Source organism: Crossiella sp. SN42, assembly GCF_023897065.1.
GTDB lineage: Bacteria > Actinomycetota > Actinomycetes > Mycobacteriales > Pseudonocardiaceae > Crossiella.
In genome coordinates this window covers 1-53,011 of record NZ_JAMHIV010000049.1, presented here as the reverse complement: position 1 = coordinate 53,011, position 53,011 = coordinate 1, and the positions used below count along the sequence as shown (strand labels likewise).

General features: G+C 70.9%; 63 protein-coding genes, 1 tRNA gene and 1 other RNA gene. 16 read left to right on the top strand and 49 right to left on the bottom strand.

The window, feature by feature from the left end:
* The 21 genes from M8C13_RS40435 to M8C13_RS40335 all read right to left on the bottom strand — a co-directional run.
* Window positions 1-1,105: DUF3631 domain-containing protein (locus tag M8C13_RS40435; protein ID WP_252486119.1), on the bottom strand; the 1,105-nt coding region annotated here is incomplete at its 3' end.
* Complete coding sequence (locus M8C13_RS40430) at window positions 1,102-1,473, bottom strand: DUF2493 domain-containing protein (RefSeq protein WP_252486118.1); 372 nt, start codon at window positions 1,471-1,473, stop codon at window positions 1,102-1,104. The genes M8C13_RS40430 and M8C13_RS40435, both read right to left, overlap by 4 nt.
* Complete coding sequence (locus M8C13_RS40425; RefSeq protein WP_252486117.1) at window positions 1,470-2,309, bottom strand: hypothetical protein; 840 nt, start codon at window positions 2,307-2,309, stop codon at window positions 1,470-1,472. The genes M8C13_RS40430 and M8C13_RS40425 overlap by 4 nt, the downstream gene beginning before the upstream one ends.
* Complete coding sequence (locus M8C13_RS40420) at window positions 2,306-3,313, bottom strand: bifunctional DNA primase/polymerase (RefSeq protein ID WP_252486116.1); 1,008 nt, start codon at window positions 3,311-3,313, stop codon at window positions 2,306-2,308. Before M8C13_RS40420 ends, M8C13_RS40425 begins: the two co-directional genes overlap by 4 nt.
* Window positions 3,314-3,317: 4 nt before the next feature.
* On the bottom strand, window positions 3,318-3,593 hold the full coding sequence (locus M8C13_RS40415) for a hypothetical protein (RefSeq protein WP_252486115.1): 276 nt from the start codon (window positions 3,591-3,593) through the stop codon (window positions 3,318-3,320).
* 23 nt (window positions 3,594-3,616) lie between these two features.
* Window positions 3,617-3,907, bottom strand: a complete 291-nt coding sequence (locus tag M8C13_RS40410) for a hypothetical protein (RefSeq protein ID WP_252486114.1) — start codon at window positions 3,905-3,907, stop codon at window positions 3,617-3,619.
* A gap of 158 nt (window positions 3,908-4,065) precedes the next feature.
* Window positions 4,066-6,309: an FtsK/SpoIIIE domain-containing protein gene (locus M8C13_RS40405; RefSeq protein WP_252486113.1), complete on the bottom strand. Its 2,244-nt coding sequence runs from the start codon at window positions 6,307-6,309 to the stop codon at window positions 4,066-4,068.
* The gene (locus M8C13_RS40400) at window positions 6,306-7,193 is read right to left on the bottom strand and encodes an ABC transporter permease (RefSeq protein WP_252486112.1); all 888 of its coding nucleotides are present in this window, start codon (window positions 7,191-7,193) and stop codon (window positions 6,306-6,308) included. Before M8C13_RS40400 ends, M8C13_RS40405 begins: the two co-directional genes overlap by 4 nt.
* Window positions 7,190-7,360 (bottom strand): hypothetical protein, encoded by a 171-nt coding sequence (locus tag M8C13_RS40395; RefSeq protein WP_252486111.1) that lies wholly within the window; start codon window positions 7,358-7,360, stop codon window positions 7,190-7,192. The genes M8C13_RS40400 and M8C13_RS40395 overlap by 4 nt, the downstream gene beginning before the upstream one ends.
* The gene (locus tag M8C13_RS40390) at window positions 7,360-7,596 is read right to left on the bottom strand and encodes a hypothetical protein (protein WP_252486110.1); all 237 of its coding nucleotides are present in this window, start codon (window positions 7,594-7,596) and stop codon (window positions 7,360-7,362) included. Before M8C13_RS40390 ends, M8C13_RS40395 begins: the two co-directional genes overlap by 1 nt.
* Entirely contained in the window at window positions 7,593-7,808 is a 216-nt protein-coding gene (locus M8C13_RS40385; protein ID WP_252486109.1) for a hypothetical protein, read from the bottom strand. Before M8C13_RS40385 ends, M8C13_RS40390 begins: the two co-directional genes overlap by 4 nt.
* Window positions 7,805-8,023, bottom strand: a complete 219-nt coding sequence (locus M8C13_RS40380) for a hypothetical protein (RefSeq protein WP_252486108.1) — start codon at window positions 8,021-8,023, stop codon at window positions 7,805-7,807. Before M8C13_RS40380 ends, M8C13_RS40385 begins: the two co-directional genes overlap by 4 nt.
* An 89-nt stretch (window positions 8,024-8,112) precedes the next feature.
* A complete protein-coding gene (locus tag M8C13_RS40375) occupies window positions 8,113-8,277 on the bottom strand; it encodes a hypothetical protein (protein WP_252486107.1) in 165 nt (54 codons plus the stop codon).
* A 27-nt stretch (window positions 8,278-8,304) separates the two neighbouring features.
* Window positions 8,305-8,457, bottom strand: a complete 153-nt coding sequence (locus M8C13_RS40370; protein WP_252486106.1) for a hypothetical protein — start codon at window positions 8,455-8,457, stop codon at window positions 8,305-8,307.
* A 130-nt stretch (window positions 8,458-8,587) separates the two neighbouring features.
* Complete coding sequence (locus M8C13_RS40365; protein ID WP_252486105.1) at window positions 8,588-8,797, bottom strand: hypothetical protein; 210 nt, start codon at window positions 8,795-8,797, stop codon at window positions 8,588-8,590.
* Entirely contained in the window at window positions 8,794-9,225 is a 432-nt protein-coding gene (locus M8C13_RS40360; RefSeq protein ID WP_252486104.1) for an RRQRL motif-containing zinc-binding protein, read from the bottom strand. Before M8C13_RS40360 ends, M8C13_RS40365 begins: the two co-directional genes overlap by 4 nt.
* Window positions 9,225-9,404, bottom strand: coding sequence for a hypothetical protein (locus M8C13_RS40355; RefSeq protein ID WP_252486103.1), 180 nt, complete (start codon window positions 9,402-9,404; stop codon window positions 9,225-9,227). The genes M8C13_RS40360 and M8C13_RS40355 overlap by 1 nt, the downstream gene beginning before the upstream one ends.
* Window positions 9,404-9,607 (bottom strand): hypothetical protein, encoded by a 204-nt coding sequence (locus M8C13_RS40350; protein ID WP_252486102.1) that lies wholly within the window; start codon window positions 9,605-9,607, stop codon window positions 9,404-9,406. Before M8C13_RS40350 ends, M8C13_RS40355 begins: the two co-directional genes overlap by 1 nt.
* Window positions 9,607-10,047, bottom strand: coding sequence for a transcriptional regulator (locus M8C13_RS40345; protein WP_374213327.1), 441 nt, complete (start codon window positions 10,045-10,047; stop codon window positions 9,607-9,609). Before M8C13_RS40345 ends, M8C13_RS40350 begins: the two co-directional genes overlap by 1 nt.
* Entirely contained in the window at window positions 10,044-10,313 is a 270-nt protein-coding gene (locus tag M8C13_RS40340; protein WP_252486101.1) for a hypothetical protein, read from the bottom strand. Before M8C13_RS40340 ends, M8C13_RS40345 begins: the two co-directional genes overlap by 4 nt.
* Window positions 10,310-10,606: a hypothetical protein gene (locus tag M8C13_RS40335; RefSeq protein ID WP_252486100.1), complete on the bottom strand. Its 297-nt coding sequence runs from the start codon at window positions 10,604-10,606 to the stop codon at window positions 10,310-10,312. The genes M8C13_RS40340 and M8C13_RS40335 overlap by 4 nt, the downstream gene beginning before the upstream one ends.
* Before the next feature lie 638 nt (window positions 10,607-11,244).
* On the opposite strand from M8C13_RS40335, the gene M8C13_RS40330 reads away from it, so the two are divergent.
* The 4 genes from M8C13_RS40330 to M8C13_RS40315 all read left to right on the top strand — a co-directional run bounded on the left by M8C13_RS40330 (window position 11,245) and on the right by M8C13_RS40315 (window position 17,608).
* Complete coding sequence (locus tag M8C13_RS40330) at window positions 11,245-12,087, top strand: hypothetical protein (protein WP_252486099.1); 843 nt, start codon at window positions 11,245-11,247, stop codon at window positions 12,085-12,087.
* A gap of 2 nt (window positions 12,088-12,089) precedes the next feature.
* Window positions 12,090-12,932: a protein phosphatase 2C domain-containing protein gene (locus tag M8C13_RS40325; RefSeq protein WP_252486098.1), complete on the top strand. Its 843-nt coding sequence runs from the start codon at window positions 12,090-12,092 to the stop codon at window positions 12,930-12,932.
* A 477-nt stretch (window positions 12,933-13,409) separates the two neighbouring features.
* A complete protein-coding gene (locus M8C13_RS40320; protein ID WP_252486097.1) occupies window positions 13,410-15,761 on the top strand; it encodes a penicillin acylase family protein in 2,352 nt (783 codons plus the stop codon).
* A gap of 20 nt (window positions 15,762-15,781) precedes the next feature.
* On the top strand, window positions 15,782-17,608 hold the full coding sequence (locus M8C13_RS40315; RefSeq protein ID WP_252486096.1) for a prolyl oligopeptidase family serine peptidase: 1,827 nt from the start codon (window positions 15,782-15,784) through the stop codon (window positions 17,606-17,608).
* Window positions 17,609-17,666: 58 nt separating this feature from the next.
* Here M8C13_RS40315 and M8C13_RS40310 read toward each other — a convergent pair whose 3' ends face one another.
* The 5 genes from M8C13_RS40310 to M8C13_RS40290 form a co-directional block, all read right to left on the bottom strand.
* A complete protein-coding gene (locus M8C13_RS40310; RefSeq protein WP_252486095.1) occupies window positions 17,667-18,143 on the bottom strand; it encodes a Dps family protein in 477 nt (158 codons plus the stop codon).
* Between the two features lie 74 nt (window positions 18,144-18,217).
* Window positions 18,218-18,778 carry a DUF1707 domain-containing protein gene (locus M8C13_RS40305; protein WP_252486094.1) on the bottom strand — a complete coding sequence of 187 codons (561 nt, stop codon included), beginning with the start codon at window positions 18,776-18,778 and terminating at the stop codon, window positions 18,218-18,220.
* 26 nt (window positions 18,779-18,804) lie between these two features.
* The gene (locus tag M8C13_RS40300; RefSeq protein ID WP_252486093.1) at window positions 18,805-19,410 is read right to left on the bottom strand and encodes an NADPH-dependent FMN reductase; all 606 of its coding nucleotides are present in this window, start codon (window positions 19,408-19,410) and stop codon (window positions 18,805-18,807) included.
* A gap of 64 nt (window positions 19,411-19,474) precedes the next feature.
* Window positions 19,475-20,065: a DUF1707 domain-containing protein gene (locus tag M8C13_RS40295; RefSeq protein ID WP_252486092.1), complete on the bottom strand. Its 591-nt coding sequence runs from the start codon at window positions 20,063-20,065 to the stop codon at window positions 19,475-19,477.
* Between the two features lie 48 nt (window positions 20,066-20,113).
* On the bottom strand, window positions 20,114-20,530 hold the full coding sequence (locus M8C13_RS40290; protein WP_252486091.1) for a transcriptional repressor: 417 nt from the start codon (window positions 20,528-20,530) through the stop codon (window positions 20,114-20,116).
* 81 nt (window positions 20,531-20,611) lie between these two features.
* On the opposite strand from M8C13_RS40290, the gene M8C13_RS40285 reads away from it, so the two are divergent.
* A complete protein-coding gene (locus M8C13_RS40285) occupies window positions 20,612-21,796 on the top strand; it encodes an MFS transporter (protein WP_252486090.1) in 1,185 nt (394 codons plus the stop codon).
* Here M8C13_RS40285 and M8C13_RS40280 read toward each other — a convergent pair.
* Window positions 21,793-22,341, bottom strand: coding sequence for a TetR/AcrR family transcriptional regulator (locus M8C13_RS40280; RefSeq protein ID WP_252486089.1), 549 nt, complete (start codon window positions 22,339-22,341; stop codon window positions 21,793-21,795). The genes M8C13_RS40285 and M8C13_RS40280 overlap by 4 nt on opposite strands.
* 113 nt (window positions 22,342-22,454) lie before the next feature.
* Between M8C13_RS40280 and M8C13_RS40275 the strand changes: the two genes are divergently transcribed.
* Window positions 22,455-23,369, top strand: coding sequence for an SDR family NAD(P)-dependent oxidoreductase (locus tag M8C13_RS40275; RefSeq protein ID WP_252486088.1), 915 nt, complete (start codon window positions 22,455-22,457; stop codon window positions 23,367-23,369).
* On the opposite strand, the gene M8C13_RS40270 is transcribed toward M8C13_RS40275, so the two are convergent.
* From M8C13_RS40270 to M8C13_RS40260, 3 genes are read right to left on the bottom strand one after another with little or no spacing between them, the layout of a single operon-like run.
* The gene (locus tag M8C13_RS40270) at window positions 23,359-24,822 is read right to left on the bottom strand and encodes a gluconokinase (protein WP_252486087.1); all 1,464 of its coding nucleotides are present in this window, start codon (window positions 24,820-24,822) and stop codon (window positions 23,359-23,361) included. The genes M8C13_RS40275 and M8C13_RS40270 overlap by 11 nt on opposite strands.
* 10 nt (window positions 24,823-24,832) lie before the next feature.
* Window positions 24,833-25,903 (bottom strand): aspartate-semialdehyde dehydrogenase, encoded by a 1,071-nt coding sequence (locus tag M8C13_RS40265; RefSeq protein WP_252486086.1) that lies wholly within the window; start codon window positions 25,901-25,903, stop codon window positions 24,833-24,835.
* Between the two features lie 2 nt (window positions 25,904-25,905).
* Window positions 25,906-27,171 (bottom strand): aspartate kinase, encoded by a 1,266-nt coding sequence (locus M8C13_RS40260; protein ID WP_252486085.1) that lies wholly within the window; start codon window positions 27,169-27,171, stop codon window positions 25,906-25,908.
* A 206-nt stretch (window positions 27,172-27,377) separates the two neighbouring features.
* On the opposite strand from M8C13_RS40260, the gene M8C13_RS40255 reads away from it, so the two are divergent.
* From M8C13_RS40255 to M8C13_RS40240, 4 genes are read left to right on the top strand one after another with little or no spacing between them, the layout of a single operon-like run.
* The gene (locus M8C13_RS40255; protein ID WP_252486084.1) at window positions 27,378-28,562 is read left to right on the top strand and encodes a hypothetical protein; all 1,185 of its coding nucleotides are present in this window, start codon (window positions 27,378-27,380) and stop codon (window positions 28,560-28,562) included.
* A 15-nt stretch (window positions 28,563-28,577) separates the two neighbouring features.
* On the top strand, window positions 28,578-29,180 hold the full coding sequence (locus tag M8C13_RS40250) for a nitroreductase family protein (RefSeq protein ID WP_252486083.1): 603 nt from the start codon (window positions 28,578-28,580) through the stop codon (window positions 29,178-29,180).
* Window positions 29,181-29,219: 39 nt separating this feature from the next.
* A complete protein-coding gene (locus M8C13_RS40245) occupies window positions 29,220-29,498 on the top strand; it encodes a type II toxin-antitoxin system Phd/YefM family antitoxin (RefSeq protein ID WP_252486082.1) in 279 nt (92 codons plus the stop codon).
* Window positions 29,491-29,895 carry a type II toxin-antitoxin system VapC family toxin gene (locus M8C13_RS40240; protein WP_252486081.1) on the top strand — a complete coding sequence of 135 codons (405 nt, stop codon included), beginning with the start codon at window positions 29,491-29,493 and terminating at the stop codon, window positions 29,893-29,895. Before M8C13_RS40245 ends, M8C13_RS40240 begins: the two co-directional genes overlap by 8 nt.
* Window position 29,896: 1 nt before the next feature.
* On the opposite strand, the gene M8C13_RS40235 is transcribed toward M8C13_RS40240, so the two are convergent.
* Entirely contained in the window at window positions 29,897-30,232 is a 336-nt protein-coding gene (locus M8C13_RS40235; protein WP_252486080.1) for a hypothetical protein, read from the bottom strand.
* 235 nt (window positions 30,233-30,467) lie between these two features.
* Between M8C13_RS40235 and leuA the strand changes: the two genes are divergently transcribed.
* From leuA to M8C13_RS40220, 3 genes are all read left to right on the top strand, one after another.
* Window positions 30,468-32,261 carry a 2-isopropylmalate synthase gene (leuA, locus tag M8C13_RS40230; RefSeq protein WP_252486079.1) on the top strand — a complete coding sequence of 598 codons (1,794 nt, stop codon included), beginning with the start codon at window positions 30,468-30,470 and terminating at the stop codon, window positions 32,259-32,261.
* Window positions 32,262-32,298: 37 nt separating this feature from the next.
* Window positions 32,299-33,324, top strand: a complete 1,026-nt coding sequence (locus M8C13_RS40225; protein ID WP_252486078.1) for a DNA topoisomerase IB — start codon at window positions 32,299-32,301, stop codon at window positions 33,322-33,324.
* Window positions 33,325-33,409: 85 nt separating this feature from the next.
* Window positions 33,410-34,006 (top strand): DedA family protein, encoded by a 597-nt coding sequence (locus M8C13_RS40220; protein WP_252486077.1) that lies wholly within the window; start codon window positions 33,410-33,412, stop codon window positions 34,004-34,006.
* 158 nt (window positions 34,007-34,164) lie between these two features.
* On the opposite strand, the gene M8C13_RS40215 is transcribed toward M8C13_RS40220, so the two are convergent.
* From M8C13_RS40215 to M8C13_RS40170, 10 genes are all read right to left on the bottom strand, one after another.
* Window positions 34,165-34,956, bottom strand: a complete 792-nt coding sequence (locus M8C13_RS40215) for a lysozyme (RefSeq protein ID WP_252486076.1) — start codon at window positions 34,954-34,956, stop codon at window positions 34,165-34,167.
* Window positions 34,957-35,017: 61 nt separating this feature from the next.
* Window positions 35,018-35,668 (bottom strand): class II aldolase/adducin family protein, encoded by a 651-nt coding sequence (locus M8C13_RS40210; RefSeq protein WP_252486075.1) that lies wholly within the window; start codon window positions 35,666-35,668, stop codon window positions 35,018-35,020.
* Window positions 35,669-35,686: 18 nt separating this feature from the next.
* Window positions 35,687-36,832, bottom strand: coding sequence for an ABC transporter ATP-binding protein (locus tag M8C13_RS40205; RefSeq protein ID WP_252486074.1), 1,146 nt, complete (start codon window positions 36,830-36,832; stop codon window positions 35,687-35,689).
* On the bottom strand, window positions 36,829-37,809 hold the full coding sequence (locus M8C13_RS40200; protein ID WP_252486073.1) for an ABC transporter ATP-binding protein: 981 nt from the start codon (window positions 37,807-37,809) through the stop codon (window positions 36,829-36,831). Before M8C13_RS40200 ends, M8C13_RS40205 begins: the two co-directional genes overlap by 4 nt.
* Window positions 37,810-37,815: 6 nt before the next feature.
* Complete coding sequence (locus tag M8C13_RS40195) at window positions 37,816-38,748, bottom strand: ABC transporter permease (RefSeq protein ID WP_252486072.1); 933 nt, start codon at window positions 38,746-38,748, stop codon at window positions 37,816-37,818.
* An 11-nt stretch (window positions 38,749-38,759) separates the two neighbouring features.
* On the bottom strand, window positions 38,760-39,767 hold the full coding sequence (locus M8C13_RS40190) for an ABC transporter permease (protein WP_252486071.1): 1,008 nt from the start codon (window positions 39,765-39,767) through the stop codon (window positions 38,760-38,762).
* A gap of 37 nt (window positions 39,768-39,804) precedes the next feature.
* Window positions 39,805-41,493, bottom strand: coding sequence for an ABC transporter substrate-binding protein (locus M8C13_RS40185; protein ID WP_252486070.1), 1,689 nt, complete (start codon window positions 41,491-41,493; stop codon window positions 39,805-39,807).
* Between the two features lie 146 nt (window positions 41,494-41,639).
* Window positions 41,640-42,209 (bottom strand): uridine kinase, encoded by a 570-nt coding sequence (locus M8C13_RS40180; protein WP_252486069.1) that lies wholly within the window; start codon window positions 42,207-42,209, stop codon window positions 41,640-41,642.
* On the bottom strand, window positions 42,209-42,817 hold the full coding sequence (gene recR / locus M8C13_RS40175; RefSeq protein WP_252486068.1) for a recombination mediator RecR: 609 nt from the start codon (window positions 42,815-42,817) through the stop codon (window positions 42,209-42,211). The genes M8C13_RS40180 and recR overlap by 1 nt, the downstream gene beginning before the upstream one ends.
* A gap of 16 nt (window positions 42,818-42,833) precedes the next feature.
* Window positions 42,834-43,163 carry a YbaB/EbfC family nucleoid-associated protein gene (locus M8C13_RS40170; protein ID WP_252486121.1) on the bottom strand — a complete coding sequence of 110 codons (330 nt, stop codon included), beginning with the start codon at window positions 43,161-43,163 and terminating at the stop codon, window positions 42,834-42,836.
* A gap of 109 nt (window positions 43,164-43,272) precedes the next feature.
* Here M8C13_RS40170 and M8C13_RS40165 point away from each other — a divergent pair, with 109 nt between their 5' ends.
* Entirely contained in the window at window positions 43,273-44,142 is an 870-nt protein-coding gene (locus tag M8C13_RS40165) for an N-acetylmuramoyl-L-alanine amidase (RefSeq protein ID WP_308202913.1), read from the top strand.
* Here M8C13_RS40165 and M8C13_RS40160 read toward each other — a convergent pair.
* Both M8C13_RS40160 and ffs read right to left on the bottom strand, forming a co-directional pair.
* Complete coding sequence (locus tag M8C13_RS40160) at window positions 44,139-46,196, bottom strand: DNA polymerase III subunit gamma and tau (RefSeq protein ID WP_252486067.1); 2,058 nt, start codon at window positions 46,194-46,196, stop codon at window positions 44,139-44,141. The genes M8C13_RS40165 and M8C13_RS40160 overlap by 4 nt on opposite strands.
* 46 nt (window positions 46,197-46,242) lie before the next feature.
* An RNA gene (ffs, locus tag M8C13_RS40155) (signal recognition particle sRNA small type) lies at window positions 46,243-46,337 on the bottom strand.
* A gap of 126 nt (window positions 46,338-46,463) precedes the next feature.
* Here ffs and M8C13_RS40150 point away from each other — a divergent pair.
* Entirely contained in the window at window positions 46,464-46,997 is a 534-nt protein-coding gene (locus M8C13_RS40150; protein WP_252486066.1) for a hypothetical protein, read from the top strand.
* On the opposite strand, the gene M8C13_RS40145 is transcribed toward M8C13_RS40150, so the two are convergent.
* The 3 genes from M8C13_RS40145 to M8C13_RS40135 all read right to left on the bottom strand — a co-directional run bounded on the left by M8C13_RS40145 (window position 46,969) and on the right by M8C13_RS40135 (window position 49,075).
* Window positions 46,969-47,610 (bottom strand): cyclodeaminase/cyclohydrolase family protein, encoded by a 642-nt coding sequence (locus M8C13_RS40145; protein WP_252486065.1) that lies wholly within the window; start codon window positions 47,608-47,610, stop codon window positions 46,969-46,971. The genes M8C13_RS40150 and M8C13_RS40145 overlap by 29 nt on opposite strands.
* Before the next feature lie 164 nt (window positions 47,611-47,774).
* Window positions 47,775-47,859, bottom strand: a tRNA-Ser gene (locus tag M8C13_RS40140).
* A 46-nt stretch (window positions 47,860-47,905) separates the two neighbouring features.
* Window positions 47,906-49,075, bottom strand: coding sequence for a serine hydrolase (locus M8C13_RS40135; protein WP_252486064.1), 1,170 nt, complete (start codon window positions 49,073-49,075; stop codon window positions 47,906-47,908).
* 73 nt (window positions 49,076-49,148) lie between these two features.
* Between M8C13_RS40135 and M8C13_RS40130 the strand changes: the two genes are divergently transcribed.
* Window positions 49,149-49,538, top strand: coding sequence for a nucleotide pyrophosphohydrolase (locus M8C13_RS40130; protein WP_252486063.1), 390 nt, complete (start codon window positions 49,149-49,151; stop codon window positions 49,536-49,538).
* Here the strand turns inward: M8C13_RS40130 and M8C13_RS40125 are convergent.
* From M8C13_RS40125 to M8C13_RS40115, 3 genes are all read right to left on the bottom strand, one after another.
* A complete protein-coding gene (locus M8C13_RS40125) occupies window positions 49,510-49,911 on the bottom strand; it encodes a hypothetical protein (protein ID WP_252486062.1) in 402 nt (133 codons plus the stop codon). The two genes, M8C13_RS40130 and M8C13_RS40125, sit on opposite strands and share 29 nt — an antisense overlap.
* A gap of 13 nt (window positions 49,912-49,924) precedes the next feature.
* Window positions 49,925-52,381 (bottom strand): endonuclease/exonuclease/phosphatase family protein, encoded by a 2,457-nt coding sequence (locus M8C13_RS40120; RefSeq protein WP_252486061.1) that lies wholly within the window; start codon window positions 52,379-52,381, stop codon window positions 49,925-49,927.
* Between the two features lie 123 nt (window positions 52,382-52,504).
* Window positions 52,505-52,873, bottom strand: coding sequence for a hypothetical protein (locus M8C13_RS40115; protein WP_252486060.1), 369 nt, complete (start codon window positions 52,871-52,873; stop codon window positions 52,505-52,507).
* Window positions 52,874-53,011: the final 138 nt, after the last annotated feature.

The following is a 53,011-nucleotide window of genomic DNA, read 5'->3' as shown; positions in this document are numbered from 1 at the left end:
GGCTGGGACGGGGGTCCCTCTCCCCCGTGCCCTGAACCGCAGCGAGTGGGAGCGGGCAGTACCGCGCCCACGCGTCGGTGAACTTGGCTTTCTCGTAGCCCTTGAGCTGGGTGCCGTCCTCGAAGCGGACGTTGCCGGAGCTGATGCCGTACTCGGCGAGCATCTTGCCGAGCTTGGCGGCGGTCAGGCCGTTGTTGCCCATTTCCGCCCAGGGCGCTTCGAGGTCGCCGTTGAGCCTGCCCAGCAGTGCCGCAGTAGGCAGGGCGAAATGCGGGCCGAAGGCGGTGCGGCAGTCCTTGAGCAGGCGAATGCCGAGTGAGCCCTTGTCGTTGTCGCTGGATTCGGCGGTCAGCGCGAGTACGGCGGCCCGGCCGCGTTCTGGCCAGTCGCCTCCGGCGTGGTCGGCCACGATGATCAGCGGTTCCCAGGTGTCGGCGGCGCGGTCTTCTACGGGCATCTCGGGCACGGCCTCCTCCAAGGTCTTCAGATCAGCGCGCAGCCATTCGCGCAGTTGGCGGGCAATGCGTTGAAGCTGCGGCCGGTCGCGGCGGTGCCGGTACGGCGCAACGGTTTCCCCGGGGGCGCGGCGGCGCATGCGGATGACTACGGCGCGGTCTTCGATGGTGTCGGGCATCGCGCCGATCCCGGCCAGCGCGGCCATGGCGAAGGTCGGGATGGACTCGACCACGCCGCTGGCCGCGTCGTAGCGCTTGGCGGGCCGGTTGCGCTGGTGCCCGGCGTTGAGCAGCCCGCGCAGGTCTTCGTTGTCCCCGGCCTTGGGGCCGAAGATGGTGTCGGCTTCGTCGACCAGCATGGTGGGCGGGTCCTCGGTGATGGAGCGGTAGACCGCCGCGGGCGAGCTGTTGACGGTGATGAACGGCGCGTGACAGCAGGCTTCGACCACATCCAGCAGGCGAGACTTGCCGCACCGCTTCTCCGGGGCGCGGATGACCAGCCGTGCGGCGTGCGCCCAGGCCGGTTGGGCGTGGGTGGCCGCGATCCAGAGCACTACGGCGTCCACGGCCTGCGGGGTCGGGAGGATGACGTACCGGGTCAGCGCGGCGTGCAGCTCGTTGAGCAGGTCTGCGCCGTTGATGGCGGTCATCGTGTGTCTCCCGGCTGGATGCGGATGGTGCGGATTCCGGCAGCCTCGGCCAGTTCGGCGCAGCCGAGTGAGCCGCAGGAAGTTGGCAGCAGGAACGCCAGGCAGAGGTCTGCACCGAGGGCGACCATGTGCCGGTTGCGGATCGGTCCGGCGGCCCGGCCGTGGCCGTGCCAGTCAGCCGGGTGTGCTTCGGTGGCTAGGCCCCAGGTGCACCACAGGTGCGCGGCGAGCAGGTCCGCGCCGCGGCATGCGCCGTGGACGAGCACCGCGCCGGGGAACTGCTTGCGGGCCTTGGTCAGGGCCAGCCGGATGGTGCGGACGTCGCTCCAGTCCCGGCTACCGGTGATGAGGATGCGGGGCGTGGTCATGCCGCCTCCTGGTAGTCGAATAGGTCGCCTTGGCGTGCCTGCCCGGCCAACCGGGCGAGCAGGCGGGTGCGCCAGGACAGGGCGTAGGGCAGGCAGTTGGCGCAGTTCTTGGCTCCACGGGGATGGACCTGACCGCAGGCCGGGCGCTGCTTACGGCGAGCATCGTCGGACCAGGCCAGGGAGTCTGCGGAGGTGAGCAGATGCCCGTAGCGGAGCAGGCCGAGGGTTTTGACGCCGAAGCCATGGAGGTTGCGGATGCCGTGGGCGTGCAGTGCCTGGATGATCCGATGCGCCTCAACCGTTCCCTGCCTCCTGCAAACAGACCCCAGCCCCACAACCGGTTCGCGGGTCAGGTCGAACCCGGCCCGCTCGTACAACAGCGCGCAGCGCTCGTAGTCCTCCTGCTGGTCGCCCTGCACCACGGGAATGACGTGCACCCGGCCGCGGGCGAGGTCGCGCAGCTGCGCGACGCTGTCCACGGTCAGGTTCAGGTGGGCCTCGGTGGACAGTCCGGTCCCAGCGAAGACCATGCGCCCCAGGCGGCCACCATGGCGCACGATCCACTCGCACATGTGATCCATGGGAGCGATCCAGCGCAGGCGGCCGATCTCCTCGCTGTAGCGCAGCGCGCGGTCGATGTACTGCTGGGGCGTGAACGTCCACCGGCCGTGCTGCTGGAGCTGGGTGAACCCCGAAGAGTCCAGGCACCAGGGCGCAGCTGCGCGGGGAAAGGTACGCCGGGCGCGCAAGCGGCTGTCGGAGACAAACAGCGGCACCCCGGCGCGAGGGAACCAGCTGGGCTGATGGGTGCCCAGCAGGAACGTCGGCTCGCTCATGCCGCACCCCGATCCGGCGCAGCAAACAGCGCGCTGGTCTCGGCCGGAGGCTTTTCCCGCCGGACGCGGGGGCGTTTCTGGCCGTCGCGCAGGCCGTTCTGGATGTTGCGGATCACCATGGCCGCGGTGCACCGGCACGGGCCTCCGATGATGTGGCCTGCGGCTGCGAACAAGGCAGATTCGGCTGTAGCCGCAGGGAGATCCCCGGAGCCGACGAGCTGTCCGAGTGCGATCCCGGCCCAGTAGAGGGTGTTCTGGTGGGCGTGCCGTTGGGCCGCTCGTACCTTGGTGCACTCCCCGGCCACGGCAGCCCGGACGTAGCTCGGCATGCGGTCTGCGGCGACCTGGGAGGCCGCTGAGATGGCTGTAGGCGGCTTGGGAGTCAGGGCCTGGACCAACCAGCCCGGGGCCTGCGCCACTGGGTGATCGGAGACCAGCTCGTAGGTCCCGTTCGGCGTGGTCGAGCCGGGTGCGATGACGTAGCCGCCCCCGGCGCGGGTGTCGATGAGCGGGCCGAGACCGGCGCCCTTCTCGCCCTGGGTGTTGCGCAGCTGCACGCCCTTGGGCAGGGCGAAGTACAGGTGCAGCCCACCGGAGGGTGTGGCCACAGTCCGGGTCTCTGCCGGCATGGGCTGCCCGGCCCGCTCGCACACCAGGGCCAAGACGTCCTCACCAGTGCGAACCCCCCTCCGGTTCCAGCCGTCCGGAAGGACCTCATCCGGTGACTTGGGCATGTCCAGGTCGATGACCAGCAGCCCGGCCGGGCCGGTGGCCAGCCCGATGTTCCAGTCTCCGGCGGTCCAGCAGGTGCGGATGCGGTCGGGGTCGGTGGTGGCGCGCTGTTCCCAGCCGAGGTGCCCGCTGGCGCACAGCCCGGTGCGGTGGCAGTCCTGCTCGGAGTGCAGGGCGGGTTTCTTGCTGCGCCGCGCGAGGGGGAAGACCGGCCAGCCGCGGGCGGCGGTGTCCAGGGCGGCGGCCAGCAGGTTGCGCGTGTGCTTGTGCATGACGTCACCAGCCCGCATCGTTCAGGCCGCGTTCGAGGTGCGCGCATGCCTTGGCCGCCCAGGCGCGGGCGGCGGGGGTGTTCGGCCGGACGTTGAAGGGTCGGCCGTGCCCGTCGCAGGAGGTGGCGAACTCACCGGGGTTAACCGCGGTGTGGTGCGGCCGGGTCGTGGGGGCAGTCGGTGCAGGCGCGGGACGTCCCTGGCCCGGCTGGCACGAGGTGGGACCGGCCACGGCCGCCAGGACGAGGGCCGCAGCGCTGAACAGGGTGGTGCTGGACATGGCGTGCTCCTTGGTCAGGGTGATCAGCGCGAGTTGCGGCGGGTGCGGCGCAGGTAGTTCCACGCCTTGCGTCCGGCGCGGAGCTTCAGGCCGGTGGCCTTGCACGCGGTGCAGAGGCGGATGCCGCCGAAGACGCCGCGGTTGAGGTGGCGGCCCATACCCTTGCAGGCCCGGCAGGGCCGGAACGGGAAGGCCGTGCAGGCCAGCACGTAGCCACCGCCGAGTGCGCCCAGCGCGGCCCCGGTGTAGCCGGAAAGCCGCGGCGCAATATCACTGAACGTGACGATGGTGAGGGTGGTGGCGATCAAGGGCATAGCGGGTCTGCGGGGGTTCACAGGTCCTCCGGGGCTGTTTTCGGCCGTCCTCGGCCGACGCCGCTAGGAACTAGGGCGCTGATCAGCGGGCATGTGGGTTGCTAGCGGGGGCGCTAGGTCTAGCGGGGGTCGCTGCTAGACCCAGCGCGCCCGGCCGGTCAGGTCGCGATCGCCTTTCGGTCACGCTCTGCGATCGCGGTGGTGATGTCGGAGCGGTCGATGCCGCGCCGGTTCGCGCCCTTGCCGGTGGCGGGGTCGGTGCCCCAGACCTGGCCGGTGGAGATGCTGTAGGGCTTGAGCGCGGCCGAGAGCGCGGCGGCCTTGCCACCGCCGTCCAGCTCTGCCCACGCCCCGTAGACCGCGGGGCGCAGCTCGACCAGGCGGGTCACCACGGTCTCGCTCCACACCTTGGCCTCATCGCCACCCAGCACCGCGGCGACGTCGGCCAGCAAGGTGTCCCGCCGCTCGCCCTCACCCAGCGCGGTGTCTTCCCCGGCGGCGTGGCCGGTGAGGGTGCCCGCGTGTGCCCGCAGGGCGCGCGCCCGCTCGGAAACTCGCTCGGAGGCGGGACCGTCCAGATAGGACGACCGCACGATCTGCGGATCATCGGCGGCACCGACGAGGTAGCCGATTCCCTTGTCGGACTGGGTGAACATGGTCGCGCGGACACCGTTGCGGTAGGCGGAGGTGCCCAGCACCATGTCGTTTTCGACCTGGCCCATCACCCGCAGGCAGAACCGGATGCCCACGTTCGCGCTCACCCCGGTGGGGAGGGAGTCCTTGTCCGGGCGCTGGGTGGCCAGGATGAGGATGATGCCCATGGCCGGGCCGCGCTTGATGATCGCGGTGGCCAGCTCCCCGGCCTCCTTGCCGTAGTCGGGGTGGGAGAACAGCTCCTGGCACTCATCAATCGACACCGCCAGGGGGTGAAGGCCCAGCTTGCGGTTGCTGGCCAACTGCGGGGTGACCTTGTTCTCCGGGCAGATGTCCTTGGGCAGCCCGGAAATCGTCTTCGCCCGCCGCTCCAGCTCCTTGTAGACCTCCCGCAGCGACTGCACGCAGGCCGCGATCGTGCCGTCATCGGCACCGGAGGCGTAGTGGTGGGAGACCTTGGCCAGCGGCGAGAGGTCACCGGTGCCCTTGAGCTCGAAGGTCCGCATCTCCACCCGCGGGTCCAGCGCCAGCGCCAGCAGCAGCACCCGCAGGGCGAAGGTCTTGCCGTAGCGGGGCATCGCGCCGATGAGGATGTTGCCGAACATCAGCAGGATGGACACCGCCCGGCCGCGCTGGTCGTTGCCGAAGGGCAGCGGCTTGAACACATCGGCTTCCCCGCCGCGCAGCAGCGGCCACGCCGGTTGGCGGGCCTTGTTCATCGGCTGGTCGCCGACCCAGAGCACCAGGCGTCCGGCGTGTTCCTCGCTGGCAGGCTCAGGCCACACGCACCCCAGCGGGCGGCGCAGACCGGAGGCCAGGCGGTCCCGGCGTTCGATGATGTCGACCGCGGTCACCCCGTAGGGCAGGTCGACATCGGCCCGCCAGCCGGGGCCGTCGCGGGTGATCGGGGCCGGGAAGGTGATCGCAGTACCGCGGGCAGGGTTCATCGCGGAGATGCCCACCGCCGACAAGGCCCGGATCACGATGTCGCTGGTGAGCTTGGCGACCTCGGTGGAGACCACCGCGCGGGTGGCAAAGGGCTTGTCGGCCGGGGTTCCGGCCAGGCCCAGGGCGGCGATGCCCCCGGCCACCAGCGCCCACAGCCCCCACCGCACCCACACCGGGACGGGGTCCGGCAGCATCCACCAGCCGATGAGCACCCCCAGCAGCGCCGCGCCCAGCAGGCCGAGCCGGGTGGCCACGCGGAGGTTGCGCTGCAAGGACAACCGCAAGTACTCCGCGGCGTCATCACGGGCAACAGCGCTGGCGCGCAACGGTTTTGCCTCGGCATCGGCCAGCCACCGCCACGCCGCACCCAGTGCCCGGCCCAGGCCGCGCGGGGCGCGGGTGAGCAGATGCAGGGCATACAGCGGCACGCGCAGGGCGTGGTAGGCGGCGGTGTGGAGGTAATGCCGGCATGCGAAGGCCGCGGTGCCCTGGAAGGTCTCCCACGAGCGCAGCCACGGCGCGATCAGCGGCTGCCGCTTGGCATTGCGGTAGCCCTCCCAGATCGGGCGGCCGGTGGTGTCGGGCTGGTCGACCGCGACCGCCCGGCCGGGGAGCAGTTCACCCTCCAGCACCTCCGCCTCGGCCTCGGCCGGGACGGGGTTGCGGTGCGGCGGCACCATGTTGGAGACGGCCGGGGCCTTCTCCACGGTGCCGGTGGCCGGGTCGGCGGCGGCGAGGATCAGCGCGGACTCGTCGGGGTCGGGGGTGCCCACGAGGGTCGTGGTGTCGGTGCTGGTCACTGGTTGTCCCCTTCCTCGTCGTGGTGGAGCAGGTGGGCCAGGGCCGCGCCACAGCCGAGAACGACCACGGGCAGGCAGGAGACGAACGCCGTGATCTGCCACGGCGCCTGGGTCATCCCGGCGGCGGTCATCAGGTGGTAGGCACCCTGTCCGGCCATGCCCAGCAGCAGCGAGCCCACCGCCGAGAACTTGGCGAAGCGGCGGGCCTTGGCGCTGCGGGTCGCGCCGGAGAGCCAGACCCGCAGGGCGAAGGCCGCGTACGCCTCCACCCCGATGGGCAGCGTGATCGCGGTGTTGAGGACGAACCCGCCCGCGATCCCCGGGAGCAAGTCCACCGGGCCGAACCCGGTGAGCTTGCCCAGGCCGACCCAGCCGCCCCAGATCGCGACGAAGGCGGGCAGGGCCAGCAGCAGCACCGGCCACGAGCGGACCCGCCGGACCGGGCGCGCACCCGGGGCCGGGGCCGCCGGGGTGGTCGGCGCGGTGGGGGCGAACCAGCCGCGCATGCGCTGGGCCAGCGTCGGCGCGACCGGCGCGGTCACCGGCGGGGCCGGGGTGGTCGGCTCCGGGTTCGCGACCGTGCTGACCAGCGTGGTCGCCGTCGGCTCGTGATCGGCCGCAGGCTCGCTGGCCTCGGCCTGCGCTGCCTCGGACTCCGGGGCGCGCAGGGCGTAGAGCCGGGGTGCCGGGTCCGGGGCGGTGGACGCTCCGGTGGGCTGTCCGGTCTCGCCGGTCAGCTTCTCCCGGAGCGCGGTGGCCTTCTTCGCGCCGATGCCGAGTTCGCGCATGAGGTGGTTGCGGGACGGGGTCCGGCCGGACTCGGCGGCCAGCCGCTGTGCCCGGGGCAGCAGGTCATCGATGGGGGCGGGGTAGGCGCTGGTCATCGCACAACCTCCAGGGTCACGGGCTCAGCGGTGGTCTCGCCGGAGGCGCAGCGGATCAGGCGGGTGAGGTAGTGGACCCAGTGGCGGGTACGGCCGGACTCGACGGCCTGCGCGAGGTCACTGCCGCAGTGGCGGCAGGTGCCCTGGGTGGTGATCTCCAGTGCCATCACTGCTCACCCGCCTTGCGGCACTCCGCGGCCATCTCGCGGGCGAACTGGGCGCGCTGGGCGATGTAGGTGGCATCCGGCCGGTCGGTGGCCGCGATCAGCTCCAGCACGCGGGCCTTCTCGTCGAACCAGTCGGCCTTGGCCGTGTCCGGCGCGTCCCAGGCGGGCTGGGTGGCGAGCAGGTGGCACATCAGCCTGAGCAGGCTGGTGCCGGTGGGGATGGTGTCGGTGTTCATCGGGCACCTGCCAGCACGCGCACGATCGGGTCGCAGTTGTCGTGTCCGCTGGCCACCCACCGCACGATCTGCGCCAAGTGCGCGGCGCAGGCGTGGGTGCCCCAGTCGGTGTCCGCGGCGTGCCGAACCCAGAACGCCGACCGGAACGCGCAGCGCTCCAGGGAGCCAGCGCTGTAGCCGCTACAGGCGGCGTTGTGGTTGAGCGCGGTCATTGGATGCTCCCCACCGCGGCCGAGGCGGCCTGCTTGCTGAGGTGGGGCGCGGTGCGGACGTGGGTGCGGCCACGGGCAGATGCCTGGGCAATCCCGTCAAGAACTGCGGCGAGCAGTCCGGCGGTGATGGCCAGCGTCTTTGCCAGCGGGGACAGCACGGTCAGCAGTAGCCACACGATCAGGGCGGTGGCGGTCATCTTGGTGGGCCGTAGCATTTGGGGTCTCCTGAGTGATCATGTGTCGGTTGGGAGACCCGGGCCGGTGGGGCTTCTTGGTCGGAGACCACCGGTCCGGGGCCGATCGTTCAGTTCTCGTCGCACACGCAGTCGAAGCTGTCTTCGCCGCAGTCCTCGCAGGCGTCGAGGTCCGCGCGGGGGTCGATCTCCGGATCTCCCGCGCACCAGTCGCAGTAGCCCGCGCCGTCGCAGTCCCGGATCTGGCCGCAGCCCAGGCAATTCATGGTGATCACGTTGTGCCCCTTCGGTGTTGCAGGTGGTTAGTAGTCCCAGTCCCCGGGAGGCTCGCTGTCGCGCTCGGGCTGGTTGAAGTCGTTCAGGTCCAGGTAGCCGTAGCCGCAGCAGCGTCCGCAGTAGTTGGGGTCGTCGCGGTCGCGGTACTGGCCGTCACAGGCGTCGCAGTCGACCATCATGGATCTGGCACCGTCCTTTTTGGATAGTCGAGATGTGGTTCTTAGGCTGCTGTGCTGGTCTCATCGGCAAGGGTGGCCGCGAAGGACGGCCAGCAGGGCCGAGTGGAGGTAGGGGCGTGCCATGCCTGCCTCACCACTTCGTGACGGTGAACAGGGCGTTGTAGGCCGCGCCGATGCGCGGTCCGCCGCGCAGGTAGAACATGTAGTCGAACTCCTGAAAGCTGCCGTTGAACTCCCCGGCGAACTCCGTCTCGATCTCGGTGATCTGGTAGTCCGTGCCGTTGTAGTGGACCCAGGTGCCGTGGGTGAGTCTGCTGGCGGGCAGTTGCCTGGTGTTCATGCTGCGGCTCCGATCTCGTTGGTGGTGAAGCAGTTCCAGCACTTGCCGTAGGAGGTGGGGAGGCGGTAGCCCGCGTCCTGCCGGCATTGCGGGCAGAAGCGCAGTGCCGCGAGGGCCTTCTCGAGGGCGAACTGTTTGCGGGCGGTCATCGGCCGCACCGGCTTGGCCTTGGCGACCAGCCAGAGCGAGCAGACTTCCTCGCGGCGGAATGCCTTGCGGTGGCGGAAGACCAGCAGGGCCACCGGGTCCGCTCCACCGGGGCGCAGGCCGACCGCGCGGAGCTGGCGGAAGGTGGCTAAGCCGGGCGGGACCGCGCCGGGGCGTCCGCGCCAGCCGAAGACCGGCAGGCCGTCCAGGCGACCGCGGCAGAACGCGGTCTGGCCGTTCCAGGGAAGAACGATCTCGTGCAGCGGGTACTGGCGGGCCATCACGACCACCAGCCCGACTTCTTGCGCCGGGCGGCCAGGCAGCCGGGGCAGGTCACGCTGACGAAGAGGTACGGGGCAGAGGTGCCAGGCTCGAACACCAGGCCGCAGGCCATGGTGACCTTGCCGTTCCACCAGCTGTACTTGACGCTCTCGTGCACCAGTTGCTTGGGCTTGGCCATCACAGACCTCCGCCCCGGGCGCAGCGCGGGTGGACGTTGGAGCGCTGAGACCTGTTGACCAGCGGCTTGTCGCAGATCTGGCAGCGCAGCCCGTTGCCCATGGCCAGTTCGACGTCATCGAGCTTGGTCCGGGCGGCTTTCTTGGCCTTGGCGGTCAAGGTCGGGCTTTCGGCGGTAGTGGTCAGCCAGCGGAGCACGCCCATCACGCACCCCCGACCAGTGAGGTCAGCAGCGCGGCGACGAACAGCCACACCAGGTGGGCGGCCTGGTCCAGGTGCGGGGCTCCCCCGTTGTCGTAGTAGCCGAGCTTGCCGGGCACGATCCGGCCCAGCAGAGCGGCGAAGGCACGCAAGGGGGTCCGGCGGTCGATGACCAGGTGCGTCCCCGCCGAGACCAGCTGGCCGAGCAGGAAGCCCAGCGGCGTGATGTCCAGGCCGAAGGCGACCCAGACGATGCCGACGAACGCGGCGGTGGCCGCGGTGTAGGAGGCGACGTGCCGGGCGGCGGCCAGCCAGCCGGACCGGCCGGGGCAGCCCTTGTGCTCAACCTGGTGGGTGGTCTGCAACCAGTAGTCGCCAACGTGGTGCGCGGCCAGCAGGGCCGGGGCGACGGTGGCGAAGGTGATCGCGGCGGTCGACATCACGCAGCCTCCGTCCCGGCCTGGCCGGTCACCGGCTGGTAGACGCGGAGAACACGGACGGTCGCGCCAAGCTGGCGCTGCACAATGCGGCGGTCCCGCTTGGCGCGGGCGGTGCCGTCCTGCACCGCGGTGGTCGGCTCCGGGTGCTCCGCCAGGTCCGAGGTGACCTCGGCCAGCAGCGCATCAACGTCGGCCTCGAACAGGCCGTCCGGGGCGAACCTGAGTTCGGTGAAGGAGAGGAAATCCGGGACGTAAGGGAAGTCGTTCACGCGGCACCTGCCTGGGTCTTGGTCCACGCCGAGTCAGCGCGGAAGGTGGTGGCCTGCCAGCTGCGGTGCGCGCTCTGGGCGCGCTGCGCGGCGGCGGCGGAGTCGGTGAGGGTCTTGCGGAAGGCGGCGCGGTAGTCCACGCGGCTGGGGTGCTGAGCGACCAGCCGCGCCAGCGCGGTGGCGCGTTCGGCCAGAACCCGGGCCTGCTGGGCGGCCTCCTTGTACCGCGCGGCGGCGTCATCGCTGGCCAGCCAGAACGCATGAAGCTGCCTGGCGGTGGGTGTGCTGCTCACAACGAAACCTCCAGGTAGACGAGTTGGGGGTGGGGCTCGTGGGCCTCCCGCGATCGCGCACCGTCGAACTCGGTGGTGCGCGACCGGCAAGCCACGAACACGGGTGGGGCTTGGCAGCTTCTGGGCCGGACTCGTTGAGGAGCCGATGCCGGCCGGTGGACACGCCAACCACCGCGATGGGTGGTGAGCTGGGAAAACGTGTCCTTGCGGTGCCGGACGTTGCGCGGATTGGTGCTGCCGCTGACCCGCCGTGTGGGGCCGTTGGTCACGCTCGCTCACCGGGGTGAGGTCTTCGCGGTTGCGCAGCGACGCGGTGGTTGACCGCGGAACGTCCGGACCGTGTTTCCACTGTGTGGCCCCGAAAACGGGGCCTTATCTCACGTGGCGAGTACGCATGCAGGACCGGAGTCGTGCGCACTGGCCCCAGCACTAGGGGCGACCGCCTGATGCCGCGTGAGCGGCGGTGCTGCGTATCGCTGGCCCGGTACGGGACCAGCGGTTCGAGTAGTCCCCCTTGACGATCCGGTTTCGTCTAGGGGGGGTACACGACAGAAGGTACGCAGCGCCGCCACCCGGTGTCAAGGGGGGGTATCCGGGTGCGTCTAGGGGGCTAGACTGGCCCCGGAGAGGAGAAGCTGTTGAGCAACGAAGTTGAGAGAATTTCGCGTATCGGGGACCCCTACGAGCTGATCAGGGCCGCCACAGTCAGGCTGAATGCCGCTCAGGAGGAGGTCACTCAGCTAGCCCAACTTCGTCGACGGAAGATCCAAGAGCTAAACGAACAAGGGGTTTCCCTTGCAGCAATTGCCGAAGAGGTTGGCCTCAGCAAAGCGCGTATTCACCAGGTTCGACGCGCAGGGCCACCACCCGAAGGTGCGTTTCTTGGAATCGGCTCCTTCACAGTACTCACACCGCTTAAGCAAGACACCATTCAAGGCCGTCCCGTTGTTGCGATGGAGGATGTTGCGGCCACACAGAAACTTGGGGAGCTGGCACAGTCCCTAGGACTCGGCTTCACCTCTGAGCACATTCCAGTTGGCGGCGCAGTCAATCTAAACCGAGGCAACTTGGTCGTGATTTGCGGTCCACGAATTTCCCAACCTGTGGCCTCCGTTCTCGCGTCCGATCCGTTCTTGCAGTTTGAGCGCGAGGAAAATGGCCCTTGGACTATCCGGGATAGCACCACTGGGGCAGCATATCGCTCCGGATGGGATCGGGACCCTCATGAGCCGTACGACTTCGCATACCTTGGTCGCCTGAACCGCCCAGACGGAGATGGGTCTCTGATTGTATTCACAGGGATTCACCCTCCGGGCAGCCTAGGAGTCGTCAAAATGCTGTCGACCAGGATTGCTGAAATGTACGGAGAGGTCAGGGACAAGAACTTCTCGACTCTTGTTCGTACTGAGTACGATTTTGACACCCGCGAGCCCCTGAAGGTCGATCTCGTTACGCCCATGTACCTACACACTGAGGGGTAAGAGTGCAGGTCAGCATCGCAACGGAGTCAGCCCGAACCGATCGCGCAAACGAAGATTTCGTCGGCGTGGTGCCGGGCGCTGCTGTTCTTCTGGACGGCGCAGGTTCCGCCGGAGCCGATAGTGGGTGTAGACACGGCGTGGCCTGGTATTCACACCAACTCGGCGCTCAACTGCTAGCAAACCTGCTGACCTCTCCGCATGATGACCTACGGTCGGTGTTGCGCAGTTCGATATCAGCGGTTGCCGACATGCACAAGGACGAGTGCGATCTGAACCACCCAGGAACCCCATCCGCTACAGTGCTGATCGCCCGAATCGGGAATCATGAGATTGATTACCTTGCGCTCGCCGATTCAGTTCTCCTACTTCAATCCTCCAGCCACATCGAGGTTGTTACAGACGCACGCGAAGATGATTTCGCAAGAATCTATCGGCGCGACATGGACGCCATCCCCAATGGATCAGAAGAGCATGCGCTCGCACTCAAGAGATTCATTGAACAGATGCGCAACCACCGAAATCGATCCAATGGTTTCTGGGTTGCCAGCGCCAATCCTGACGCCGCAGACGAATCGATTGTTGGGCGGGCCGAAGTTCGACAGATCAGGGCACTCGCCTTGTTGAGCGACGGCGCGACGCGCTTGGTGGATCGCTTCGGACTGCTGGACTGGAATGGCCTGCTGTCCCTGCTGGATCAGGAGGGACCAGAGGAACTGATTCGGCGGACACGGCAGGCTGAGCAGAGCGACGAGGACGGCCAGAGGTGGCCGCGTGGGAAGGCGTTCGATGACGCGGCCGCGGCCTATGTGCGGCTCAACGCGGCGGCTGGCTCCGCCCGCAAGTGAAGGTGATCCCACCTGTCCCAGCACCGTCGTCGATCAGCTGTAGCCGGTGCCCCCTCCGGCTACAGCGATCATTCTGCACGGGAAGCCGGACAGATGCCGGCAGAGCTGGTGAGTGACGAAGCGGGTGACAACCGACCCGCTCATCGGCGAACGACCACGGGCGTGAGTGGAAGGCGCACCACCGCTGAGCAGCCGATCTCGGCAGGTTGATGCGGCGACAACTTTCCTTCGGGACGAAGAGGTCGCAGGTTCAAATCCTGTCACCCCGACAAGTCCGATTGGCCGATGTGTGCCCGCAGAAAACGCGGGCCACATCGGCCTTTTGGCATTTGTGGGGGCCCAGCCCCCACACCCCAGCCGGCGGGCTCCGCCCCCGGACCCCCGCTCGCCGGGCTGGCTGTCACCTAGGTGGTTATTCGCCCTGTCCCAGGGTTTCTCCGGGTGTGCGGCGATCCGGTGACCGGGTTGACTGCCTCCATGCGAAGAAGACTTGTACTGGGGGCGGTTGTCACCGCGCTGGCGAGCACCGTGCTGGTGACGCCCGCGTCGGCGGAACCGGAGCTGGCTTTGCGGGATGGGCAGCGGTATGCGGCGGTGATCCAGCGGACCGAGTACGGGGTGCCGCACATCACCGGGGTGGACATGGGGTCGGCTGGTTACGGGTTCGGCTACGCCTACGCGCAGGACAACCTGTGCCTGATGGCCGACTACGTGACCACGCTGGCCGGGGAGCGGGCGGCGCACTTCGGGCCCGACGGGCGGGTGAACACCGGGGCCGGCAGCTTCACCAACCTGGAGAGCGACCTCTACTTCCAGGCGTTCAACGACTCCGGGCGCCTGGAGCGGGTGCTGGCGGCGCCGGGTGGGCCGTCGGCGGAGGCCAGGGAGACCGTGCGCGGGTATGTGGCCGGGTTCAACCGGCGGTTGCGGGAGACCGGGGTGGAGCGGTTGCCCGATCCGACCTGCCGGGGCAAGGGGTGGGTGCGGCCGCTGACCGAGCTGGACGTGTGGCGCAACGTCTACGACACCAGCCAGCTGACCGGGGTGTCCTCCTTCGCCGGGCAGATCGCGAACGCGAAACCGCCTGTGGGACAAGGGAATCCGGGGGTGCCGGCGGCGGCGGAGATGCAGCCGGTGGGCAGTAACGCGTGGGGGCTGGGGCGGGCGGCGACCCGGGACGGCAGCGGGATGTTGCTGGCCAACCCGCACTTCCCGTGGGCCGGGCCGAAACGGCTGTACCAGGCGCAGTTGACGGTGCCGGGCAAGCTCAACGTGGCCGGTGCGTCGTTGAGCGGGTTGCCGATGATCGCGTTGGGGCACAACGAGTCCATGGCGTGGACGCACACCGTGTCCTTCGCCAGGCGGTTCACCATGTTCGAGCTGAAGCTGGCGCCCGGTGACCCGACCTCCTATGTGGTGGACGGGAAGACCGAGCCGATGACCCGGCAGGCCGTGCGGGTCCAGGTGCGTGGCGCGGACGGTGCCTTGTCCACTGTGGAGCGTGTGCTGTACCGCTCGCGGTACGGGCCGGTGCTGGCCGACGGGTGGACCGCCGGCTCGGCCTTCGCGGTGCGCGGGTCCAATGAGGACAACATGCGCGCGGTGGACCAGGAGCTGGCGCTGGGCCGGGCCAAGGACGTGGCCGGGGTGCGCGAGGCGCTGCACCGGGTGCAGGGGTCCTCGTTCATCAACACCATCGCCGCGGACAGCAAGGGCGAGAGCTACTACACCGACGCCTCGCTGGTGCCGCACGTCACCGACGAGCACGCCCAGCGCTGCGTGGACACCCCGGCCGGCCGGGCCGCCTATCCGAACCGGGTGATCCTCAACGGCTCGCGGGCCGAGTGCGGCTGGGGCAGTGATCCGGACGCGGTGACGCCGGGAGTGTTCGGGCCGAAGCAGCAGCCCGCGCAGCAGCGTGCGGACTACGTGCACAACTCCAACGAGTCGGCCTGGCTGACCAACGCCACCGCGCCGCTGACCGGCTACCCGCGGATGTACGGCGAGCAGGCAGGCCCCCGCTCGCCGCGGGACCGGCTGTCCCACCTGATGGTGGAGCAGCGGCGCAACGGCACGGACGGGTTCGGTCCGGCCGGGTTCGACCTGCCGAGCCTGCAGCAGACCATGCTGGGCAACCGGGCGCTCACCGGTGAGCTGTTCCGGGACGCGGTGGTCGGGCTGATCGAGGCCAACCCGGTGCTGACCGCCTCCGACGGCGCCCAGGTGGACGTGCGCGCGGCCGGGGCGGTGCTGGCCAAGTGGGACCTGCGGATGGACACCGGCAGCCAGGGCTCGGTGCTGTGGCGGGAGGTCTACGCGGGGATCGTGCCGCTGCGGAACAAGTTCGCGGTGCCCTTCGACCCGAAGGACCCGGTGCGCACCCCGCACACGCTCAACACCGCCGAACCCAAGGTCAAGACGGCCATCGCGGACGGTGTGCAGCGGCTGACCGGGCTCGGCCTGCCGCTGACGCTGGAGCTCGGCAAGGCGCAGCGGGACATCCCCTCGCGCAAGCTGCTGCCGATCCAGGGCTGCACCGGCTTCGAGGGCTGCTTCAACGTGACCGAGCCGACCACCACCAAGCTCGGGGCGGACGGCACGTACGGCAAGGTCGAGATGGGGTCCAGCTTCATCATGGCTGTTCAGCTGGGTAGGAACGGCCCGCGCACGCAGACCGTGCTGACCTACTCGCAGGCGGCGGACCCGACCTCGCCGCACCACTTCGACCAGACCGAGCTGTACGTGCGCAAGGGCTGGGTGCCGGAGCGGTTCACGCGAACGGAGATCTTGAAGGCGCCGGGGCTGCGGACCGACGTCATCGCCGAGTAGCGGTATCTAGGATCGGGGGCGTGAGCCAGCATCCGACCGCACAGGTCCCCGACCAGCTCTTCCCCGATCCGGTGGCCGAGGCGAGGTGGCGAGCCCGGTTCGCGGCGCCCAGGGTGTCGCGGCCGGGCTGGGCCGAGGACGCGCCGCAGCGCAGCCTCTACCTCTCCAACCTCGGCGGCGTGTGGGAGGTCTACGCCTGGGACCGGGACAGCGACACGCACCGGCAGGTGACCAACCGCAAGAACGGGACCACCAGCGCCACGCTCACCCCCGACGGCGAGCACATCTGGTGGTTCGCCGACACCGACGGCGACGAGTTCGGCCACTGGGTCAGCGAGCCCTACGGCGGCGGCGCGGCGCCGGTGCCCGCGCTGCCCGGCACCCCGGACGCCTACCCTGCCGGGCTGGCCCTGGGCAGCCGGATCGTGGCCCTGGGCACCGCCACCGACGACGGCACCACCATCTGGATCTCCAGGGACGGCGGGCCCTCGGAGATCGTGTACCAGAACGAGCACGACGGCGGGGTGGGCTCGCTGGCCAAGGACGAGACGTTCCTGGTCATCTCGCACTCCGAGCACGGCGACTCCCGGCACCCGGCGCTGCGCGTGCTGCGCACCGACGACGGCAGCACGGTGGCGGAGAAGTGGGACGGCAAGGGCAAGGGCCTGGACGCGCTGGCCTTCAGCCCGGTGCCCGGCGACCAGCGGGTGCTCATCCTGCACGAGCGCCGCGGCAAGGAAGAGCTGCTGCTGTGGGATGTCGAGAAGGACACCGAGGTCGAGCTGAGCATCGACCTGCCGGGTGAGATCGTCGGCGACTGGTACCCCGACGGCAGCGCGCTGCTGATCTCGCACACCTACCAGGCCCGCAACACCCTGCACCGCTACGACCTGGCCACCGGCGAACTGTCTACTGTGGACACTGCACGGGGTGTGGTCAGCTCGGCCGAGGTGCGCCCGGACGGCACCGTGGAGTACTCCTGGTCCTTCTCCGGCCGGCCGCCCGCGGTGCGCGCGATCGGGCCGGACGGCGTGGACCGGGTGCTGCTGGAGCCGCAGGGCGAGCGGGCCCCGGAGAGCGTGCCGCTGGACGACGCGTTCGTGGAGGGTCCCGGCGGCACGGTGCACGCGCTGGTGGCCCGGCCCGAGGGCGAGGGGCCGTTCCCGACCGTGTTCGACCTGCACGGCGGGCCGCACGCGGCGGATGAGGACCGGTTCTCCGCCTACCGCGCGGCCTGGGTGGACGCCGGGTTCGCGGTGGTGCACGTCAACTACCGCGGCTCCACCGGCTACGGCTCGGTGTGGCGGGACGCGATCGAGGGCAGGCCGGGCCTGACCGAGCTGGAGGACGTGGCCGCGGTGCATGCCTGGGCGGTGGGCTCCGGCCTGGCCGACCCGGCCAAGTGCGTGGTCGCGGGTGGCTCCTGGGGCGGGTTCCTGACCCTGCTGGCCCTGGGCACCCAGCCCGAGCTGTGGGCGGCCGGGGTGGCCAGCGTGCCGGTGGCGGACTACGTGGCTGCCTACGAGGACGAGATGGAGCCGCTGCGGGCCTACGACCGGGCGCTGTTCGGCGGCTCGCCGGAGGAGCTGCCCGAGCGCTACGAGGCGTCCTCGCCGATCACCTACGTGGACAAGGTGACCGCGCCGGTGCTCGTGCTGGCCGGGGAGAACGACCCGCGCTGCCCGATCCGGCAGATCGAGAACTACCTGGACCGGCTGGCCGAGCGGGGCGCGGAGTACCGGGTCTACCGGTACAACGCCGGCCACGGCTCGCTGGTGATCGCCGAGACCACCAGGCAGACCGCGGCCGAGATCGACTTCGCCAGGCGGGTGCTGGCCGCCGGGTGAGCCAGCGCCGCGGCGGCCGCGTGATCGCGGCCGCCGCGCAGGCGCGGGCAGGTCCGGCTCAGGCGAGCTGGGCCTGCCACATCCAGTGCGCTTCCTCCAGCTTGCCGGTGATCTCGATGAACAGGTCCTGGGTGACCAGGTCGGTCTTGTCGGTGGCCTCGATCCGGGCGCGCATCCGCTGGATGAGGGTGTCCAGGGTGGTCACGATCGCGCCGATGACGTCGGTGTCCTTCTGCCAGCCTTCCGGGAAGGCCGGCACGCCGGAGGTCTCGGCCACGGTGGCCACCCGGCCGTCCGGGGAGATGCCGATCGCGGAAGCGCGCTCGGCGACCTGGTCGGTGTAGGTCCTGGCGGCGGCGACCAGCTCGTCGAGCTGGAGGTGCACGTCCCGGAACTGGCGGCCAACCACGTTCCAGTGCGCCTGCTTGGCGATCAGCGACAGGTCGATCAGGTCGACCAGTGCGGCCTGCAACACTGCCCCGGTGGCGTCGCGTTCGGCGGCGCCGAGCGGGCTCTTGATCGGGCTGGTGGTCATCACGCCTCCTTGTGTGGTGGGTGCGTGATGGGGTTTTCCGCTGTTCAGGGGCGGGAAACGCGATGTGCGGGGGTTCACCCCGGCTGGCTGGCCACCCGCACGTCGCCGAAGGTGGTCCAGGCCTTGATCCGGATCTTCGGCGCGCCGGGCACCGGCGGCACGTCGGCCAGCTCGACCTCCTCGTCGCCGAAGACCAGGCCGCTCTTGACCTCCACCTCGACCCCTTCCGGCACGGTGACCACGATGTCGCCGAACCAGGTCCAGGTGCGCACCTCCACCACCGGGTCGGTGATCACCGCGTGCCGCAGGTCCAGCTCGACGTCGCCGAAGAAGGAGGACACGGTGGCCCCGGTGGGCAGCGCGAAGCGGCCGCTGCGGGAGACGTCGTCGAAGACGGACTGGCGGCTGACCACCTTGGCCGCGGGCGCGGTGACCGGGGCGGGCAGCTGGCCGAGCACGGCGTTGACCTCGGCCTCGGACCCGGCGCGCAGCACCAGGTCGACCTTGTCGGTGAACTCGTCCAGGGTCAGCCTGCCCTCGCCGACCGCGCGTTCCAGCGCGGCCTGGGCGCGGTCGCGGACACCGTCGAGCTCCGGTCCGGCCGGTACGGCGGGGATGGCGCTTGGCTCAGTCACGCCGTCCACGCTAGCCAGCGGGCCGGTCAGTCCTCATCGGCACGGAGTAGCACGTCAGGTCGGCCCTCAGGCTGATGGCGGCCGCGCAGCGCGAACTCGGCCACCTGCTGGCCGATGGTGCGCAGGGTGTCGCTGACCTGGGCGTCCGTGCAGCCGCCCTCGGGGTCGAAGCGCACCTCGCGGGAGTTGAGTGCGGCGCCCAGCGGGGTGGGCCAGCCGCGCAGCGCGTGCACGATGGAGCGCAGCGCGGTGAGCGTGGTGACCGCGGCCTGCCAGCCCATCGCGGTGGCCACGCAGCCGACCGCGCGGCCGTCCAGGTACGGGCGCTCGTCGCCGCGCAGGTCCTCGATGTAGTCCAGGGTGTTCTTCACCAGGCCGGAGACGGTGCCGTGGTAGCCGGGTGAGACCAGCACCACGCCGTCGGCCGCGCGCAGCGCCTCCACCATCCGGACCGCGTGCTCGGGGCGTTCCGGCACCGCCGGGTCGTAGAAGGGCAGCACCAGTTCGGGGCCGGTGAAGGCGACCGTCTTCGCGCCTGCCTCGCGGGCCCCGGCCAGTACCAGGTCCAGCGCGCGCTGCGACTGCGAGTCCGCGCGCAGTGACCCGCCGATGCCCACCACGGTGACCGTCATCTCCTACAACTTCCTTCCCTCGGCCGACCCGGATCGCACGCTACGACCTCTACCTAGCTGGAGGTCAAGCGAGCCGGTCCAGCCAGCCCTTCACCCGCTCGGTCCAGTGCTGGTCGCGCACCTTGACATCGCCGAAGATCGAGCGCGCGTGCAGGCGGATCAGCGGGCTGCCCGGCAGCGGCGGCTCGGCGGAGAGCTCGACCCGTTCCGAGCCGAAGACCACCGAGCCGTCGACCTCCACCCGGACCCCCTTGGGCACGGTGACCACCACGTCGCCGAAGCAGCTGAACACGGTCAGGTCCACCACCGGCTCGCTGATCACGGCCTGGCGCAGGTCCACCTTGGCGTCGCCGAAGACCGCGCTGACCTTGGTGCCCGAGCGCAGGGTGAACCGGCCGCTGCGGCGCACGTCGTCGAAGATCGAGCTGATGCTGACCTTGACCGCGCCCTCGGTGGCGGGCAGGACCGGGGCGACCGGCGCGGGCAGGTCGGCCACCGCGCTGGCGATCTCGGCCGGGGTGTCCGCGCGCCACACCGTGTCGGCGCGCGCGGCGAACTCCTCCAGGGTCAGCCTGCCCTCGCCCACCGCGCGTTCCAGCGCGGTCTGGGTGGCGCGTTTGGTGTCCTCTAACGGGTCCTGGCCGGGCAGTGTCACCAGGCCGAGGGTAGTAGGCCCGGTGACCCGATGGGCCCACTTGGCCCACTACCGGCAGTTCCGGCACCGGCCCCAGAAGACGACCTCGGCCTCGTCCACCGCGAAGCCCGCGGTGTCCTCGGGCTCCAGGCACGGCTTCTCCCCGCGCACGCAGTCCACGTCCTCGGTCAGCCCGCACTGGCGGCACACCAGGTGGTGGTGGTTGTCCCCGGTCCTGGTCTCGAACCGGGCCGGGTGCCCGGCCGGTTCGATCCGGCGCAGCAGGCCAGCCGAGGTGCAGGCGCTGAGCACGTCGTAGATGGCCTGGGTGGACACCGCGCCGAGCCGGGCCCGCGCCGCGGTGGCGACCTGGTCGGCGGTGGAGTGCGGGTGTCCGGCGAGCCATTCGAGCACCGCGATCCGCGGCTGGGTGACCCGGAGTCCGGCCGAGCGGAGCTGGTCGCGGGCGGGGGTCTGCGGGTTCACCACCACTCCCTCCGGTGCGTCGGTGCCCAGGCGCGGGAAACCGCTTGGACGGCCGTCGGTGCCGCCAGTCACCATGCACGGGTGCCGATCGAGCCCTACCGCCGTCTGTTCGCGCTGCCTGGCGTCCGTTCCCTGGTCGTTGTCACCCTGCTGGCCAGGACCCCGATCGCGGCAGGGCCAATCGTGTTGAACCTGCACGTGTTGCAGGACCTGGGCCAGAGCTACACCTGGGCCGCGCTGGTGACGCTGGCGGTGACCGTCGGGCTGGCGGTGGGCTCGCCGCTGCTGGGCCGGATGGTGGACTCGGTCGGCCTGCGCCCGGTGGTCGTGCTGACCACGGTGGTGGAGGGCGTGTTCTGGTTCGCCAGCCCGTGGCTGGGCCTGACCGGGCTGCTGGCCACGGCCCTGTTCGGCGGCCTGTTCGCGCTGCCGGTGCACTCGATCTCCCGGCAGGCGATGGCCGCCCTGGTGCCGGAGGAGCAGCGGCGGACCGCGTTCTCGCTGGACTCGATGGTGGTCGAGGGCGCGTTCATGGCCGGTCCCGCGCTCGGCGTGCTGGTGGTGACCACGGTGTCCGGGCACGTGGCGATGGTCGGCATCGGCGCCTGCATCGTGCTGGCCGGCGCCGGGCTGTTCCTGCTCAACCCGGTCATGCGCGGCCCGGAGTCGGTGGCCACCGGCCCGCGCCCGCCGCGCTCCAGCTGGCTGACCGCCCGGATGGTCGCGGTGCTGGTCGCCTCCGCCGGCGCGGTGCTGGTGCTGGCCGGCAGCGACCTGGCCATCATCGGCGTGCTGCGCGAGGCCGGCGAGCTGCCGTGGACCAGCGCGGTGATCCCGATCTGGTGCCTGGCCTCGCTGGTCGGCGGGTTCGTCTACGGCTCGCTGAAGCGCTCCTACCCGTCGCTGGTGCTGATGGGCCTGCTCGGCCTGTGCACCATCCCGGTGGCGCTGGCCGACACCTGGTGGCTGATCGCCCTGATGATCATCCCGGCCGGGCTGCTCTGCGCGCCGACCATCGCGGCCACCTCCGAGGAGGTCAGCAAGCTGGCCCCGGAGTCGGTGCGCGGCGAGGCGCTGGGCCTGCACGGCTCGGCGCTGACCACCGGCACCGCGCTGGGCGCGCCACTGGCCGGGGCGGCGATCGACCTGTTCGGGCCGCCGTGGGGCTTCGCCGCGGTGGGCGGGGCCGGACTGCTCGCGGCGGTGATCGCCTTCGTGCTGTTCCGCGCCTCAGCGAAGCGGACAGCAGCGAAGGTGGCGGCCTAGGGCCGGTGGCGCAGGCCGTCCAGCAGCAGGTCGAGCAGACGGCCCGCGGCTTCGCGCTGGTCGCTCGCGCCCGCGACCAGCGCCACCCCGGCGATGCCCAGCAGCACGTCCTCCGCAGGCACGTCGGCGCGCAGCGCGCCGGACTCCGCGGCCGGGGCGAGCAGCAACTGGACCGCCGAGAGCAGTGAGTCACGGCTCTGCTCGTACGGGTCGGCGCCGCTGGCGATCACCGCGTTGAGCGCGTCGGACATGCCGTGCTTGGTGGTCCAGTAGTCCAGGAACCGGTCCATCCAGGTGCGCAGCGCCCGCTCCGGCGGCAGCTCGGCGAGCAAGTCGGCCGCGGCCGCGCACACCTGGGCCAGCTCGTTGCGGTAGGCGGCCTCGATCAGCGCCTCCCTGGTCGGGAAGTGCCGGTAGAGCGTGCCGATGCCGACGCCGGCCGCCTTGGCCACCGCGTCCAGGGTGGCCTCGGGGCCGCGTTCGGAGAACAGCCGGACCGCGCACTTGAGCAGCTTCTCCCGGTTGCGCTGGGCGTCCGCGCGCATGCCCGCTCCACTCCTGTGACCCGCATCACCTGTTAAACGGAGGTTCCTCCGGTTAGCTTGGAGTCACCGGAGGCTCCTCCGGTTAGAGCTTAGACGCAGAACAGGACGCTGTCATGGCCACTCGCTTCACCACCCCCTTCAACCACGAGTCCACCGCGGCCGAGGTCATCGCCGACGTGGACCTGACCGGCAAGCGCGCCATCGTCACCGGTGGCGCCTCCGGCATCGGCGTGGAGACCGCACGGGCACTCGCCAGCGCGGGCGCCGAGGTCACCATCGCCGCGCGCAACCTGGCCGCGGCGGAGCAGGTCGGCGCCGAGGTCGGCGCGCTGGCCGCGCACCTGGACCTGGCCGACCGGACCTCGGTGGCCAAGTTCGCCGCGGACTGGCAGGGGCCGCTGCACATCCTGGTCAACAACGCCGGGGTGATGGCCTCGCCGCTGACCCGCACGCCGGAGGGCTGGGAACTCCAGTTCGCCACCAACCACCTCGGCCACTTCGGGCTCACCCTCGGCCTGCACCGCGCTCTCGCCGAGGCCGGTGGGGCCAGGGTGGTCTCGGTCAGCTCCTCCGCGCACCTGATGGGCACGGTGGACTTCGACGACCTGCACTTCGAGCGCCGTCCCTACGACCCGTGGGTGGCCTACGGCCAGAGCAAGACCGCCAACATCCTCTTCGCGGTGGAGGCCGCGCAGCGCTGGGCCGCGGATGGCATCGAGGTCAACGCGCTGATGCCGGGCGGCATCCGCACCGGGCTCCAGCGGCACGTGGCGAACGACCCTGGCTTCGAGGCCATGGTGGCCGGCTCGGGTCTGCGGTGGAAGACCACCGAGCAGGGCGCGGCCACCTCGGTGCTGCTGGCCGCCTCGCCGCTGGTGGCCGGGCTCAGCGGCCGCTACTTCGAGGACGTCAACGAGGCGCTGCCGAGCGTGCCGGGTGAGATCCGCCGGGGCGTCGCCGCCTACGCGCTGGACGCCGCCGCGGCCAAGCGGCTGTGGGAGGTCTCGGTGGACCTGCTCAGCTCATGAGCTCGCGCAGCGCCAGGTAGACCCGCTCCACCCTGGGCCGGGCCGCGGCGAAGTGCTCGGCCAGCTCGGGGTCCGGGTGCACCGTCTCGGTCGGGGTGATCAGCCCGGCCGCGTCCTCCAGCGAGGACAGCACGCCCAGCGCCCGCCAGCCGAGCAGGCAGGCGCCCAGGCCGGAGCCCTCGCTGTCCTCGGTGATCTCCAGGTCGGTGTCCAGCGCGGCCGCGATGAGCTGGCCCCACAGCGCCGAGCGGAACGAGCCGCCGGTGGCCCGCACCGGCGAGACCTCGGCACCGGTGTCCCGCACCGCGTCCCTGACCAGGGCCAGCTGCTGGGCCACGCCCTCCACCATGGCGCGGGTCAGCTCGGCCCTGCCGTGGTCGCGGCGCAGGCCGAGCAGCAGGCCACGCGGGTCCGGGTCCCACCAGGGGGCGCGCTCGCCGAGCAGGTAGGGCAGCGCGAACAGGCCGTTCGCGCCGGGCGGCACCAGGGCGGCCTCGGCCAGCAGGTCGGCCATGTCCTCCTCGCCGACCAGCTCGGCGGCCCACTGGCTGACCACGCCGCCGTTGCTGACCGCGCCGCCGAGTACCCAGTAGCCCTCGGCGATGCCGTAGCAGAAGGTGCGGCCGCGTTCGTCGATGCCGGGCTCGGTGCGCACCACCCGCAGCGCGCCGCTGGTGCCCAGTGACAGCGCGGCCATGCCGGGGCGGACCGCGCCCACGCCGAGGTTGGCCAGCGGGCCGTCACCGCCTCCGGCCACCACCGGCAGGCCGCGGGGCAGGCCCAGGTCGTCGGCCACGCCGTCGCGCAGCGGCAGGGTGTCGGTGGGGGCCAGCAGTTCGGGCAGCTGCTCGGCCGTGATCCCGGCCAGCTCCAGCGAGGGCTGGTGCCAGGCCAGCTCGTGGATGTTCATCAGCCCGCTGCCCGAGCTGTAGGAGTGCTCGGTGACCAGGCGGCCGGTGAAGTGGCGCAGCACGAAGTCCTTGAGCGCGCACCAGTACGCGGGCTTGGTGTCCGGGTCCTGCTCGGCGAACCAGACCAGCTTGCTCAGCGGCGCGAACGGGTGCACCGGGGTGCCGGTGGCCCGGTGCAGGCCGGCCGAGGCCGGATCGCTGCGCAGCCGGGCGGCCTGTTCGATGGCCCGGTTGTCCGCCCAGCTCAGCGAAGGGGTGATCGGGCGGTAGTCGGCGTCCAACCCGATCAGGGTGTGCATGGCGCCGGTGAAGGACAGCCCCCGCACCGGGTCCTGGCAGGTCTGCACGCACTCGCGCACCGCGGCCAGGGCCGCGTGCAGCACCCGGTCCGGGTCGTGCACCGCCAGGCCGGGCTGGTCGGTGCGCATGGGGTAGCCGCGTTCGGCGAGGGCGAGCACCCGCCCCCGCCGGTCCGCGGCCACCACCTTGGTCGCAGTGGTGCCCAGGTCGATGCCCAGCACCACTCCGTCGCCCAGAGTCATGTCACCGAACCTACTGGGTGACGATGACCTCGGCGATCTCGTAGGTGTTCAGCGCCGCGCCCTTGCGCAGGTTGTCCCCGCACACGAACAGCTCCAGCGTGTTCGGGAAGTCCAGCGCCTGGCGGATCCGGCCCACGTAGGTCGGGTCGCCGCCGACCACGTCGGCCGGGGTGGGGTACTGGCCGTTGGCCGGGTCGTCCACCACCACGACCGAGGGCTGCGCGCCGAGCAGCTTCTTGGCCTGCTCCACGGTGACCTCGCGGGCGAAGGTGGCGTGCACCGCCAGCGAGTGCGTGGTGACCACCGGGACGCGCACGCAGGTCGCGGAGACCTTGAGGTCCGGGATACCGAGGATCTTGCGGGCCTCGTTGCGGACCTTCAGCTCCTCACTGGACCAGCCGTCGTCCTTGAGCGAACCCGCCCACGGCACCACGTTGAAGGCCATCGGCGCCGGGAACGGCGAGTCGGCCTGGACCAGCCCGGCGGCCTCCAGCGCGGCGCGCACGTCGCCGGCCTTCTCCCCGACCGCCTTGCCCGCGACCGCGGCGATCTCGGCGTAGAGCCGGTCCACGCCGGCCTGGCCCGCGCCGGAGACGGCCTGGTAGCTGGCCACCACGAGCTCGGTGAGCTGGTACTCCCGGTGCAGCGCGCCCAGCCCGGCCATCATGGACAGGGTGGTGCAGTTCGGGTTGGAGATGATCCCGCGCGGCCGGTTGCCGACCTGGTCGGCGTTGACCTCGGGCACCACCAGCGGCACGTCCGGGTCCATCCGGAACGCGCCGGAGTTGTCCACCGCGACCGCGCCCCGCCCGGCCGCGATCGGCGCCCACTCCGCGGAGACCTCGTCCGGCACGTCGAACATGGCCACGTCCACGCCGTCGAAGGCCTCGGGGGCCAGCGCGATGACGGTGTGCTCCACCCCGCGCACGGTGATCTTCTTGCCCGCCGAGCGGGCCGAGGCGATCAGCCGGATCTCACCCCACGGCACGGACTCCCTGCCGTTGATGATGTCGATCATGACCGTGCCCACCGCGCCGGTCGCGCCGACCAGGGCGAGCACGGGGCCGTTGGTGTTCGTCATGTTCAGCGCCCCGTTCCGGCGTAGACCACGGCCTCCTCGTCGCCACCGAGGTCGAATGCCTCGTGCAGCGCGCGGACCGCGTCATCGAGCTGGGTGTCCCGGCAGATCACCGAGATGCGGATCTCCGAGGTGGAGATGATCTCGATGTTGACCCCGACCTTGGCCAGGGCCTCGCAGAAGGTGGCGGTCACGCCGGGGTGCGAGCGCATGCCCGCGCCGATCAGGCTGACCTTGCCGACGTGCTCGTCGTAGGCGACGGACTCGAAGCCGATCTCCGGCTTGGCCTTGTCCAGCGCGGCGACCGCGGTCGGGCCGCCGGTGCGCGGCAGGGTGAAGGTGATGTCGGTGCGGCCGCTGACCGCACGGGAGACGTTCTGCACCACCATGTCGATGTCCAGCTCGGCGTCGGCGACCACCCGGAAGATCCGGGCGGCGACGCCGGGGTGGTCCGGCACACCGGTCACGGTGATCTTGGCCTCCGACCGGTCGTGCGCGACGCCGGTGATCAACGCCTGCTCCACGGCAAGATCCTCCATCGACCCGGTCACCAGGGTGCCGGGCTTGTTGTTGAACGAAGAGCGAACTCGGATCGGCATCCCGTTGCGCCGCGCGTACTCCACCGAGCGCAGGTGCAGCACCTTCGCCCCGCAGGCGGCCATCTCGAGCATCTCCTCGTAGGTGATCTGCTCGAGGTGCTTGGCGTCGGGCACGATCCTGGGGTCGGCGCTGAACACGCCGTCGACGTCGGTGTAGATCTCGCAGACGTCGGCGTTGAGCGCGGCGGCCAGCGCGACCGCGGTGGTGTCGGTGCCACCACGGCCCAGCGTGGTGATCTCCTTGCTGTCCTGGCTGACGCCCTGGAAGCCCGCGACGATCGCGATCGCCCCCTGGTCCAGCGCCTCCCGGATCCGGCCCGGCGTGACGTCGATGATCCGCGCCTTGCCGTGCGCCGAGGTGGTGATCACCCCGGCCTGGGAACCGGTGTAGGAGCGCGCCTCCGCGCCGAGCGCGTGGATCGCCATGGCCAGCAGCGACATGGAGATCCGCTCGCCGGAGGTGAGCAGCATGTCCATCTCCCGGGCCGGCGGCACCGGGGCGACCTGGCTGGCGAGGTCCAGCAGGTCGTCGGTGGTGTCACCCATCGCGGAGACGGCCACGACCACGTCGTTGCCCGCTTTGCGGGTCTCCACGATCCGTTCGGCCACCCGTTTGATCCGCTCAGCAGTCTCCACTGAGGATCCGCCGTACTTCTGGACGACGAGCGCCACCGAACCGCACCTCCCACGAAGCCGCACACACCAGCACTAACCTGCGAGGACGCAGGTCCACACTCGCGAGCAGCCTACCCGCGCGCGCGAGGGTGTCCGGTAGCCATTCAGGGGACGCGTGGTCCCCCGCACCTGGTCCGGAAGCACTGGGACGGAGGAAATCTGTGTCGGCTGCGCAGGTGGGAACCGAGCAGGAGGCTGCTCCGGTGGGATCGGTCACATCTGGGCCGCGCCGCCGCCCACTGTGGCGTGATCCCGCCCGTTGGGAACGGAACAGGTGGGTCCGGCTGTTCGCGCCCGCCCTGCTCTACCTGCTCATCCGGCAGGTCGGGCTGTGGGTGGTGCAGTGGATGGCCGGGCGGAACCGGATCAGCGTGACCGGCGCGCTCACCTCGTGGGACGGGCAGTGGTACCTCTCGATCAGCGCCAGCGGCTACGACAAGGTGCCCGTCTCGCTGGTGGACGCCTTCGGGCGGCGCGGCGAGGAGACGCCGCTGGCCTTCTTTCCCGGCTACCCGATGCTGGTGCGCGCGGTCGGCGAGCTGCCGGGGGTCGGCCTGGTCGCGGCGGCCTTCGCGGTGAACGTGGTGGCCGGGGTGGTGTGCGCGTACGGCCTGGTCCGGCTGGGTGAGCGGATCGGCGGCAGCTGGCGCTGCGGGATGGTGCTGCTGGCGCTGTTCGCGGTCTCGCCGATGTCGGTGGTGCTGTCCATGACCTACTCGGAGGCGCTGTTCTGCGCGCTGGCGGTGTGGACCCTGCTGTGGCTGATCGACCGGGAGTGGCTGCTGGCCGCGCTGGGCTGTGCCACCGCCGGCCTGGTTCGCCCGACCAGCGCGGCGCTGGTGGCCGCGGTCTGCCTGGCCGCGCTGGTCGCGGTGATCCGCGGGCGGGACGGCTGGCGGCCCTGGGTGACCCTGCTGCTGGCCCCGGCCGGCCTGCTCGGCTACCTGACCTGGGTGGGCAGCCGCACTGGCCGCTGGGACGGCTGGCTGGCGCTGCAGGCCCGTGGCTGGGACTCCCAGTTCGACGGCGGCCTGGCCACCGTGCGGTTCAGCCTGGACGTGCTGTCCTCGGCCAGGTCGGTGCTGGAGGTGGCGACGGTGTGGATCATCGTGCTGACCCTGGTGCTGTTCGCGCTCGGCCTGCACCACCGGCTGCCCTGGCCGCTGATGGTCTACTCCGCGGGGGTGATGTTCCTCAGCATCGGCTCCAACGGCCTGATGAACTCCAAGGCCAGGCTGCTGGTGCCGGCCATCACGCTGCTGCTCCCTGCCGCGGTGCTGCTGGCCCGCAGGCGTCCCGGCACCATGGTGACGGTGCTGGGCCTGCTGCTGCTGTTCGGTTCCTGGTTCGGCGCCTACTCGATCACCGCCTGGCCCTACGCGATCTGACCCCGGAGGCCCTCCTTGACCGAGACCGCGGCGCACCCCCTGGCCACCACCAGCGTCCCGGTGCACGACCTGATCGCCACCCGCTGGAGCCCGCGCGCCCTCGACCCGGCCGCGGAGGTCACCGAACCCCAGCTGCGCGCGCTGTTCGAGGCGGCCCGCTGGGCCCCGTCCTGGGGCAACACCCAACCGGCCCGGTTCATCCTCGGCCGCCGGGGGGACGAGACCTTCGGCAAGATCGTGGACACCCTGACCGAGGGCAACAAGCGCTGGGCCGCGGTGTCCGCCGCGCTGGTCCTGGGCCTCGCGGTGACCGAGCTGGAGGAGGGCAAGCCGATGCCGTACGCGGAGTACGGGCTGGGGCTGGCCGCGCAGAACCTGGTGCTGCAAGCGGTGGCCGAGGGCCTGGTCGCGCACCAGATGGCCGGGTTCAGCAGGCCGGGCGCGAAGGCGGTGTTCTCGCTGCCGGAGCACCTGGACCCGGTGGTGGTGATCGCGGTGGGCAGGCTGGCCGATCCGGCGAGCGCGGACCAGGGACTGCTGGAGCGGGACGCGCGGCCGAGGACGCGGAAGGCGCTGGACGAGCTGGTGTTCACCGAGTGGGGTGAACCGGCGTTCTGACGCGTAGCTCGTCGTGCTACGCGGTGCTACACTGGCCCCATGAAGATCCTCACCCAGCGGGAGTTCCGGAACAACTCCGCTGCCGTGATGGACGCGGTGGAGGCAGGCGAGACCTACCACATCACCCGCAGCGGGGTGCCGGTGGCGGAGCTGCGTCCGCTCTCCCGCAGGCGCAGGCTCAGCGCCGAGGAGCTGGTGGCACGGCACCGGAAGCTGCCCAGGGTGGACGCCGCACAGCTGCGGCAGGAGGCTGACGAGTTCTTCGGCACCCAGGACCGGGTGGACGACGACGACCCGTGGACGCGTGCCGGTGGCTGACCGTCCCGAGACAGGGCTCCTGGACACCTGCGCGTTCATCGACCTCGACCGGCTCGACGCGGCCGCCCTGCCCGAGTTCCCGGAGATCACCGCGATCACCCTGGCCGAACTGCACCAGGGCGTGGCCATGGCCAAGACGGCCGCCAGCAGGGCGGCCCGGGCGGAGAAGCTCGGAGCCGCGATCGTGGAGTTCGAGCCGCTGCCCTTCGACCGCGAGGCCGCGGCCCGCTACGGCACGCTGGTCGCGCTGACCCTGGAGGCGAATCGCAGCCCCAAGCCGCGCCGCCTGGACCTGATGATCGCCGCCATCGCCTCGTCCCGGGATCTGCCGCTCTACACCCGCAACGTGGACGACTTCGCCGGGCTGGACGACATGGTCACCGTGGTCGGGGTCTGACTCAGCCCAGCCGACGCACGATCTTGACCACGATCGAGGTCACGATCAGCCAGAACAGCGCCGCGATCCCGTAGTTGACCAACACCCGCGCCTTCGGGTCCTCGGGCATGAACAGGTCCCGGAAGCCCAGCGCCAGCGGGTCGGCCCAGCTCGCCACGAACTGGGTGATCCCGTTCTCCGGGTTCGCCCCGCCCACGGTGAGCACCACGTGTGCCACCAGGACCACTGCCACGATGGTGCCGATCCAGCGGAGTGCGCCGGCCAGCACGCCGACGATCCGCGCCCTGGTCAGCACCGCGGTGCCCCGCTGGTGGCGGCGCTCGGAGTGTTCGGCCATGAGGCGCAGTCTGGCATGTCCGGCGAGGTCAGGCTACCCGCCAGTAGGGAGTGGACACTCCCACGATCCGGGAGGTTTTTCTCATCCGCCCTGGCGGCGGGCTAGGCTCCCCCCGTGGCACGCGGCCTGCTCCTTCGCTGCCGCGACGGGGTCTGACCAGACCGGCCCCCCGTCGCGGAGTCCTGGCTGCGTTCTCGCCGGTCCCTTCCCCGGTTTGCAGGAGCCACCACATCCCATGAGCACCAACTCCGACGCGTTCATCTCTGCCGCCAGCCGGATCCGCCAGCCCGCCCGTCCGGCGCCCGCCGGTCAGCCCGCGTGGAACACCCAGCTGGGCAGCTCGATGCCGATCCACCGGTACAAGCCCTTCCACGAGTTCGTCGAGCCGGTCACCCTGCCCGACCGCACCTGGCCGGACCAGCGCATCGAGCAAGCCCCGCTGTGGTGCGCGGTCGACCTGCGGGACGGCAACCAGGCGCTGATCGACCCGATGTCGCCCGCCCGCAAGCGCCGCATGTTCGACCTGCTGGTGCGCATGGGCTACAAGGAGATCGAGGTCGGCTTCCCGGCCGCCAGCCAGACCGACTTCGACTTCGTGCGGGAGATCATCGAGGACGGCGCGATCCCGGCCGATGTCTCCATCCAGGTGCTGACCCAGTGCCGCCCCGAGCTGATCGAGCGCACCTTCGCCAGCCTGGAGGGCGCGCCCAAGGCGATCGTGCACATCTACAACTCGACCTCCGTGCTGCAGCGCAGGGTGGTGTTCCGGCAGGAGCGCGCCGGCATCAAGAAGATCGCCACCGACGCCGCCGAGCTGGTGCTGGCCTACGCGGAGAAGAACACCGACACCGAGTTCCGGTTCGAGTACTCCCCCGAGTCCTACACCGGCACCGAGCTGGCCTACGCGGTCGAGGTCTGCAACGCGGTCACCGACATCTGGCAGCCGACCCCGGACCGCCCGGCGATCATCAACCTGCCCGCCACGGTGGAGATGGCCACGCCGAACGTCTACGCCGACTCCATCGAGTGGATGCACCGCAACCTGACCCGGCGGGACTCGGTGCTGCTGTCCCTGCACCCGCACAACGACCGGGGCACCGCGGTGGCCGCGGCCGAGCTGGGCTACCAGGCAGGCGCGGACCGGATCGAGGGCTGCCTGTTCGGCAACGGCGAGCGCACCGGCAACGTGTGCCTGGTGACGCTGGGCATGAACCTGTTCAGCCAGGGCATCGACCCGCAGATCGACTTCTCCGACATCGACGAGATCCGCCGCACGGTCGAGTACTGCAACCAGCTGCCGGTGCCCGAGCGGCACCCCTACGGCGGCGACCTGGTCTACACCGCCTTCTCCGGCAGCCACCAGGACGCGATCAAGAAGGGCTTCGAGGCGATGGAGGCCGACGCCTCGGCCGCGGGCGCCGAGGTGGACGACTTCCGCTGGGCGGTCCCGTACCTGCCCATCGACCCCAAGGACGTGGGCCGCAGCTACGAGGCGGTCATCAGGGTCAACTCGCAGTCCGGCAAGGGCGGCGTGGCCTACGTGATGAAGTCCGAGCACCACCTGGACCTGCCGCGCAGGCTGCAGATCGAGTTCTCCCGGATCGTGCAGGAGGTCACCGACACCGAGGGCGGCGAGGTCTCGCCCAAGGAGATCTGGGACGTCTTCACCACCGAGTACCTGGACAAGAAGGCGCCGCTGGCGCTGCTGCGGCACCGGCTCACCGACGACGGCTCCGGCAACGAGGACATCGAGGCCACCGTCATCGTCGACGGCGACACCCAGGTGATCAGCGGCCGCGGCAACGGGCCGATCGCGGCCTTCGTGGACGCGCTGACCACCATCGGCTACGACGTGCGGGTGCTGGACTACGCCGAGCACGCGCTCTCCGCCGGTGACGACGCCCGCGCCGCGGCCTACCTGGAGTGCGCGGTCGGCGGCCGGGTGCTGTGGGGCGTCGGCGTGGACGGCTCGACCGTGGCCGCCTCGCTCAAGGCGATCGTCTCCGCGATCAACCGCGCCTACCGCTGAGCCGCATCACCCGGAGCGGAGTGGGTATCCGCTCCGGGTGACCAGGCTCCGGCGCAGTGACCCAGGGGCAGCGGGACTCACCAGGGCCAGGCACGGCCGGGGGTTCCGCTACCTGGACGCGCGCGGCGAACCGGTGGACGCCGCCACCCTCACCCGGATCAAGGAACTGGTGATCCCGCCTGCCTGGCGGGAAGTGTGGATCTGCCCACACCCCAACGGCCACATCCAGGCCGTCGGGGTGGACGAGGCCGGGCGGCGGCAGTACCTCTACCACCCGGCCTGGACCGCCCGGCGGGACGCGGAGAAGTTCGACCGGGTGCTCCGGCTGGCCGCCCGGCTGCCCAAGGTGCGCACCCGGATCGCGGAGTACATCGAGCAGCCGGGACTGGGCCGGGAACGGGTGCTGGCGGCGGCGCTGCGGCTGCTGGAGCTGGGCGCGTTCCGGGTCGGTGGGCACAGCTACGCCAAGGAGAACGGCAGCTACGGACTGGCCACCCTGCGGCGCGAGCACGTGGCGCTGCGCAAGGGCCGGATCCACGTCTGCTACCTGGCCAAGAGCGGCCAGCAGCGGGAGCTGTCGGTGGCCGATGACCAGGCGTTTTCCGTGGTTCGCGGGCTGCTGCGGCGGGAGGAGGACAACCCGGAGCTCTTCGCCTACCGCAACGGGCAGGGCTGGCGGAACGTGCGCGCCGAGGAGGTCAACGAGTTCCTCCGCGAGCTGGCCGGGGACGGGTTCTCCGCCAAGGACCTGCGGACCTGGAACGCCACCGTGCTGGCGGCCACCGCGCTGGGGGCCGAGGAGCGGCCGGCGAGCAAGACCGGGCGCAAGCGGGCGGTGGCCGGGATGGTCCGGGAGGTGGCCGAGGAGATCGGCAACACCCCCGCGGTCTGCCGCCGCTCCTACATCGATCCGCACGTCATCGACGCCTATGACCACGGTCTCACCATCCGGCCGACCGTCCTGCGGATCAGGAGCACCGATTTGACCATGCCGGAAACACGCGACACCATCGAACGCTCAGTGCTGCGGCTGCTGCGCAAGGCCCGTCGTGAGCTGGGTTGAGCAGCTGAAGAGTCACTGAAGGACCGGGCCGGACCGGATCCACGACCGTGTTCCCTACGTTGGGCGAGATGTGAACTTCACCGCTGTGCCTGAGCTGCTGCTGCTGGCGACCTTCGTGGTCGCGGTCGTTCCGCTGGCGCCCACCGAGGCGTTCGTGATCAGCTCCGGTCTGCTCGCCGCGTCCGGACAGCTCTCGCTGCCGGTGGTGATCGTGGTGACCGCGGTCGGCTGCCTGATCTCCGACCTGATCAACTACCGGGTGGGCTACAAGTTCGGCCCGCCCGCGCTGCACCGCTTCGAGCGGCGCAAGGGCGGCACGCCCGCCTCGGTCCGCTGGGTGCGGGCCCGGCTGGAGCAGCACGGCGAGCCAGTGCTGGTCGCGGCCAGGTTCGTGCCGGGCGGCGGCATCGCGGGCGCGATGCTGGCCGGCACCTTCCGGATGGGCCCGCGCCGGTTCACCGTGGCCGCGGTGATCGGCTCCGCGCTGTGGGCCACCTACGCCTCGCTTCTGGGCTACACCGGCGGCCGCCTGACCTCCGACCCGGTGCTCGGCCTGCTGCTGTCCATCGCGATGGCCGCGGTGCTCAGCCTGACCGTGGCGCTGCTGGTCCGGCGGGCCCAGCGCCGCGCGGACGAGGCCGAGAGGCTCGAACGCGAGGCGCTGGAAGCCCTGGTCGCCTAGGCCGTGTCGCCACAGCCCCGCCTGCGGGAGTCGTGATCGGTTTGGCCGCTGGCGGTGCGGCCGGGACGCCCTCATACCGGGTGTATTCGGGCGTTCCGGCCGTGCCGCCAGCGGCCGAACCGGCGCGGCTACCGCGGGCGGGGCTGTGGCGACACGGCCTAGTCCCGGTTGGTGGCCAGCACCTTCAGCCGGTCGTAGGTCCCGTTGAACAGGTTCTGGTCCCCTGGGAACACGCCGGAGTCGGCGTGCTGCCAGATCGTGTGGTACTGCCAGCGCTGCGGCAGCGGTCCCGGCGAGCCGCCGTAGTTGGCGATGAACAGCGGGCTGACCTGGCTGTAGTCGGTGAGGTTGCCGGTGCACTGGTTCCACCAGCTGGTGGCCGTGTAGATCACCGGCCAGCGCCCGGTCCTGGCCCGGTAGGTGTTGACGAAGTCGCTGATCCAGGTGACCATCGCGCGCTGCCCGACGCCGTAACAGGTGTCGCCATCGGGGTTGTACTCGATGTCCAGCACGCCCGGCAGCGTCCGGCCGTCCGCCGACCAGCCGCCGCCGTTGTCCACGAAGTAGTGCGCCTGGGCCGCGCCGCTGGTCGTGTTGGGCGCGGCGAAGTGGTACGCGCCGCGGATCATGCCCACGTTGTAGGAGCCGTTGTACTGCTGGGTGAAGTACGGGTTGCGGTAGGTGGTGCTCTCGGTGGCCTTGACGTAGGCGAACCGGGCGCCGTTCGCCCAGGCCCTGGCCCAGTCGACGTTGCCCTGCCAGCTGCTGACGTCCATGCCGGGCACCGTGGCCGCGGCGTCGAAGGTGGCGGGCCGGGACGAGCGGCCCTCGTGCTTGGCGATCTGCGAGCCCATCGCGTGGTTCGCGGGTTCAGCCTGCGCTGGCAGGCCGACCCCCAAAGCGGCGGTCACGAGCAGGGTGACCAGGGTGGTGCGCAGGGAGTTGGTCATGTCCGGAGTGTGGGAGCGGTTCCCGGTCGCCGGACATGCTTTTCAGCCTGGCCCGAAAGACTCAGATCTCCTCGCCGGGGTGCTGCCCGTACTCCTGGATCCGCGGCGTCACCTCGGCCAGCTCCTCGGCGAAGAGCAGCCGCGGCGTGACCCCGCTGGAGAGCACCCGCAGCGCCACCTCGGCCAGCCACTCCAGGTAGGCGGCCCGGCGGAAGGCGTGCGCCAGGGTGCCTGCCACGGTCACCGCGCCGTGGTTGCCCAGCAGGCAGGCCGAGGAGCCCTGGAGCGCGGCCACCGTGGCCTCGGCCAACTCGGGGCTGCCGTAGGGCGCGTACGGCGCGACCCGCACCGCGCCGCCGAATATGCCGAGGTAGTAGTGCACCGGCGGGATCTCCTCGACCACGCAGCTCAGCGCGGTCGCGGCCACCGAGTGGGTGTGCACGATCGCCCTGGCCGGACCGGCGGCGTAGATCGCCTGGTGCATGGGGAGCTCGCTGGTCGGGGACAGCGGCGCCTCGACCGCTCTGCCGTCCAGCCGGTGCAGGCCGACCTGCTCAGGAGTGAGCTGGTCGTAGTCGACCCCGCTGGGGGTGACCAGGAGGAGGTCATCGACCCGGAGGCTGACGTTGCCCGCCGTGCCGACGACCAGTCGCTGTTCGACCAGTCGCCGGCACGTGGCCACGATCGCCTCGCGCTGCGCCCGATATCGCACGGGAACAGGGTGACAGAGCTACGGCCCGAGCACCTCAGTGACCGACGCCGGACCGGTCAGGCTGATGTCCGGCGAGATGCCGTCGTCGGCCTGCACCAGCTCCGCCTCGACCTCGTGCGGCCGGATCCGCCCGGCCTTGATGTCCTCCGCGTAGTGGCAGGCCACCCGGTGACCCGGCGCGACCTCCCGGAGCACCGGCCGCTCGGTGTCGCAGCGGGTCGCCTGCCGCCACGGGCACCGGGTGTGAAACCGGCAGCCGGTCGGCGGGTTGGCCGGCGAGGGCAGGTCGCCGGCCAGCAGGATCCGCTCGCGGCGGTCCTCCAGCAGCGGGTCCGGCACCGGCACCGCGGACAGCAGTGCCCTGGTGTACGGGTGCTGCGGGTCGGCGTAGAGGGTGTCCGAACCGGCCTCCTCGACCAGTCCGCCCAGGTACATCACGCCCACCCGGTCGGAGATGTGCCGCACCACGGCCAGGTCGTGCGCGATCACCAGGTAGGTGAGCCCGAGCTGCTCCTGCAGGTCCTCCAGCAGGTTGACCACCTGGGCCTGCACCGAGACGTCCAGCGCGGACACCGGCTCGTCGGCCACGATGAGGTCCGGTTCCACGGTCAGCGCGCGGGCGATGCCGATGCGCTGCCGCTGACCGCCGGAGAACTCGTGCGGGTACTTGCGCAGCGAGGTGCTGGGCAGCCCGACCGAGGTGAGCAGGTCGCGCAGCCGCTTGCTGGTCTGCGCCTTGCCCTTGTCCAGGTTGTGCGCGCGCAGGCCCTCCACCAGGATCGACTCCACCGACTGCCGGGGGTCCAGCGAGGACAGCGGGTCCTGGAAGATCATCTGCATCCGGCGGCGCATGTGCCGCAGTGGCTCGCCCTTGAGCGAGGACAGGTCAACGCCGTCGAAGACCACCTTGCCCGCGGTGGGCGGGGTGAGCTTGAGCAGCGCCCGCCCGAAGGTGGACTTGCCGCAGCCGGACTCGCCGACCAGGCCGTAGGTCTCGCCGCGGCGCACCGAGAGGTCGACGCCGTCCACCGCGTAGACGTAGCCCACCGTGCGGTCCAGCACCACCCCGCGCTTGATCGGGAAGTGCACCTTCAGTCCCTCGACCGTGACTAGAGCATCGTCCACAGTGGACACTCCGGTGGTCGTCTCGGCCGGGGCGGTCATGCCGGTACCTCCTGCTGGACCGGGTTGTGGCAGCGCAGCAACCGGCCCGCCTCGAGCTCCATCGCCGGGGTCACCTCGACGCAGGTGTCCAGCGCGTTCGGGCAGCGCGGCGCGAAGGCGCACGCGTGCGTCCACGGGATGTTGTCGGCCACCGACCCTCGGATCGGCACCAGCTTCTCCCCGCGCGGCGCGTCCAGCCGCGGGATCGAGGCCAGCAGCCCGTGCGTGTACGGGTGCTTGGGTGTGGCGAAGAGCTCGTGCCGCCGCCCGCGCTCGACCACCCGGCCGCCGTAGAGCACGTTGACCTCGTCGCACAGCCCGGCCACCACGCCGAGGTCGTGCGTGATCATGATCAGCGCGGTCTCGGTGTCCTGCACCAGTTCCTTCAGCAGCGCCAGGATCTGGGCCTGGATGGTCACGTCCAGCGCGGTGGTCGGCTCGTCCGCGATCAGCAGCCGGGGACGGCAGGCCAGCGCCATCGCGATCAGCGCGCGCTGCCGCATGCCGCCGGAGAGCTGGTGCGGGTACTCGGTGAGCCGCCGGGTCGGATCCGGGATGCCGACCTTGTCCAGCAGGTCCTTGGCCTCGCCCATGGCCTCCTTGCGCGCCATGCCGCGGTGCCGCTCCAGCACCTCGGTGACCTGGATGCCGATCGGGATCACCGGGTTCAGCGAGGACAGCGGGTCCTGGAACACCATGCCCAGGTCCCGGCCGCGCCGGTCCCGCATCTGCCGGTCCGACAGTGAGAGCAGCTCGGTGTCCTCGAACTTCACCGAACCGCTGACCTTGGCCCCGCGCTTGGGTAGCAGGCCCATGATGGCCAGCGAGGTGACCGACTTGCCGCAGCCGGACTCGCCGACCAGCCCGACCGTCTGGCCGGGCGCGACGTCGAAGCTGACCCCGTCGACCGCGGCGAAGGGCTCCTCGCCGTGCCGCTGGAAGACCACGCTGAGGTCACGAACCTCAAGCAGCGCCATGGGGATTCACCGCCTGTTCTTCGGGTCGAGGGCATCGCGCAGCGACTCGCCCATCAGCGTGAAGCCCAGTGCCACCACGATGATGCAGCTGGCGGGCCAGAAGGCCAGGGACGGGTGGCTGTCCAGCACGGTCTGCGAGCCGCCGAGCATCTGGCCCCACTCCGGGATGTTGTCATCCGGGTTGCCCAGGCCGAGGAAGGACAGCGCGGCCGCGTCGATGATCGCCACCGCGAGCACCAGCGTGGACTGCACGATCACCGGGCCGAGCGAGTTGGGCAGCATGTGCCGGAACACGATCGCGGCCGGTTTCACCCCGAGCGCCCGCGCGGCCAGCACGTGGTCGCTGTGCCGTTGCGCCAGCATCGACCCTCTGAGCAACCGCGCGAAGATGGGTATCTGCACGATCGCCACCGCGAGGATCACGGTGAACTGGTTGGCCTGGGCGAACAGCATGCCGATGGACACCGCCAGCAGCAGGCTGGGGATGGACAGCATGACGTCCACCGCGCGCATGACCACCGAGTCCACCCAGCCGCCGAGCGCGCCGGCCAGCGTGCCCAGGACCAGGCCGCCGGCCAGGCCGATCATCGTGGCCAGCACGCCGACCAGCAGGGTCTGCTGGGAGCCGATGAGCAGGCGGGAGAGGAAGTCCCGGCCCTGCAGGTCGCCGCCCAGCGGGTGCCCCGGCTGGGACGGCGGGATCTCGTTGCGCGCCTTGATGACCTGGTCGGCCAGCATCCGGTCGGCCGGGTCGTGCGGGGCCAGCAGCGGGGACAGGATCGCGACCAGCACGAACAGCAGGATGATCCCCGCGCCGGTCAGGAAGACCGGGTTGCGGCGCAGCCGCCGCCACGCGCTGGCCGCCAGGCTGACCCCGGTGTCCACCTGCGTCTCCGCGGTGGAGGAAGCCAGATCGTCGATCTTGGTCTTGCTTGGCATGTCTCCTCCTCTCAGCGGGTCCGCACGCGCGGGTCGATCAGCGCGTAGGACAGGTCGACGAGCAGGTTGACGAACACGTAGACCATGGCGGCCACGATGATCAGCACCTGGAGCACCGGGTAGTCCCTGCGCTCGAAGCCCAGCGCCAGCGCCTCGCCGAGGCCGGGGAAGGCGAAGACCTTCTCGGTCAGCACCGCCCCCGCCAGCAGCGCGCCGGTCTGCAGGCCGATCGTGGTGACCACCGGCAGCAGCGCGTTGCGCAGCACGTGCCTGCGGCGCACCGTCTGCGCGGTCAGGCCCTTGGACTGGGCGGTGCGCACGTAGTCCTCGTCCAGCACGTCCAGCACCGCGGCCCTGGTGATCCGGAAGATCACCGCGAACGGGATGGTGGCCAGCGCGATCGAGGGCAGGATGAGGTGTTCGAGGGAGTTGAACACCGCGTCCCACTCGCCGGTGATCATCCCGTCGAGCACGTAGAAGCCGGTGATCCTGGTGGCGTCGATGTCGTCCTGCCGCCCGGCCGAGGGCAGCCAGCCCAGCTCCACCGCGAACAGGTGCTTGAGCACGAACGCGAGGAAGAAGACCGGCACGGCCACACCGATCAGCGAGCCGATCACGCCGACGTTGTCGAACCAGCGGCCGCGCTGACGGGCGGCCAGGTAACCCAGCGGGATGCCGGCCACGATCGCGAGGATGATCGCGAAGAAGCTCAGCTCCAGCGTGGCCGGGAAGCGTTCCAGGAAGAGGTCGAAGGCAGAGGTGCCCGGCTGCACGCCGAGCGAGATGCCGAAGTCACCCGAGAGGGCGCGACCGAGGAACTTGAAGTACTGCACGTAGATCGGCTGGTCCAGCCCCAACAGCGCGGAGAGCTCCCGCCGCGACTCCTCGGTGCCACGCTCCCCCAGGAGGGCCGAGACCGGCCCTCCTGGAAGTGCGCGTAGCCAGGCGAAGAGCAGCAGCGAGAGCACACCGACGACGAGGATGAGCTGGAGGAGCCGCCGCACGGTGTAGCGGAGCACCTGTCAGATCCTGTTTCGTGGTGGTGGGAGAAGCAGGTCAGCCCTTGGTAACCGGGCTGAACTCCTCGGCGGTCAGCGGGCTGGGCGTCAGGTTCTTGACGTCCTTCTTCAGCACGAACGCGGGCGGGGAGTGCGACAGCGGCACGGCCGGGAGGTACTCCTCCACGATCTGCCGGTTCAGCTCCTGGTAGAGCTTCTCCCGCTGGGCCTTGTCCGCGGTCACGTCCGCCGCGTCCAGCCGCTTGGCCAGGTCCTCGCCCCACGGGGAGCCCTTGGTCCAGAAGCGGTTCTCCGCGTTGCCGAAGAAGGTGCCGATCCAGTTCGCCGCCGCGCTCTGGTCACCGGTCCAGCCGAGCAGGAACAGGTCCGCCTTGGCCTGGTCGATCTCGCTGAGGTAACCACCGTTCCACGGCTTGGTCACCACGTTCAGCTTGATGCCGACGTTGCGCAGGTCAGCCGCGATCGCGCCGAAGATGTCCTGCGGGTTCGGCATGTACGGCCGGGTGACCTCGCTCGGCCACCAGAAGTTGACCTCGAGGTTGCTCGCCCCGGCCTCGGCCAGCAACTGCTTGGCCTTGGCCTGGTTGAACTCGATCGGCTTCACGTTCGGGTTGTAGCCCTGCACGATCTTGGGCATGAACTGGGTGGCGACCGTGGCGCTCTCCGGCAGCTGCGACTTGACCAGCTGCTCCCGGTTGATCGCCATCGCGATCGCCTGGCGCACCCGGAGGTCCTGCAGCTTGGAGTTGTTCTTCTGCGTGATGCCCAGGTACATCAGGTTGAACGCGTCCCGGGGCACGACCTGGAAGCCGTCGCTCTTCAGCTTCGCCCAGTCGGCAGGGGCCGGGTAGTCGTAGCCGTCGATGTCCCCGGTCTGCAGCGCCTGCTTGCGCGCGGTCTCGTCCGGGATGATCTTGAAGTTGAGCTTGTCCAGCTTGGCCTTGTCACCGTGGTAGCCGTCGAAGCGGCCCAGCTCGACCAGGTTGTTCGTCGTGTCGTAGTTGACGAACTTGAACGGGCCGGTGCCGGTCGGCTGCTTCAGCGCGTACTCGGGGAAGGCGAAGCTGTCGCCCTGCGCGACCACGTTGTCCGCGTTGTACTTCTGCATCGCGGTCGGGCTCTGCATGGAGAAGGACGGCAGCCCGAGCACGTCGGGGAACTTCGAGGACGGGCCGGTCAGCTCGACCACGACGTTCGAGGCGTCCTTGACGGTGCAGGACTTGAACAGCGAGGGCTTGGCGCCATCGGCGAAGCCGCCGAAGTTGTCCACCCAGTACTCGGAGACCGAGGCGCTCTGCCCGGCGCCCTTCTGGTTGTACCAGCGGTTGAAGTTGAAGCAGGCCGCCTCGGCGTTGAAGTCGCTGCCGTCGTGGAACTTCACGCCCTGCTTGAGGGTGAAGGTCCAGGACTTGCCGTCCGGGCTGGACTCCCACTTGGTGGCCAGCTCAGGGCCTGCCTCCGCGGTGCCCGGCTTGAAACCCACCAGACCCTCGAAGATCTGGCGGGAAATGCGGAACGTGGCACCGTCGGTGGCGTAGAACGGGTCAAAGTGCCTCGGCTTGCCCTCGGCGCCGAAAGTCAGTGTCCCGCCGGTCTTGCCCCCCTGGTTGCCCTGGTCTCGCTGCGACTGCACGCACGCAGTCAGGGACAGGGCGGTCATACTGGCGACGCCGACAATGGTCAGCTTGCGCAGCGTCGACCCCCGTGTCATGTCAATCTTGGGCATCTCGCGCACCTCATGGGTCCGATGTCACATGGTGTGGTCGCCGACACTAACCCGTCCATGTGGCCCTACCGACGATGCGAAGGTCACGATACGGCCACGTCAGGCGTCATCAGGTCGAGTGAATTCTTCGGAGTTTTACAAGGGTTTCACCCGATCTTGCGGTCACCTTCGGTGTTCCACCGCACATCCGCCCGCCCGCGCGTGTCGTCCACGGCGAACCACCCCTGTTCGAAGCGCTGCCAGTGGAGCAGCGCGTTGCGACAGCTGTCGCCATCCCTGGTCACCGCGCGTGCCAGCCTGCGGCCGGGATCGGCCAGTTCCACCCAGCAGAGCAGGGACAGCAGCGGTGAGACCGAGCGGCGGCCGGTGGACACGCCCTCCAGCACCAGGATCTCCGGCACCGGCAGCTCCGCCCAGGCTCCGGGGTGCGGCAGGCCATCGGTCCAGGCGGTGCGCCGGTAGCGGCCAGGTTCGCCCCGGCGCAGCGGGTCCAGCACGCCCGCGACCAGCCTCGGCCACCAGGACACCGGATCGTCCCAGGTGGCGAACTCGTCCGAGCGGACCAGCCCGGTGTCATGGCCCCGCGCGCGCAGCTCGGCGACCAGGGCGTCCGCCCGGGTGGACTTGCCGGAGCCGGACGGGCCGTCGATCGCGGCCAGCCGGACCCCGCCGAGCCTCGGCGGGGCGGCCAGCAGCAGCTCGACGGCCCGGTCCACTACATCGCGCGGCGGCCGGAGAGGGCGCGGCCCAGGGTCAGCTCGTCGGCGAACTCCAGGTCACCGCCCATCGGCAACCCGGAGGCGAGCCGGGTCACGGTGAGGCCGGGGAAGTCGCGCAGCATCCGCACCAGGTAGGTGGCGGTGGCCTCGCCCTCGGTGTTCGGGTCGGTCGCGATGATCACCTCGGCGACCTGCACCCCGCCGGAGTCGCCGCCGATCCGGCGCAGCAGCTCGCGGATGCGCAGCTGGTCCGGTCCGATGCCGGACAACGGGTCCAGCGCGCCGCCGAGCACGTGGTAGCGGCCCTTGAACTCGCGGGTGCGCTCCACCGCGAGCACGTCCTTGGGCTCCTCCACCACGCACACCAGGCTGGCGTCCCGGCGCGCGTCCTTGCAGATCCGGCAGGTGGTCTCCTCGGAGACGTTGCCGCAGACCTCGCAGAACTGCACGCCCTCCTTGACCTTCTGCAGCACCTCCTGCAACCGCGAGATGTCCGCGGGTTCGGCGGCGAGCAGGTGGAAGGCGATCCGCTGGGCGCTCTTCGGCCCGACCCCGGGCAGCCGCCCGAGCTCGTCGATCAGGTCCTGTACCGGTCCCTCGTACACAGCCGTCCTGTTCCGGCTACATGCCGCCGGGCAGGCCGAGGCCGCCCAGGTCGAGTCCGCCACCGAGGCCGCCGGCCAGCGGCCCCATCTTCTCCGCGGTCAGCTCGGCCACCGCGCGGTTGGCATCGCGCACCGCGGCCACCACCAGGTCGGCCAGCGTCTCGGTGTCCTCGGGGTCGACCACCTTCGGGTCGATGTCGAGGGACTTCAGCTCACCGGTGCCCGCGACGATCGCCGTCACCAGGCCGCCCCCGGCGGTGCCGGTCACCTCGGCCTCGGCGAGCTCCTGCTGGGCAGTCATGAGCTGCTCCTGCATGCGCTGCGCCTGCTCCATGATCTGCTGCATGTTCGGCTGGCCGGGTAGCACGGGGGCTCCTCTCGCTGCACGGGCCGTCGCCCGTGCCGTTCTGGCGTGGTGACCAGGGTAGCCGCGCGGCTTCTGGCACCGTTGGGGTGTGCACCGTGCCCCCCTGATGACCCCACTGGCCCTCGCGCTGGCGGTCACCGCCCTGGTCGCCTGCGGCAACGGCGAACCGGCCGCCTCCTCCAGCGCCACCCCGGCCACGAGCACGGAAGCCACCACCCCGCCACCGGAGACCCCGGCCGCCACCACCCCGCCGAGCAGCTCACCCCCGCCGCCCAGCACCTCCCCGTCGCCGTCGCCGCCACCACCGGCCAAGGGCAAGGTGGTGGTGATCGACCCCGGCCACAACGGCGGCAACAGCAAGAACCCGGCCGTGATCAACAAGCCGGTGCCCGCGGGCCGCGGCAAGGGCAAGCCCTGCAACACCACCGGCACCCAGACGAGCTCCGGTTACACCGAGCACGCCTTCACCTGGGACGTGGCCAACCGGATCAAGGCCATGCTCACCGCCAAGGGCGTGCGGGTCGAGCTGACCAGGCCCAACGACACCGGCGTCGGCCCGTGCGTGAACGAGCGGGCCGAGATCGGCAACCGGGCGAACGCGGACGCGGTGGTCTCCATCCACTCCGACGGCTCGACCACCGCCGGGCACCACGGCTTCCACATCATCTACTCCAGCCCGCCGCTGAACCCGGCCCAGGGCGCGCCGTCGACCAAGCTGGCCACCACGGTGCGGGACGCCATGCGGGACGGCGGCATCCCGCTGTCCAACTACGTCGGCCAGTCCGGCCTCAACGGCCGCGACGACATCGCGGGCCTGAACCTGTCCACCCGCCCGGCGATCATGATCGAGTGCGCGAACATGCGCGATGCCACCGAGGCCGCACTGGCCGCCAGCCCCGAGGGCAGGCAGAAGTACGCGTCCGCGATCGCGGAGGGGCTGCTGCGGTACCTGAGCTAACTCTTCTCGATCCGCCGGGCGCCGAGGTGCTGGGTGACCAGCGCGATGGTGCTTTCCTCGTGGTTGTTGCGGATCACCACGGACTCGTCCAGCGCGGTGGACTCGGCGATCATCGCCTCGGTGTCCTCCGGCTCGTCCGGCTCCGGCGGCAGCGGGATGTCCGGCTCCGGCGGCGGCGCGGGCGCCGGGGCGGGCGCGGGCTCGGCCACCGGCCGGTTGCCCTGGCTGGGCCTGGTCAGCTGCCGGGCGGGCGCGGGCTTGGACCCGCCGTTGCCGCCGCTGGGCGTCGGTGGCGGGGCGGCGTCGCCGTGCACGCAGGTGACCCGCCAGCGACCGCCCACCACGGTGCCCAGCGCCTCGGCGATGACCTCGGCGTTGCGGCTGTCGGACAGGCGGCGGGCCAGCGGTTCCGCGGTGTGGGTGAGCACCACGGTCTCACCGTCCACGGACTGCACGGTGGCGTTGGTCAGCATCGCCTCGGTGCTGCGGCTCTTGGCCCGCACGGCGGCCAGCAGCTCGGACCAGACCCGCCGGATCGCGGCCGCGTCCAGCCCACCGGCGGCCACGGTCGGCGCGGCGGCAGGCACTGATGGCGCGGCGGCGGGCGGCGCGGCGGGCGGGGGTGCGGCAGGAGGTGCGGTGGCGGCCGGCGCGGCGGGCCGCTCGACCTGCGGTGCCGGGGCGGGCGCGGCTGGTGGCTGCGCCGCGGGCCGTTCGGTCTGCGGAGCCGCGGCGGCCGGTGGCTGCGCCGAGGAGCGCTCGGCCTGCGAGCGGCGCTGGAAAGTCGGCTTATCCCCCGCCGGCGCCTGCGCGGCGGCCGGTGGCTGCGCGACGGGCGCCTGGGCGACCGCGGCCTGCATCCCGGCCTCCGCCACCGAAGCGGCCACCGGCGCGACCGTGGCCCGGCGCTCCAGCCGCTCCAGGCGTTGCAGCAGGGCGGACTCGGTGTCGGAGACCGAGGGCAGCAGCATCCGCGCGCACAGCAGTTCCAGCACCAGCCGGGGCGCGGTGGCCCCGCGCATCTCGGTCAGCCCGTTGTGCACGATCTCGGCGAACCGGGTCAGCGTGCCCGGCCCGAGCCGCTCGACCTGCGCCGACATCCGGGTCAGCTGTTCCTCCGGCACGTCGATCAGGCCGCGCTGGGCGGCCTCGGGCACCGCGGCCAGCAGCACCAGGTCGCGCAGCCGGTCCAGCAGGTCGGCGGCGAAGCGGCGCGGGTCGTGCCCGGCCTCGACCAGCCGGTCGATCACGCCGAACACCTCGGCCCCGTCACCGGTGGCCAGCGCGTCCACCGCGTCGTCGATCAGCGCGACGTCGGTGACCCCGAGCAGCGCGATCGCCCGGTCGTAGGTGACCCCGTCCGGCCCCGCCCCGGCCAGCAGCTGGTCCAGCACCGACTGAGTGTCCCGGGCCGAACCGCCACCGGCCCTGATGACCAGCGGGAACACCGCGGGCTCCACCGAGACGCCCTCGTCGACGCAGTTGCGCTCGATCAGCGCCCGCATCGCGCCCGGCGGGATCAGCCGGAACGGGTAGTGGTGCGTGCGGGAGCGGATGGTGCCGAGCACCTTCTCCGGCTCGGTGGTGGCGAAGATGAAGATCAGGTGTTCCGGCGGCTCCTCCACGATCTTCAGCAGGGCGTTGAAGCCCTGCGTGGTGACCATGTGCGCCTCATCGATGATGAACACCCGGTACCGCGACTCGGCGGGCGCGTAGAAGGCCCGGTCGCGCAGCTCACGGGTGTCGTCCACACCACCGTGGCTGGCCGCGTCCAGCTCCACCACGTCCACGCTGCCGGAGCCCTCCGGCGCGAGGTTGACGCAGGAGTTGCAGGTCCCGCACGGATCGGGCGTCGGGCCCTGCGCGCAGTTGAGCGAGCGGGCGAGGATCCGGGCGGAGGACGTCTTGCCACACCCGCGCGGCCCGGAGAACAGGTACGCGTGGTTGACCCGGCCGGCGGCCAGCGCGGTGCGCAGCGGCTCGGTGACATGCTCCTGCCCGACAACCTCGGCGAAGGTCGCCGGACGGTACTTGCGGTAAAGGGCGAGTGCCACGAGGCGAGACCTTACCGGCCGCCACCGACAGTCCGGTTTTGGGCAAAAAAGGGGACCTCACGCACCCGCCAGAGCCCGCTTATCCTTGCTGCCTTCCGGCCCTGGGGAGGTTCACAGGATGGACGCCGCATGAGGTCCACGTTCAGTGTAGCGGGTTCACCCGGGGTGTGCGCCAACGGTGTCCCGGATCCGCGCACCCAGCTTCCCCCGCCGCCGGGGACCGGCAATTGGAGTGCCCGAAGGAGCGAACCGGCGCAGACTGGCCCGGTGCTGCGTCCCGTGATCGAGCTCGACGACCTGAGCTTCCTGCCGCTGTCCGGGGACCTGACCCCGGCCGAGCTGGACCAGGTGCTGACCCGCATGGGCGGCTACCTCGACGACGAGACCGATCCGCTGACCGCGCTGCTGGACACCGACATGATCATCGTGCCCGGCGGCCTGCTGGTCACCGACCCGGCCACCGGCGTGGTGATCGAGCCGGGCTGCTGCAGCGGGGTCGAGGACTGGCCGGGCTGGGCCCAGGTGCTCGCGGGCACACGCCACTACTTCGGGCACTCGCCGGAGATCTGGGCCGAGCTGAGCGAGGACGTGGTCCAGGTGCACCGCGACAGCGACCCGGTCCCGGTCCGCATCGACCTGCCCGCGGCCGAACTGCCCGCGATGCTGCGGGCGGTGCAGCAGGACCTGACCGGGTTCCTGGGCCTGGTGCGGGGCTGGGCGCCGCCGGAGCGGGCCGGGGAGCTGGCGCGGCTGCTGGACTGGTCGCTGTGGATCACCGCGCCACTGGGGCTGCCCGACTGATCCGCTCCCGCACCTCGGCGGAGATCCGGTGCGCGTTCTCGATCGCTTCCTCGATCTTGGCCACCGCGTCCCCGAGCCGCTCGGCCACCTCGGGCGAGTTGATCGAGGCCCGGTTCACCTCCACGTGCACCGAGGCCGAGGCCAGCGCCGCTCCCGAGGAGGAGGCGGAGACCGCGAGGTCGGAGAGCACCGCGGTGTTGGACCGCCCGATGATCCGCTCGACCAGCTCCAGCACCCTGGAGGCCACCTCGGCGGTGCGCACCGGCACCGCGGCCGCCATCACCAGCGCGCCCTGGATCGCCGCGCTGCGCGCCATCCGCTCGTGCTCGCCATTCGCAGGCAGCTTGTAGGCCTCGGTCACCGAGGTGAAGGCCCGCGCGTCCGCGTCGGCCAGCTCGACCGCCTGCCGCCGCAGCTCGCTCGCCTCCTGGCACACCCGCCGGACCAGCGACTCGTGTTCGGCGTAACTGGGCCGTCCGATGGTGAAGTTGCAGACCTTCTCCACCAGCGCCGCCGCCATCGCCGCGTGCATCGCGGCCGCCGCGCCCCCACCAGGGGCGGGCCCGGCCGAGGCCAGCCGGGACAACCAGTCCTCAACGTGTTCGGTGCGCAACCGGGACACTCCTCCTGCCTGAACCCCAGTCATCCGGACGGGTGCAGTCGATCACCCCATCGGGCGCTACGGCAATGGGGTGTTCTCCCCATGTCCCGGATCGGCACTCCTCGGCAACGGCAGCGGCCCCGGACGTCGATGGCGTCCGGGGCCGCTGGCCTGAGCGGAGGATGGGGGATTTGAACCCCCGAGGGTTTTATCCCAACACGATTTCCAATCGTGCGCACTAGGCCACTATGCGAATCCTCCGCTGGGGAGCTTACTCCAGCCGGGATTCACCCGACAAAACGGGTGGTCAGCGGGCCGCGAGGGTCATCGCCGGGACGATGATCCGCTGCGGCAGGGCCGGCGAGTTGACGCTGCTCTTGGCGTCCTTGGCGGTCACCGCGTACGTCGTGCGCCGCAGACCGTCCAGGGTGCCGCCCATGCCCGCGGTGTAGCCGTACCGCGCACCGGTCTTGCCCCACACGACGCCGACGCCGGGCACCTTCAGCCGCTGCAACCCGCCGCCGTAACTCGCCGCGCGGCCGCTGACGTCGGACACCGCGGGCACCGCGAACAGCTCGGCCTGCTGCGCAGGCGGCAGCAGCCTGCCACCCAGCAGCGCGGCCACGAAGGTGTCCAGGTCGGCCAGGGTGGAGATCATCTCACCGGTGGCCCAGTCGCCGGAGGGGTTCCACTCGGTGACGTCCACCGGCTTCCGCTGCCCGGCCACGGTGATCAGCTGATAGCCGCGGGCGTGCGGGCCGCGGATGAACACCTCCTCGCCGGGCACCGTGGTGTGCCGCAGGCCGAGCGGGCGGAGCACCCGGTCCTCGACCTCCTTGCCGTACGGGCGGCCGGTGACCCGCTCCAGCACCAGTCCCAGCACCTTGTAGTTGATGTTGGTGTACGACTGCTTCTCGCCCGGCTCGAACTCCTTGGCGTGCTGGAAGGCCGCGCGCAGGTACTCCTGCGGCGTGTGCCGGTCGAAGCGGTGCGCCACCTGGTACTCCGGCGACTCGTCGGCCAGCCGGGGGCTGGGCAGGCCGCTGGTGTAGTTGAGCAGCTGACGGATGGTCACCGGCGGGTAGTCCGCGGGCAGCGTGCCGGGCAGGTGCCGCTGCACGGTGTCGTCCAGGCTCAGCCTGCCCTCCCCGGCCAGTCGCAGCGCGACGACCGCCACGAACACCTTGGTGATGCTGCCGATCCGGAACCGCCCGTGCGGCGGCGCCGCCCGCCCGGTGCGCAGGTCGGCCACGCCGGAGCCGCCGGTCCAGCACCCGGCCGGTCCGGTGGCGCGCACGATGGCGCTGGTCGCCTCCGCGTCCGGCAGGCCCGCGATGGCCTGCTCCAGCGGGGCGGTGTTGAGCGGGACACTCGCGTGGCAGCCGGTGCGGCCTTCGGCGGCGACGGCCGGGGCGGCCGCCGCGCCGAGCAGGGTCAGCGACAGCGCGGCGGCGAGTGCGGCGCGGGTGGGCTTCATGCGGAAAGCCTGTCGCGACAAGGGCTTCCGGGCATCAGGGAGGACCCCGAGGGGAGAACCCTAGACTCGGCGGATGGAGATCTCCGAGCTGCAGGCGATGGTGGCCAGGTTCGTCGCCGAGCGGGACTGGGATCGGTTCCACACGCCGAAGAACCTGGCCATGGCCCTGGTCGGCGAGGTGGGCGAGCTGGCGGAGATCTTCCAGTGGCTCACCGACGCCGAGGCCCAGCAGGTGATGGGGGACCCGGACCGGGCCGTGCAGGTGCGGCACGAGCTGGCCGACGTGCTGTCCTACCTGCTGCGGCTGGCCGACGTGCTCGACGTGGACCTGGTCGAGGCGGTGCGGGAGAAGGGCGCGGTGAACGCGGCCCGGTACCCGGTGGAGCTGGTGAAGGGCCGGGCGGAGCTGACCAAGTACACCCGGCTGCCCGGGGTCAGTCCGGAGCCCGGAGCGCCAGGCTGACCGAGAGCACCACCAGCACGGTGCCGGCCAGCGCGCCGCCCACGATCCACCAGCCGGGCAGGCCGGTGGCGACCGCGCACAGCAGCAGCCCGAAGCCGAACCCGCCGAGCAGTCCGGCGCCGAAGACGGTGCGCTCACCGAGGCAGCGCCGGACCGCGGGCAGGTAGCGGATCAGCAGCACCAGCAACCAGACCAGGCCCGCGGCGCACACCGCGAGCCCGGCCAGGTCGATCATGGTCGGCACCGGGCGGTGCGGGCCGAACTCGATCAGCGCGCCCTCGACCACCATCGGCCCGTCCGCCGGGGCGGCGATCACCAGCACCCCGAGCAGGACCAGCAGTCCGGCCACGCCCAGCTGAGCCCGTACCCGCATCCGCACTCCCGGATCAGCCCTTGGGTTCCAGACAGTCGATCAGGTCCTCCAGCGCGTCCACCAGCGGCAGGCCGGTGCGCGGGCGGAACCGGACCAGCTGCGGGTCGTGGTCGCTGGCCTGCTCGTGGAACTCGGCGTTGATGTGCACCACGTCGTAGTCCACCCGCCGGTCCAGCTTCCGGTTGACCAGGATGTGGTCCAGCGTCTGCGAGTTGCCGTCGAAGACGTAGCTGTAGCGCTCGCCGGGCTTGAGGTCGTTCATCGGCGCGTGCAGCACCGGACCGTCCAGCAGGGTCTTCAGCGCCGGGGAGAACAGGTAGTCGTTGAGGTCGCCTGCCACCACCAGGTTGGCGTCCTTCTCCACCGCCCGCAGCGAGTCGGCGAACCCGCGCAACAGCTTCGCCTGCTTGAGCCGCTGCACCTCGGAGCTGCGCTGCGGCTCCTGGAACCGGCCGTGCAGCGGCTGGTCCCCGCCCTTGGACGCGAAGTGGTTGGCCACCACGAACACGGTGCGGCTCAACGGCCCACGGGCCGGGAACCGGAACTCACCGGCCAGCGGCTTGCGACTGTTCCGCCACGCCTCGTCCGCGGGCGCGATCCGCCCTGGCGAGACCGAAAGCGCCGCCCTGCCGTGCTGCTTGACCACCCGCACCGGCGTGTCCGCATCCCCGCCCGGACGGTCCACAAAGGACACCCGAGCCGAATTGAACAGGAAGCCCACCCGAATGTTGCCGCCGGGCTGCCCGCCGTCCTGGTCGTCGTTGGGGTTGATCTGCCGCCAGTCGTACTTCGGCCCACCGGCGGCCACGATCGCCTCGGTGAACTTCGTCAGCGTGGCGTCCGCGCCGACCACCGCGTCGTTGGCAGGCCCGTTGTCGTCCTGGATCTCTTCCAGCACCACGACATCCGGGTTCGCCAGGTGCCGGACCACACCGTTGGCCAGCGCGGCGAACTTCTCCGGCTTGTCCACCGGCGAGAGGTTCTCCACGTTGTAGGTGGCCACCGCCAGCTCGTGCTCCCGCTGCTTGCGAGTGACCTCGCGCACCAGCCCACCGGAGACGTGCTCGCCAAGAACGCTGGCCTGCAACACGTAACCGCCGAACCGGCTGTAGTCCAACGGCCCCTCGGTGACGCCCTTGAGCCGGTCCCCGACATCGGCCTTGGGGAAGGGCCGCTGCGCGAACGGCAACAACGACTCCACCTTCAGCCGCCCGGTGTTCGCGTCGGCGTACGACGGATACACGGTCCCGCCGCGCACGGTGGTGTTCTGCGCCGGCTTGCTGGTCACCCACAACGCGTTGAACCCGTCGGTGGCGCCGACCACCCGAGCGTCACTCACCCGCAGCCGCATGCCCTCCCGCGACTCCAGGAAGTCCAGCGCGTACTTCCCCGGCTCCAGCGCCAACGCCTCGATGCTGCCACCAGGCGTGGCGGTCAGCGCCGCAGGCACGGTCTCCGCCCCAAGCACCTCCGCCTCGGGCAACGGCTTCCCGCTCCCCCGCACCACCCAGGTCGCCTTAGTCAGCTGGGTGACCGACTGGTTCGGCGTGGTCCGCGGATCCTCACCGTTGGCCACCGGGTAGAACTCGGTCACGGTCCCGGTGACCAGCACATCGTCCCCGGCCGCCACCGCAGGCGTCGTGCCCCCGGTGTGCACGAACAACCCCTCACTCGTGCGCGGATCGCCATCCGGCACCACATCCTGCACCCAGAACCCCCGCGCAGGCCCGAACGCCCGCACCGCGGTGACCACCCCCGGCAGCACAACCACCTTGTCCCGCAACGGCGAAACCCGGGTAGTCCCCTGCACCTGGTGAATCCGCGCCGCCACCGGCTGCGGCCCAGGCTCCCCGCTCCCCGGCCCCTCCCCCTTGCTGTTCACCGGGGTGGGCTCCCCGACCACGAAGTCAGCGGCGTTGTCATCGGTGTCGGTCAACGCCCCCCGCGCCGCCGAGGTGGCGTTCGAGGTAGCCCCAACCGGGTTACCTTCCCGCACCACCGCATTGCCGTAGCCCACAAGATCCCGGATCCGCCCATCCGCCGCGCAGTCAAGCGCGGTCAGACAGGTCAGCACCTCAGTCCCCTTGACCAGCGCGACGGTCCCCCCAGAACCCCCCATGGCCAGGGTGCCCACCGCATCCGGCGCGGGCAACGCGACGCTGCCCCCACTCCCCTTCGCCTGCCCAACCAGGTACCGCTTCCCCGCGGCAACAGCACCAGCCAACGGCGTGGCCTGCCACCGCGACCCGGAGGAGGGCGAAGCGGTCAGGTACTGCATGCTCCACCCGGTCAGGTCGACGGCCACGGCACTCGGATTGGCCAACTCAACGAAGTCATGGGTCAGGCTCGCCCCGGAGTTCCCACCCCCGCCGTAGACCTCGGAGATCAGCACATCGGGGGACGGCACCGCAACGGCACCCACAGGCAGGGCAGCGGCCACACACGAGGCGGCCAACAGCGGAAACAACATTCGGCGGCGGTAGCTCATCCGAAACTCAGGTCCTCCCGGTCGGGGTCGGGAGGAGGAATCTTTCCCTGATCGAGTGAACTTTGGTAGGCGTTCCCCTAACGATTGCCGCAGGTCATCCCAACCTCAGGGCCGCTCCGCGAACCACCGCAGCTCCGCAGGCGCAGGCCCGTCGATCACCTGACCATCCCGAACGGTCCACGAGAACGACTGCTGCCACTCGTCACTCAGCAGAAAGAACCCCGCAGGCATGTCCAGGTCCTCATCCACCGGCTCCATCCGAGCCAACTCAGCCACCAGCCAACGAAGAGGCTTGACCGCCCACTCCCGAACATCAGCCGCGTAGCAGACCGGAAGCGACCAGGCGAACCCCGAAGGAAACACAAACCCAGCCGCGTACCGCTCCTGACCATGACTGGCCACGATCCGCTTGAACACATCCCACTGCTCGTGCCGAACCTCAATCCACCCACGAACAGACACATACATCCCCACCAGCCAAACCCTACGGCGACCACACCCCCAAACCCGAAGACAAATCCAAGATCAAGGGGAAGCGGAGCGGGCGGGGCAGAGGCCGGGAGGCCGGGAGGCCGGGAGGCCGGGAGGCCGGGAGGCCGGGAGGCCGGGAGG

Excerpts from the sequence above, each read along its gene's own strand:
- M8C13_RS40430 (WP_252486118.1), bottom strand. The coding sequence starts at position 1,473 with ATGACCACGCCCCGCATCCTCATCACCGGTAGCCGGGACTGGAGCGAC.
- M8C13_RS40425 (WP_252486117.1), bottom strand. The coding sequence starts at position 2,309 with ATGAGCGAGCCGACGTTCCTGCTGGGCACCCATCAGCCCAGCTGGTTC.
- M8C13_RS40420 (WP_252486116.1), bottom strand. The coding sequence starts at position 3,313 with ATGCACAAGCACACGCGCAACCTGCTGGCCGCCGCCCTGGACACCGCC.
- M8C13_RS40415 (WP_252486115.1), bottom strand. The coding sequence starts at position 3,593 with ATGTCCAGCACCACCCTGTTCAGCGCTGCGGCCCTCGTCCTGGCGGCC.
- M8C13_RS40410 (WP_252486114.1), bottom strand. The coding sequence starts at position 3,907 with ATGCCCTTGATCGCCACCACCCTCACCATCGTCACGTTCAGTGATATT.
- M8C13_RS40400 (WP_252486112.1), bottom strand. The coding sequence starts at position 7,193 with ATGACCAGCGCCTACCCCGCCCCCATCGATGACCTGCTGCCCCGGGCA.
- M8C13_RS40395 (WP_252486111.1), bottom strand. The coding sequence starts at position 7,360 with ATGGCACTGGAGATCACCACCCAGGGCACCTGCCGCCACTGCGGCAGT.
- M8C13_RS40390 (WP_252486110.1), bottom strand. The coding sequence starts at position 7,596 with ATGAACACCGACACCATCCCCACCGGCACCAGCCTGCTCAGGCTGATG.
- M8C13_RS40385 (WP_252486109.1), bottom strand. The coding sequence starts at position 7,808 with ATGACCGCGCTCAACCACAACGCCGCCTGTAGCGGCTACAGCGCTGGC.
- M8C13_RS40380 (WP_252486108.1), bottom strand. The coding sequence starts at position 8,023 with ATGCTACGGCCCACCAAGATGACCGCCACCGCCCTGATCGTGTGGCTA.
- M8C13_RS40370 (WP_252486106.1), bottom strand. The coding sequence starts at position 8,457 with ATGATGGTCGACTGCGACGCCTGTGACGGCCAGTACCGCGACCGCGAC.
- M8C13_RS40365 (WP_252486105.1), bottom strand. The coding sequence starts at position 8,797 with ATGAACACCAGGCAACTGCCCGCCAGCAGACTCACCCACGGCACCTGG.
- M8C13_RS40360 (WP_252486104.1), bottom strand. The coding sequence starts at position 9,225 with ATGGCCCGCCAGTACCCGCTGCACGAGATCGTTCTTCCCTGGAACGGC.
- M8C13_RS40355 (WP_252486103.1), bottom strand. The coding sequence starts at position 9,404 with ATGGCCAAGCCCAAGCAACTGGTGCACGAGAGCGTCAAGTACAGCTGG.
- M8C13_RS40350 (WP_252486102.1), bottom strand. The coding sequence starts at position 9,607 with ATGGGCGTGCTCCGCTGGCTGACCACTACCGCCGAAAGCCCGACCTTG.
- M8C13_RS40320 (WP_252486097.1), top strand. The coding sequence starts at position 13,410 with ATGCGAAGAAGACTTGTACTGGGGGCGGTTGTCACCGCGCTGGCGAGC.
- M8C13_RS40310 (WP_252486095.1), bottom strand. The coding sequence starts at position 18,143 with ATGACCACCAGCCCGATCAAGAGCCCGCTCGGCGCCGCCGAACGCGAC.
- M8C13_RS40300 (WP_252486093.1), bottom strand. The coding sequence starts at position 19,410 with ATGACGGTCACCGTGGTGGGCATCGGCGGGTCACTGCGCGCGGACTCG.
- M8C13_RS40280 (WP_252486089.1), bottom strand. The coding sequence starts at position 22,341 with ATGCGCGCGGACGCCCAGCGCAACCGGGAGAAGCTGCTCAAGTGCGCG.
- M8C13_RS40275 (WP_252486088.1), top strand. The coding sequence starts at position 22,455 with ATGGCCACTCGCTTCACCACCCCCTTCAACCACGAGTCCACCGCGGCC.
- M8C13_RS40270 (WP_252486087.1), bottom strand. The coding sequence starts at position 24,822 with ATGACTCTGGGCGACGGAGTGGTGCTGGGCATCGACCTGGGCACCACT.
- M8C13_RS40265 (WP_252486086.1), bottom strand. The coding sequence starts at position 25,903 with ATGACGAACACCAACGGCCCCGTGCTCGCCCTGGTCGGCGCGACCGGC.
- M8C13_RS40245 (WP_252486082.1), top strand. The coding sequence starts at position 29,220 with ATGAAGATCCTCACCCAGCGGGAGTTCCGGAACAACTCCGCTGCCGTG.
- M8C13_RS40235 (WP_252486080.1), bottom strand. The coding sequence starts at position 30,232 with ATGGCCGAACACTCCGAGCGCCGCCACCAGCGGGGCACCGCGGTGCTG.
- leuA (WP_252486079.1), top strand. The coding sequence starts at position 30,468 with ATGAGCACCAACTCCGACGCGTTCATCTCTGCCGCCAGCCGGATCCGC.
- M8C13_RS40215 (WP_252486076.1), bottom strand. The coding sequence starts at position 34,956 with ATGACCAACTCCCTGCGCACCACCCTGGTCACCCTGCTCGTGACCGCC.
- M8C13_RS40205 (WP_252486074.1), bottom strand. The coding sequence starts at position 36,832 with ATGACCGCCCCGGCCGAGACGACCACCGGAGTGTCCACTGTGGACGAT.
- M8C13_RS40200 (WP_252486073.1), bottom strand. The coding sequence starts at position 37,809 with ATGGCGCTGCTTGAGGTTCGTGACCTCAGCGTGGTCTTCCAGCGGCAC.
- M8C13_RS40195 (WP_252486072.1), bottom strand. The coding sequence starts at position 38,748 with ATGCCAAGCAAGACCAAGATCGACGATCTGGCTTCCTCCACCGCGGAG.
- M8C13_RS40185 (WP_252486070.1), bottom strand. The coding sequence starts at position 41,493 with ATGCCCAAGATTGACATGACACGGGGGTCGACGCTGCGCAAGCTGACC.
- M8C13_RS40170 (WP_252486121.1), bottom strand. The coding sequence starts at position 43,163 with ATGCAGCAGATCATGGAGCAGGCGCAGCGCATGCAGGAGCAGCTCATG.
- M8C13_RS40135 (WP_252486064.1), bottom strand. The coding sequence starts at position 49,075 with ATGAAGCCCACCCGCGCCGCACTCGCCGCCGCGCTGTCGCTGACCCTG.
- M8C13_RS40130 (WP_252486063.1), top strand. The coding sequence starts at position 49,149 with ATGGAGATCTCCGAGCTGCAGGCGATGGTGGCCAGGTTCGTCGCCGAG.
- M8C13_RS40125 (WP_252486062.1), bottom strand. The coding sequence starts at position 49,911 with ATGCGGGTACGGGCTCAGCTGGGCGTGGCCGGACTGCTGGTCCTGCTC.
- M8C13_RS40120 (WP_252486061.1), bottom strand. The coding sequence starts at position 52,381 with ATGTTGTTTCCGCTGTTGGCCGCCTCGTGTGTGGCCGCTGCCCTGCCT.